Raw genomic sequence first — 55,967 nt, forward strand, 5'->3', positions numbered from 1 at the left:
GTAACGTCGCCATCATCGCCCACGTCGACCACGGCAAGACCACCCTGGTGGACCGCCTGCTGCAGCAATCCGGTACGTTCCGCGAGAATCAGAAGGTCGCCGAACGCGCCATGGATTCCAACGATCTCGAGCGCGAGCGCGGGATCACCATCCTGGCCAAGGCCGCCTCGGTGCAGTGGAAGGACATCCGCATCAACATCGTCGATACCCCCGGCCACGCCGATTTCGGCGGCGAGGTCGAGCGTATCCTCAACATGGTGGACGGTGCGCTGGTGCTGGTGGATGCCGCCGAAGGCCCGCTGCCGCAGACCAAGTTCGTGGTCTCCAAGGCGCTCAAGGTCGGCTTGAAGCCGATCGTCGTCATCAACAAGGTCGACCGCCCCGACGCGCGCCCGACCGAAGTCATCAACGAAGTGTTCGATCTGTTCGCGGCGCTCGATGCCAGCGAGGAGCAGCTCGATTTCCCGATCCTGTACGGCTCGGCCAAGCAGGGCTGGATGGCGGAGAGTCCGGAAGGCCCGAAGGAAGCAGGGATGCAGCCGCTGTTCGATCTCATCGTGCGGCACGTCGCGCCGCCGAAGGTCGAGGAAGGCCCGTTCCGCATGATCGGCACCATCCTCGAGGCCAATCCCTATCTGGGGCGTATCATCACCGGCCGCATCACCTCCGGCATCGTCAAGCCGAACCAGGCTGTGAAGGTGCTGAATGCGGAAGGCAAGCTGGTCGAGCAGGGACGCGTGTCAAAGATCCTGGCGTTCCGCGGAATCGAGCGCACACCGCTCGATGAAGCTGAAGCCGGCGACATCGTCGCCATTGCCGGCCTCACCAAGGGCACCGTCGCCGATACGTTCTGCGATCCCACCGTCGAGACGCCGCTGCTGGCGCAGCCGATCGATCCGCCGACGGTGTCGATGTCCTTCATCGTCAACAACTCCCCGCTCGCAGGCACCGAAGGCGACAAGGTGACGAGCCGCATGATCCGCGATCGCCTGATGCGCGAGGCCGAAGGCAATGTCGCGCTGCGCGTCATCGAAGCCGCCGACAAGGACTCGATGGAAGTCTCCGGCCGTGGCGAATTGCAGCTCGCGATCCTGATCGAGACCATGCGCCGCGAAGGTTTTGAGCTCTCGGTGTCGCGTCCGCGCGTCGTGTTCAAGAAGGACGAGGCGACGGGCCAGGCGCTGGAGCCGATCGAGGAAGTCGTGATCGACGTCGACGAGGAGCATTCCGGCGTCGTCGTGCAGAAGATGAGCGAGCGCAAGGCCGAGATGATCGAGATGCGCCCGTCCGGCGGCAACCGGCTCCGGCTCGTGTTCTACGCGCCGACCCGCGGCCTGATCGGCTATCAGGGTGAACTGCTCACCGACACCCGCGGCACCGCGATCATGAACCGCCTGTTCCACGGCTATGCGCCCTACAAGGGCGAGATCCAGGGCCGTCGCAATGGCGTCCTGATCTCCAACGATCAGGGCGAGGCCGTCGCCTATGCCATGTTCAAGCTGGAGGATCGCGGCCCAATGATGATCGAGCCGGGCTGGAAGGTCTACAAGGGCATGATCGTCGGCGAGCACACCCGCGACAACGATCTCGAGATCAATGTGCTGAAGGGCAAGCAGCTCACCAACATCCGCACTACCTCCAAGGACGAAGCGGTGCGCCTGACCCCGCCGATCCGGATGACCCTGGAAAAGGCGCTGGCCTATATCGAGGACGACGAGCTCGTCGAAGTGACGCCGAAGTCGATCCGGCTGCGCAAGAAGCACCTCGATCCAAACGACCGCAAGCGCGCCGAAAAGGCCAAGGAAGCGGTGGCTTAACCTCTCCCTCCACAAGGGAACCGTCATGGCCGGGCTTGTCCCGGCCATCCACGTCTTCGATACTGGGAACCAAGAGCGTGGATGCCCGGGACATCTGCGCGAAGACGCGCTTCGCGCTTTTGCCCCGGCATGACGATGAAGTGGACGACCCGATGTCCCTCCCCTCCTCAGTCGATGTCGTCATCATCGGCGCTGGCGCAGCCGGCCTTGGCGCAGCCAATGCGCTGAAGGATTCCGGTCTTTCCACCATCGTGCTGGAAGCGCGCGACCGCCTCGGCGGGCGGGCGCATACGGTCCGGGCCGCGCCCGATGTGGTGTTCGACGTCGGCTGCGGCTGGCTGCATTCGGCGGACAAGAACAGTTTCGTCGCCGTCGCCGAACAACTGAATTTCGAGATCAACAAGACCTTGCCGCCCTGGCGCGAGCGCGCCTATGGCAAGGCGTTCCCGCAAGCCGATCGCGACGATTTCATGCGTTCGCTCGATGAATTCTACGAGCGCGCTTGGAAGGCCGCGCAAAAGGGCGAGGACGCGCCTGCGAACCGTTATCTCGAGCCGGGTAATCGCTGGAATCCGATGATCGATGCGATCTCCACCTATGTGAACGGCTGCGAGCTCGATCAGGTCTCGATCCTCGACATGGAGGCTTATGAGGACACCAACATCAATTGGCGCGTGCGGCGCGGCTATGGCGCGCTGGTCGCCGCCTATGGTGCCTCATGTCCCGTCGCGCTCAATTGCAATGTCACGCTGATCGACCATTCCGGAAAACGCCTGCGCCTCGAAACGTCGCTGGGCACCCTTGCGGCCGACCATGTGATCGTGACCGTGCCGACAAATTTGATCGCGGATGAAGCGATCCGCTTCTCGCCCGCGCTGCCGGCAAAAGCCGACGCCGCGCGGGGACTGCCGCTCGGCGTCGACGATAAGGTGGTGCTGGCGCTCGCGGACGCGGACGCATTTCCGAAGGAAGGCAATTTGCGCGGCGCCACCATGCGCACCGAAATGGGCACCTATCACATCCGTCCGTTCGGCCAGCCCTGCATCGAGGGCTTTTTCGGCGGCCGGTTCGCAAAAGAGCTGGAAGATGCCGGCGACGGCGCCTTTGCCGCGCACAGCATCGACGAAATCGCGGGCTTTCTCGGCAGCGACATCCGGCGCAAGCTGACGCCGCTTGCGGAATCCCGCTGGGCGCACGACCCCTTCGCCCGCGGCGCCTATTCGCACGCGCTCCCCGGCCATGCCGGCAAACGCGCCGTGCTGGCCGCGCCCGTCGATGGACGCTTGTTCTTCGCGGGTGAAGCAACCTCGCCGAACTTCTTCTCCACCGCACATGGCGCGCGCGACTCCGGCGAGCGCGCGGCGAAGGAAGTGCTTGCAGCAAGCGCGCAAGGGTAGCCAACTAACACGGCTAACCCTTAAAAATAACGTCGCGATGGAATTTTAGATACTGCGCGTTGGGATAAAGTGTCTGATCTTTCGGGAGATAAATCGAGCCACTTCGATTGAGCAGTCGAAAGGCATCTTCAGGAACGTGGTTCTTAGCGATCAATATCTTGTAGTCGTCTCCTACGGAGATCAATCCGCGATCGAACATCCAATGTACCGTTCCGGAAAGAGCTATTCCGTTGCGAATAGAGTCGGGGCCCTTCGACGCTACCGGCTGGATATGCGCCGCTTGGACCTCAGGACGCCCGCCGCCATTTATTAAACGAAGTCCGGTCATCGAGCATCGGTTCGCATAAGCCGCCCGTACATTGTGCATGAACGATCGCTCGCGAAATGGCCTGGAAATCGTCATTTCTACAATCGGTCGCTCAAAAGGAACTGTTGGCTCGAACAACCCGGAATCCGAATCTAGCTGGGACACTTCGCCTAAGACTGGCGCGAAACCAGACTTCAGGATTCGATCGAATTCGTTGTCCGGAATTATGCGCACCGCCCGTCCAAAGGCACCCTTGTTCGTCGAGCCGTCTGGCTTCTTCAGCGCACTCTCGTAGTAATCCCCGCCTTCTGCAAATGGCACTGGCTTATCAAAATCAAGGTAATCGTCGATCAGTGCGTAGTAGTGATCCGCAACCTCCGAATCTTCGACAACCGCCGTGACGCGCGCTACGCCAAAATACGATTGTCGCCCTCCGAGGCTTGATAAATCGACGCTTGATCGCCTCGGCTCGTAGTAGACGATGTGATCACCGATCGCCCGCCTGACTTGATTGAGGTACGTCCGTGGAAAATGATATCGCGCCTCAGGCAAATCTTTGTAACCAGGCGCTACTTTTGTTGTGAAAACTGCTTTGGCCATTTAGGTCGGCAAACGATCGAGTCTCTTTTCACGAATACTACCGAGAACTGCGTCGATCGACCAGGCGCTCGGCGGCCTATACCTACTCCATCACCCGCGCCCGCGTTTCGGCATCCGGCACAAAGCAGGTCTCGTATTTGCCGAATATGCGATAGCGGTTGCGGGCGAGGAGACCGTAGACGGCGTCGCGGATCGGCTTTGGCACTGCGAACAGCGCTTTCGTCCAGCGCCAGCCCGGCAGGTGGCTCAGCACCGTCAGAGCGGCATCGGATTTGAAATAGGCGACGCCGCCATGCACAACAGCGTTCGTATCAGGGTCGGCTGGATCAATGCCGAACGTCCGCGCCAGCCGCGTGCCATAGCCCGATTGGACCGGCGTGAAGCGGAAGCGGCGGTCCGCGTCGCGCGCGATGACGAAGCGGACCCAGCGCGAGCAGAAGATGCAGACGCCGTCATAGAGGATCACGTCATCGTCCGGCCAGAGTCGCATTCTGTTTCCAGTTGACGCATTCTTGCGCGACGACGAAGCGTGCGTCATGGTTTAGCCCGAGCAGCACGCCGCGCTCTCGGCGCGCGGTCGAGTTCCGCCGCGGCGAGCTTAACGCCATTCTCGCTTTCGGGCAGCCAATGGCCTTCGCCGCCATAGGCCGGCAGCACGTAAAAATCCACCCGCCCGCCGGCCTCGCGAAAGGCATCGGCGAGTTGCCGCGATAGCGCCGGCGAGAAATAACTGTCATTGGCGGCAACGAGCCATGTTACCGGCACCTTCGCACTTCGGCCGAACTCGGCCGCGGAAGCGAGCAGGGCATGCGGCGCGCAAACCTGGTTCGGAAAATCATTGGCCCGGCCCCCGCGCCCCGGCGCAAGGGCGATGATCGCCAAGATGCCATTGCGGCTCTCGGCGGCAAGCGCCAGCGCACCCCAGCCGCCGGCGGAATGGCCGATGACGATGGCGTGATCCTTCCGGATGAAAGGCTGATCGCTGAGGTAATCGAGGGCGAGCCTGATCTGCCCGGCGGTAGCCCCAGCCGCGCGTGAATAATTCGCCTCGTCGCAGCCGCCCTGGTCTTCCAGGTATGTTCCGCCTGTTGCGCCATGGCCGAGCCGCTCCGGCACCAGCACGGCAAAGCCGCGTGCGACCAGAAACCCGGCCAGGGCGCGGTATTCGGGCTGCGGCATCTGCGCCCGGCGCAGCACATTCTGCGTCGTGGCGTGCGCGATCAAGGCCAGCGGAAACGGCCCTGCGCCCGGTGGGCGAAACAGCAAGGCGCGCACCGGCCGTGCGGGATCGGGTGACGGCACCAGCCATTGCTGCCGCCGGCTCGGCTCGCCCTCCCCGCCTTGCGCCCCCAGGATGGGTTGCGCCAGAGCTGCCTCGGAGCCGAGCGCCGCGGCAACAAGCAGCGCGAAAATCACTTTAAGTGAATGCATTCTTGGCCTGATGCGACCATGCTGGGCAAAACCGGATACGCCGAAAGACGATCTCGCGAATCAACCCCGGCGCAGTTTTTCACGACACGCTTGCTGACCATATGTCATCGGCGTGACGCCGGCCTGCCCCGCATCACGAACTGGCCGATTGAAGTTCGCACTGTCCTCTTTCGGTACAAGTCGTTCGAAAACTGATGCAAAAAATCCACAGGTTAACCGATAATTAACGATAGAGCTTGAAGGCGGCGCGCCGACTTGCTTTGATTGGATCATGAGCACAACCCTGATAGAGGTCCGGCCGGCCAAGGTTGCGGATGCAGCCGCGGTGGCGGCTACGCATGACGAAGCCTGGCGTTCGGCCTATCAGGGCATCATCCCCGGCGCCGAACTGGAAAAGCTGATCAACCGGCGCGGTCCGCACTGGTGGGACAGCGCGATTCGCAAGGGCAGCCGCGTCAGCGTGCTGGTGTTCGGGGACAAGATCGCAGGCTACGCCAATTACGGTCGTAACCGCGCCCGCAGCCTGCACTTCGAAGGCGAGATCTACGAGCTCTATCTGCGGCCGGAATTCCAGGGCCTCGGCTTCGGCCGCCGCCTGTTCAACGCCGCCCGCCGCGACCTCGCGCAGAGCGGGCTGAAGAGCATGGTGGTCTGGGCGCTGTCGGATAACGACCCGGCCACGGAGTTTTATCGCGCGCTCGGCGGCCGCATGGTGGCGCGCTCCTCCGAAAGGTTCGGGCCGAAATCGCTCGACAAGGTCGCTTTTGCCTGGACCAACTGAGGCTGCCAGCGTCTCCGGGACGGCGCCACGGGCGCGCGTCAACCAATAGCCCAAAAATCCATCATTTTTCCTCGAAAGTTAGATGGATGGGCGGGCCCAGCCCGCGTATGACAGCAGCAATCACTGGTCCTGCCCGGCGCACCCGCGTTGGCAATCACGGAGTTCTCTATGCGTATTGATGCGGTATCGATCGGAGTGAATCCGCCGCATGACGTCAACGTCATCATCGAAGTGCCGGTCGGCGGCGAGCCGATCAAATATGAAATGGACAAGGAAGCCGGCACGCTGGTGGTCGACCGTTTCCTCTATACGCCGATGCGCTATCCCGGCAATTACGGCTTCATCCCGCACACACTGTCCGACGACGGCGACCCCTGCGACGTCCTGATCGTCAACACCCGCGCCATCGTGCCCGGCGCGGTGATGAGCGTGCGCCCGGTCGGCGTGCTCCTGATGGAAGACGAAGCCGGCGGTGACGAAAAGATCCTCGCAGTGCCGTCGTCAAAGCTCACCCAGCGCTACGACAAGGTGAAGAACTACGGCGACCTTCCCCAGATCACGCTGGACCAGATCCAGCATTTCTTCGAGCACTACAAGGATCTCGAAAAGAACAAGTGGGTGAAGGTGCTGCGCTGGGGCGATGCCGAAGAAGCGCGCAGGCTGATCACCGAAGGGATCGCACGGGCGAAGAAGTAACACCTGATCCCGAACGCGCGGTGTGGCGCCTCCGGGGCATGGGAATGTCGAGGGGGAACGATTGCGCCGGCTCATCAAGATCATCGGCAAGGCCGTGCTGCTCCTGGTTGCAGCGGCGCTCGTCCTTGCCGGTGTGCTCGCCTTCAATGTCTTCAGCCGCGGCTCGCGGCAGCTCCAGGTCGCGGCCATCCCGCGCGCGGCCGTTGATGCGGAAACCGCCGCCTCCCGGCTGGCCGAGGCAATCCGCTTCAGGACCATCTCGAGCTTCGAAAAGCCCGAACAGCATGCCCCCGCGTTGCGCGGCATGCAGGCCCATATCGAGAAAAGCTTCCCGGCGTTTCATGCCGCCGCCAAGCGCGAGGTCATCGCCGGCCTGAGCCTGCTCTACACCTGGGAAGGCAGCGATCCGAGGGCACAGCCGATCGCCCTGCTCGCGCATCAGGACGTGGTGCCGGTCGCGCCCGGCACCGACAAGGACTGGCAGCAGCCGCCCTATGACGGCGTGATCGCCGACGGATTCATCTGGGGCCGCGGCTCCTGGGACGACAAGGGTAACCTCTATGCGATGCTGGAGGCCGCCGAGGCGCTCGCAAAAGCCGGCTTTCAGCCGAAGCGGACGATCTATTTCGCCTTCGGCCACGATGAGGAGGTCGCGGGCACGCGCGGCGCCAAGGCGATCGCCGCGACGCTCGCCTCGCGCGGGATCAAGCTCGACTTCGTGCTCGACGAAGGCCTGCTGATCACCGACGGCATCATGAAGGGGCTTGCCAGGCAAGCTGCCCTGATCGGCGTGGCCGAAAAAGGCTATGCCACGCTGGTGCTGTCGGCGCAGGCGACGCCCGGCCACTCCTCGATGCCGCCGCGCGAGACCGCGATCGGCATGATGAGCGCGGCGCTGGTCAAGCTTGAGGATCACCGCCTGCCGATGCAAATCCGCGCCACCGTGTCGGAGATGTTCGACACGCTGGCGCCCGAGATGAGCGGCGCCAACCGCGTGATCCTGTCGAATCTCTGGCTGTTCAAGCCGCTGCTCCTGCGCGAGTTCGAGAAGACCGGACCGACAGAAGCAATGGTTCGCACCACCACCGCGCTCACCATCTTCAATGCCGGCGACAAGGACAATGTGCTGCCCGGCCGCGCCGAGGCCACCGTCAACTTCCGGCTGCTTCCCGGCGACACCCAGGCAAGCGTGACTGATCACGTCAGCTCTACCGTCGGCAACGATCGCATCTCGATCAAGCCGTTTCCCGGCAATACCGATCCGCCATCGGTGACCGGCACAGCCAGCGCGTCCTACCAGACGCTCAACCGCACCATCCGCGAGATCTATCCCGACGTCATCGTCGCGCCCGGCCTGATGATCGCCGCAACCGATTCGCGGCACTATGCCGATATCACCGACAACATCTTCCGTTTCTCCCCGGTGCGCGCCAACAGCGACGACCTGAAGCGCTTCCACGGCACCAATGAGCGCCTCAGCATCGAGGGCTACGCCGACATGATCCGGTTCTATCGGCGCTTCATCGAGAACAGCGCGGGGTGACCACCACCGTCATTCCGGGGCGATGCGAAGCATCGAGCTATGATGTGCAATTGCACATCAGAGAATCCATCGAGCCGCATGCGCTGGCGGAGAAATGGATTCCGGGCTCGCGCTGCGCGCGCCCCGGAATGACGGCATTTACCTAAACCCCCGGCGCTGGCAGGCCGGCGATCGCGCAAGCGGCGCGGAGCGTGTTCACCAACAGGCAGGCCACCGTCATCTGCCCGACGCCGCCCGGCACCGGCGTGATCGCGCCGGCGACGCTCAGCGCCTCCTGATAGGCGACATCGCCGACCAGACGCGGCTTTCCGCCCTCTACGGGGATGCGGTTGATGCCGACATCGATCACGGTCGCGCCCGGCTTGATCCAGTCGCCGCGCACCATCTCGGGCCTGCCGACCGCCGCATAGAGCAGGTCGGCGCTAGCGGCGAGCTTCGGCAGGTCGCGCGAGCGCGAATGCGCGATCGTCACCGTCGCATTTTCGTTCAACAGCAACTGCACCAGCGGCCGGCCGACCAGGTTGGAGCGGCCAATTACCAGCGCATTCATGCCTTCGAGCGAGGCATGCACGCTCTTGGTCAGGATGATGCAGCCGAGCGGCGTGCAGGGCGACAGCGCGGCGAAGCCGCCAGCGAGCCGCCCGGCATTGTTCGGATGCAGGCCATCGACGTCCTTGGCCGGATCGATGGCATTGATGATGGTTTCGGTGTGAATGGATTTCGGCAGCGGCAGTTGCACCAGGATGCCGTGCACCGCCGGGTCGCGGTTGAGCTTGCCGATCAGCGCCAGCAGATCGGCCAGTGCGACATCGGCCGGCAGCTTGTGCTCGAACGAGGCCATGCCGGCGGCCTGGGTCTGCGTGTGCTTGCTGCGGACATAGACTTCGCTCGCGGGATCGTTGCCGACCAGGACCACAGCCAGCCCCGGCACCAGCCCGTGTTCGCGCTTGACGCGGGCAACCTCCTCCGCGACGCGTGCGCGGAGGTCGGCTGCAATGGCTTTTCCGTCGATGATGTGAGCCGTCATCTCAATCCTTCGCGTTGGGTGCAGTCAGTTGGCGCAAGGTGTCACCGAGCTGCCGTGGATCGCCTTCGATCGCCACCTGTTTGAGCCGCGAGGTGGCCCCCGAGAGGAGCTTCACCCGCCCCTTGGGCACGCCCAGCGCCTTGGCAAGCAGGCCCATTACCGCCCGATTGGCCTCGCCGCCGTCGGCAATGGCGCGGACCCGGACCTTCAGCACATTACGGCCGTCGGATAGCGTCTCGATCCCATCGATGTCGTCGCGGCCGCCGCGGGGCGTCACGCGGAGTGCGACGCTGATGCCACCGGTGGAATAGCGCCAAGGGAGATCTGCCAAGGATCGGTCACCGGCCGAAGGGCGCTCAGATCACGTTGGGATAGACGTAGTACATGATCACCCGCTCGATGAACATGATGAGCAGAATAACGATGATCGGCGAGATATCGAGCCCGCCCAGATTCGGCATGATCTTCCGGATCGGCGCCAGCACAGGTTCCGTGATCCGGTACAGGAACTCGGCCACCGCTGATACGAACTGGTTGCGCGTGTTCACGACATTGAACGCTACCAGCCACGACAGGATCGCAGCGGCGATCAGGAGCCAGACATAGAGGTCAAGGACAATGATGACGATGTCGAGGATGGCGCGCATGTGGTGGGGGCTCGCGGGTGGGACAACGAGCTAAATATCGGTTCGCCCCTGCACAAACAAGGGAACTTCCGGATCAACGTGGCCAAAAACCGGGCGTTTACTGTTCTTGACTTGGGCTTGGGCGGGACGGTAAATGGCGCCGATTGCCGGCCGCACTGCTCAGCACGGACCGGTCTGGACGGGGCCATAGCTCAGCTGGGAGAGCGCATCGTTCGCAATGATGAGGTCGGCGGTTCGATCCCGCCTGGCTCCACCACGCTTCGCCCTTCGGGCTACGCGTGGCGCAGCCGCGCAGAGCCCGAGGGGTGAAGCGTGGTGCCCGGCATAGCCCGAAGGGCGACGACGGGCTTTTCTCCGCAACCCACCTGCCTACGAAAGCCTGGATTGCGCCGTTACCCCGCGCGCACCCCCTACTCCGCCGCCTCCGACATCACCGCCATCGGCACGCGCGCCAGCCAATCGTCGATGAAATGCTTCAGCCATGCCCGCTCGACCGCGTCGTAGACGGCGCGGTCGGCGAAATGCTGATGGCGTGGGCGGGCGCCGGGCGAATCCAGGCGGTCGCCGCCGCGCGTGGTCCAGCAATGCATCATCGCGTAGGTGACATCAGGATGGAACTGCAAGCCGAAGGCGTGTCCGTATCTGAACGCCTGCACCGGAAAGTCGCCGCCCTCGGCGAGAAGCTCGGCGCCGTCAGGCAATTCGAATCCCTCGCGGTGCCAGTGGTAGACCTGCTGCGGCCAATAGGGGCAAAGCGCGCGGCCTGCTTCGGTCGGGCGGATCGGATAATAGCCGATCTCGGCGCGGCCTTCCGGATGCGGCGCGACGCTGGCGCCGAGCTGCCTGGCGAGCATCTGAGCCCCCAAGCAAATGCCGAGAAACGGCCGTTGCTCGCGCAGCGGAATCTCGATCCAGTCGATCTCCCGCCGCACAAAATCATCGCCATCATTGGCGCTCATCGGGCCGCCGAAGATGATGGCGCCCGCGTGCTCGTCCAGCGTTGCGGGAAGCGCATCGCCAAACCGCGGGCGGCGGATATCCAGGGGATGGCCGAGCGCGCGCAAGGCGTTGCCGACGCGGCCGGGCTTGGAAGTCTCCTGGTGCAGGACGATCAGGACCGGCAGCAGGGAGTCAGGCCCGGTTGGGGTGACGGCCGCGCGCCTTCCGCCGGGGAAAGGCAGCACGGCATTGGCTGTTTCAGACCGTGACGACATCGACCTCAAGCGGCATGCAGCAAGCTGGCAGCATGCCTAAGCGATTCTTAATTTCGGGTGAGTTCACGCCAACTCATCGAAAATTTTAAAGCAAATCGCGGGCCAGATTGGAGCCCTTTGGTTTGCGTCAGCGCCGACGTAGCTGGAAACCGCCGACCGCCGTCAGGATGAATGACCGCGGGAAAAATCGGAGCAGCAGTGGCACCACCTTGATGAAGAGGCCGGGCAGCACCGCCCGCTTGTTTGCCATCAAGCCACCATAGGCCTGCCGCGCGACCTCCGCCGGCGAGACGTTGAGGATCGCGGAATCAAATCCGGGTGCGAAGCCGGCGCGGGCCTGGAATTCCGTCGGCACCGGCCCCGGACAGACCAGGGTGACACGGACGCCGTGCGGCTCGAGCTCCTTGCGCAGCGCCTCCGTGAACGACAGCACATAGGCCTTGGAAGCGTAATAGACCGCCATGCCCGGCCCCGGCAGGAAGCCCGCGATCGAACCAACATTGAGGATACCGCCGCGATTGCGGATCAGCGAATCGGCAAATCGCAGCGACAGATCGGTCAGCGCGCGGATGTTGACGTTGATGATGTTGAGCTGGTCGGCCCGGTCGCGCTTGTTCGCGTAGCCGAACACGCCGAAGCCGGCATTGTTGACGACGTATTCGACCTCGACGCCGGCCTCGGCCAGCGCGGCGGCGATCTTGTCGCCGGCATCTGGCTGCTCGAGGTCGCACGGAATCACGATCGGCGCTGCACCACCCTTGCCAGCGATTTCACTGGCGAGCGCCGTGAGGCGATCGGCGCGGCGCGCCACCAACGCCACACGATGACCGTTGGATGCGAAAACACGCGCCAGCTCGGCGCCTATACCCGCCGATGCACCGGTAATCAGCGTCACACACTCGGTCACGATCGAATGCTCTTAATGAATCACAGGGCCCGTTACGTACGGCCGAACGAGAGCATAGGCTTGTGGTCGGGCGCAAGCCACCCGCGGGCATATCCGCATGCAGCGCCGGCCGCGTTCGCGATCGGAATGCATCATTTTGGGCTTATCGCGCAAACCGACCGGTTGCGCGATGTACATTAAAGTTTCGTCATCTGCACGGCGGGAAGCGAACAGCCCGCGAACGCAGTGTCAAATTGCCGCGTCGGCAACACCCCAGGGCCCCCGGGGCAGGCTCGCCTGCTTTTCGCCTACGCGGCGCTTGAGATCGATGCGATCACGCGAGGAGACACCCAGGAGATCCGCCGCTCGCCACACCACGTTGTCCTCGAACTCGCTGACCTGGCCGTCGGCAAAAACCAACTCCCACATCATCTCGACGATGCGCAGCCGCCCCTCTTCGTTGACCTGCCGCATGATGACGCTCGTGAAATGATAGAGATCGACCGCTTCGCCTTCGATCCGCGTTGCGGACGCGATCAATTTGTCCGCGGTGCCACGATCGAGTCCAAAGCGGCTTTCGATCAGGCTGTGCAGTTTGCGCTTCTCGTTCGCGCTCGGCTCGCCGTCGATCGAGACGACGTGGACGAGCAGCGCAGTGGCGGCAAGACGATAATCATTGTCATCGAATGCCCGATCCGCCTGCGCGTCGGGCGACACAATATCGGCAATGAACTGGCGAAGTCCGTCAAGCATCAACGCCTCTATCGATTGACAGGGTACAGGACCTATATGGCGCGGAAACCCGACCCGCGCAATCGCGCCGGTTCTGCGGCCTGCATTACGTTTAGGCAATCTGTTCCCTTGTCGTCCCCGCGAAGACGGACCCATAACCACAAGGAGCGGTTACTTGGCTAAGCCGTCGAGCAGATCGCCTCACAGATAGATCACGCGGTATGGGTGCCGGCTCAAGGCCGGGACGACAAGCGCGTCACGGTATCTCGTACACCACCATCTTGTCGGCGATGCCGCGCAGTGCCGCTTCCTTCTGGATCGGCCGGATCTCCGCATTCCTCAGAATGGAGAGCACTTCCGGCGAATCGATCACCGGCGCAGTGATATGAATTTCCTGCTGGGTCGACAGGCTCTGAACACGCGCGGCGATGTTGACGGTCTGGCCGAAATAATCCTGCCGCTCGTTCAGCATCACAGCGAGGCAAGGACCTTCGTGAATCCCGATCTTGACGATCAGGTCCTCTTTGCCGCGCTCGTCGTTGAGCTTCTTCATCGCCGCGCGCATGCGTAGGCCGGCGGCGAGCGCATGTTCAGGCTTGATGAAGGTCGCCATGACGGCATCGCCAATGGTCTTCACCACGGCGCCGTGCTCGGACGCGATGATCTCGAGTAGCGCATGGAAATGCGCACGCACGAGATCGAAAGCGGCGAGGTCGCCGACCCGCTCATAGAGCGCGGTCGAGCCCTTGAGATCCGTGAACAAAAAAGTCAGCGAGGTGATCTTCAATCGCTGGTCGACGTTGAGATTATCGGCCTTGAAGACATCACGGAAGGTCTGGTTGCTCAGCATCCGCTTCGCGGTGAGGATCGGCTTGCGCCTGCCCAGCATCTGGTGCAGCGCGTCGCCGGCTACCCAGACCGATGGCAGCACGCGGACGCCGGCCTGGTTTTCCAGTGTGAGCCGCAATGGCCCCGGCCGCAGCACCGTCGTGCCGGTCGGCGCCTTCAACTTGTTGTAGACGACTGAAAGCTGTTGGCGATCGGTGGTCGGCTCGCCCTGAACGTCAAGGAAGTGGGCCGAATGCGTCACCGGCTCAAACACGATGACGTACTGGCTGGGCAAGTTCAGGGAGAGGATCGCCTTCTCGCCGGGGGGCAGTTCGAGCGCTTCGAGCGTCGCTTCGTTGATCAGGCGCGAAAACGATTCGTCGTTGATGTCGACACCCGAACTCCAGAACATCTGCCGCACATAGTCCCAGAGCGGCAGCGTGTTAGGATCATGCGCGCCGATGCGGCGGACTCGCGGGCTGACCGTGAAGGCGACCTCGACCATTTCGTCGACCGAAGCCTCGTAGCCGGCGGCGCAGAGCGCACAATTGTAATCGTCGTGACGCAGCGATTTGAGCGTCGAGTGCGCATCGAGCACCCCGCCACAGCCGGGACAGAGCACGTTCCAGCTCATGTCGAACAGGCCGAGCCGTGACGAGTGGAGGAAACCGGAAATGACCTTTTCCTCGTCGAGCCCGGTACGCCCGGCGAAGTCCAAAGCGTTGATGCGGTTGAGATCGCGATCATCGCCATCGGCAATCAGCCGCGCGATTTCGTCGACGACGGCCGGATCGGCCGTTTGTTTCAACACTGCAAACTGGGCCTGGGTATCGCTCATGGCGCAACCTTAGATGAGATGACCGGCGCCGAAACGCAAGGTCTGGCTATCTCGGCTTGATCGTGAACATCGGCGAGCGGTCGGGCTGGGTCGTCACCACCCCGATCGGCATCACCGGCTGCCTGTCGACCAGCGAGATACGGAAGGCGCCGATCAGCTTCGCCAGCGCCAGCGTCGCCTCGACAAGCGCGAAATGCGCGCCGATGCAGACCCGCGCGCCGACACCGAACGGCAGATAGGCAAAGCGATCGGGCGGCGTGCCGGTCAGGAAACGCGACGGCACGAATGCCGCCGGATCGTGCCAGAGCTTCTCATGCCGGTGCAGCAGCCATGGCGCGATCATCACCACGTCATGCTTCTTCACGGGCATGCCGGCGATCGTATCCGCCCCCGCTGCGGCGCGCGCGATCAGGAAGGCCGGCGGATAGAGCCGCATGGTCTCGTCGATGACGGCGCGGGTGAATTTCAACCGCTCGATCTCGAGTCCACCGCTTGCGGCGACCGCCTTCACCTCGGCGGCAAGCTCCTCCTGCGTCGCCGGATCGAGCGAAAGCAGATAGAGCGCCCAGAACAGCGCGGTCGCGGTCGTCTCATGGCCGGCCAGTATCATGGTCGCGATCTCGTCGCCGAGCTGCGCGTCGCTAAAGGCCTGACCGGTCTCGGGGTCGCGTGCGGCAACCATCAGATCGAACAGATCGCGCGGCGGCGCATCGCTGGTCTTGCCGGCGGCACGGCGCTCCGCCATCAGCATGGCAACGAACGCGGTCCAGCGCTTGCGGAAGCGGGCGCGCGCCAAATCCTGCGGGCTCGGCCAGCTCAAAGGCAGCAGCATGTCGAGGAAGCGCGGCCGCGCCAATCGCTCGCCATATTCCACGACGAAATCGCGCAAGATGCCGCCATGGCGATCCATGCCGAACGAGAACATGGTGCGGCCGGCGATCTCGAGCGTCATCCGCTGCATCGTCTCGCGAAGGTCTACCGGACCATGGCTCGCGGCCCTGAGCTTTGCGATGGTCTCGTCGGTCACGGCCACCATGTGCGGCACCAGCGGCGTGATCGCGCGCGGCGTGAAGGCCGGCGCGAGCGTGCGGCGCTGATGTTTCCAGGCACGGCCCTCGGCGATCAGAAGACCTTCGCCAAGCATCGGGCGCAACACCCGGAAGGCGGCCGGCGTGCGCGTATAATTCTCATAATTGTCGACCAGCACATGCCTGATCGCATCGGGCGTGTTGAGGATGAAGCTGCTGCGGCCGAAGAAGCGGCCGCGGACGATCTCCTCCTCATAGGCGCGCTGGCTCCAGCTTGCGATCGGGCTGCGGCTGATCAGCGTCATGCGCCTGAAGGCGGACAAATCGTCGGGCGCCCGTGGCGGAGCCGGCGGCACCAGCCGGTTTCGCGCAAGCGGCAGCTCGTAGACTTCGGCCATGCTCATGGTGCTTGCTCCAGTCTCGATCCACCCAGTCTACGCTCTCCATCCGGGGGTGATGAAGACGTAAAACAGCGTTCTCGGGGAGAGTTCGCCGAACACGCGCATTTGTTACCTCGCGACCGCTCCTCGCTCCCAAGCCGTGTTTTTGCGGAACGGAAATGACAGCATGACGACTGGACAATGCGGGCGTTTGACGGGCATCACTCGGCGGCCGGAATCAGCCAGCCAACCAACAGAGGACCACGGAACCACCATGACAGCATCGCCGCGACGCCCGAGCCCTGCCTCCGACGGCATCTTGGCGCCGCTTCGGCATTCAGTGTTCCGGCGCATCTGGCTGGCGAGCCTGCTCTCCAACCTCGGGATCCTGATCCAGGGGGTCGGCGCCGCCTGGGCGATGACGCAGATGACATCCGCAGCCGACAAGGTGGCGCTGGTGCAGACCGCCCTGATGCTGCCGGTCATGCTGATCTCGATGCCGGCCGGTGCCATTGCCGACATGCACGACCGCCGGATTGTGGCGATGGTGTCGCTTCTGATCGCGCTGGTCGGCGCCACGGTTCTGACCGCGCTGGCTTGGCTCGACCTGGTGACACCGAATATCCTGCTCGCGCTCTGTTTCATCGTCGGCAGCGGCATGGCGCTGTTCGGCCCGGCCTGGCAGTCCTCGGTCAACGAGCAGGTGCCGCCCGAAACGCTGCCCGCCGCGGTGGCGCTGAACGGCATCAGCTACAACATCGCCCGCAGCTTCGGGCCGGCGATCGGCGGCATCGTGGTCGCAGCCGCGGGCGCGGTGGCCGCCTTTGCGCTCAACGCCCTGTTCTATCTGCCGCTCCTGATCGTGCTGTTCCTCTGGGACCGCGTCAGCGAGCCGTCGCGGCTGCCGCGCGAGCGGCTCAACCGCGCCATCGTCTCGGGCATGCGCTACATCAATCATTCGCCGTCGATCAAGATCGTGCTGACGCGCACGCTGGTCACCGGCATCATCGGCGGCTCGGTCTCCGCGCTGATGCCGCTGGTGGCGCGCGACCTCTTGCATGGCGGCGCCCAGACCTACGGCATCATGCTCGGCGCCTTCGGCATGGGCGCGGTGCTCGGCGCCCTCAATATCGGGGAGGTGCGCAAGCGGATGAGCGGCGAAGCGGCGGTGCGCGTCTGCGCCATCTCCATGGCGGGCGCGATCGCCGCGGTTGCGATCAGCAAGCTGGCGGTGGTGACCGCCGCGGCGCTGGTGCTGGCCGGCGCGGTCTGGATGACGGCGATCGCGCTGTTCAATATCGGCGTGCAGCTCTCGGCGCCGCGCTGGGTCGCCGGCCGCTCGCTGGCGGCGTTTCAGGCCGCGATCGCCGGTGGAATCGCGATCGGAAGCTGGGGCTGGGGCCGGCTCACCGATGCCGCCGGCGTCGAGATCGCGCTGCTGGTCTCCGCCGCCTTGATGCTGCTGTCGCCACTGCTGGGACTATGGCTCAGGATGCCACCGGTCGGCGCCCGCAATGAGGACGCCACCGAGATGCTCGCGGATCCCGAGGTCCGCATGCCGCTCACGCCGCGCAGCGGGCCGCTGGTGGTCGAGATCGAGTACCGCGTCGCACAAGAGAACGCGCGGGCCTTCCACAATGTGATGCTGGAGGTGCAGCTCAGCCGGCAGCGCAACGGCGCCTATGGCTGGTCGATCGCCCGCGACATCGCCGATCCCGAATTGTGGACCGAGCGCTATCACTGCCCGACCTGGCTCGATTACCTGCGCCAGCGCAACCGCGCCACCCAGTCGGAGCGCGAATTGCATCTGAAGGCGATCGCTTTCCATCTCGGTCCCGAACCGATACGGGTGCGCCGCATGCTGGAGCGTCCCTTCGGCTCGGTGCGCTGGAAGGACGAGACGCCCGACCCCGGAGCCACCGAAGTATTGCCGGTCGTCGCGACGGCGGCCGGCAGCAGCACCTGACCCCTTGCCGTCATTTCGGGGGCGCGTCGAAGACGCGAACCCCGGAATGACAGGAGCCGTTACTGCCCGTGCGCGGTCAGCGTCTGCTGGCACGCCTTGGTCAGGCGGCCACGGTGCTCCTTCAGGCAGGCCAGCACGGCATCATCACCCTTGTCGAGATACGCTCGGCAGAATCGCGACGCGTCGCGCGTGCAGGCTTCCCGCCCCTGCTGCTGCTGCTGCTGCGCCGAGGCCGCGGACGCCACCAGAAGCAGCGGAATGACGAACAGCAATCTGGTCATTTCTCAAGCCTTCATATTGGCAATAGGCAGGACAACGGCGTGCTATATTGTTCACGCACCTCGAAGAAAGGTTCAAACGACGGCACCCGCGACTCGGTTCCGGCCGAACGGACGAGCCTGCAAAGACGCTGTGCTGCATCGCCGCAAGCGTCTGTGATGACCATCACGCAGAACAACGGCCTAATTTTCTTCGGCAAAGGCAAGCGCGTTGGGATCGCGTTAAGACCTCGTTGGCACTAATGGATCGTTACGAGCGAGCCCCGAGTTTCCCAAGAGAGTAGCGATGCGTAATCCGATAGGCCTGATGCTGGCCGTTGTTGTTGCGGCGGTCGTGATCGCCGGAGTGTGGTTCTGGACTGCCGCGCCGCGGGCCGATGCGGCGCCGCCGCAAACCGTCGCCGCCCGGCCGGCGGATTCGCTGCCGCCAGCCGCCGCGAAATCGGCCGCCAAGGACGATGTCGAGACCACCGCCACGGTGTCGAAACAGGCGGCTGCCGCGCCGGCGCCCGCCCCTGCTCCCGCGCCGGCCCCGATGCAGGCGAAATCGACCTGCACCAATCCCGATGCGCTCGGCGTCAGCCGCACGGTCGTCATCGACACCACCGGCGGCCCGGGCTTCGGCTTCCTGCAGTACAAGCAGTTCGACTTCCTGACCGACAAGGAGGTCGTGCTGACCTTCGACGACGGCCCGTGGCCGACCACGCCGGCGGTGCTGAAGGCGCTCGCGGACGAATGCACCAAGGGGCTGTTCTTCCCGATCGGCCTGCACACCACCTATCATCCGGAGATCCTGAAGCAGGTCGCCGCCGCCGGCCATACCATCGGCTCGCATACCTGGTCGCACGCGCATCTCGACAGCAAAAAGCTGACGGAGCAGCAGGCCAAGGACGAGATCGAAAAGGGATTCAGCGCCGTGAAGATGGCGCTCGGCGCCGCGCCCTCGCCGTTCTTCCGCTTCCCCGCGCTCGCCCACACCCAGGCGACGCTCGGCTATCTCGGCTCCCGAAACATCGCGATGTTCTCCGTCGACGTCGATTCCCTGGACTTCAAGTCCAGCTCGCCTGACCAGGTGATCCAGACCGTCATGACCAAGCTGGACAAGCAGGGCAAAGGCATCATCCTGATGCACGACCTGCAGAAGCACACCGCGCAAGCCCTGCCGACGCTGCTGCGTCGCCTGAAGGCCGGCGGCTACAAGGTCGTCCAGATGAAGGCGAAGGAGCCGCTGGAAACCCTGCCCGAATACGACGCCCTCATGGTCAAGGACATGAAGGTCCCGGCAGTAAGCGCCCGCCCGCTCTCCAGCGTGGTGCAGACGGTGTCCCAGCAGTAACCGATCGAATAGCGTATCGTCGTCATGGCCGGGCTCGTCCCGGCCATCCACGTTTTTGAGGGCGCTCGGAAATATCGAAAATGTTTTTGAGCGATGGTGCCGCAAGAGGGACTCGAACCCCCGACCCCGTCATTACGAATGACGTGCTCTACCAACTGAGCTATTGCGGCGAACCGTTCGGCAACTTAGCCGGAAAGCGTGCGCACTGATATCGGGCGTAGCCCCGATTGGCAAGATTGACGCGGCCATTTGACCGCGTCTCAGCTCCCCCAGCGGGACAGAAATCCGCGCCAGCCGCCGGCCTGGGCCTTTGGCGGCCCGATCTGCTCGGAAAATTCGTCGCGGGTGCCGTCTTCCTCGATCCCGGGATCGTCGGGGGCGCGGACGATGGGAATTACCGCCGGAATCGGCGCCGGCGGCGTTTTGGGGATGTCCTGGCGGTCGCGGAACAATGGCGCCACCGCTTCGGGCGATGATTCGGCTGGGGCCGGCTGTGGAGCTGGCGGGGCGGATGCCGTCACCGACGGGGCGGGCGCTGGTTCCACCGGGGCCGGGGATGCGGCCGGCGGCGTGTTGTCCTGCGGGGCGGGCGGCGCTGCTTCAACCGGTTTTATGATGTCGACCGGCTTTTCGGCCACTCGCTCGAGCGGTTTCGCGGGCGGCGCGGGCGGGGCTTCCTTCGGCAGCTCGATCCGCTTCGAGGCCAGCATCGCTTCCTCGAACGGCGAGGATTCGATCGCCGGGCCCTTGTCGGACGGGAGCGCGGCGACCGGGGTCTGCCACTGGAAGGCATCGAGCCGGCCGGTGACCGGCGAGACCGGCCGCCAGCGGTCGCTGACATAGCCGTCCGCGGTCCAGGCCGGATCGTGCAGCGCGCGCACCGCGCGCAAGGTCCAGGCGCGGGCCCGGCCGCTGTCGCCATGCTCGGTGCGCTCGATCTCGGCCATCAACAGCGCCACGCGCTGGGTCGGTGCGGCGATGAACGGCGTCAGCGCCTCGCGTGCTTTGGCGAATTCGGCGGCGTCGATCGCCGCGCGCGCGATCGCGAGCGCGCCCTCGATATTATCAGGCGTCTTCGCCGCCAGCGTCTCGACCCGCACCAGCCGCTGCCGCGCGGAGTCCCCGAGCTTCACATGCGCATAGGCATCGGCGAGCTCGGGATGCGGCTGCGACAGCCACGCGGTCTCGACGATCTTCATCGCGCGCCGAACCTGATGCGCCTCGCTCTCATATTTGGCGGCAAGCGCCGCGGCCGGGATCAGCGTCGGCGCAAGCTTGATCGCCTCCATCACGCTCTCGCGCGACAAATCGCGGTCGACGGTCTCGAGCTCCAGCGCGCGTGCCGTGAGCAGCACGCCGCGCTGCCGCCGATAGGTCGCCTTGTCGATCAAGCCGGAGCTCTGGTTGTTGTCGAGGATCGAAAGCGCGCCGGCCCAGTCGCCCTTGGCGCAGCAGAAGCCGAGCACGGCCTGCGAGGCCCAAGGCGAGGACGGCGAAACCTTCAGCGCCTCTTCCGCGATCATGACCGCGGCAACCGCATCGTCCGAACGCTGCGCCTCGATGAACAGGCCGCGCAAGCCGAGCAGCCGCGTATCCTCGCGCTCGGCCATTGCACGGAACGCGCGCTGCGCCCCCTCGCGATCGCCATCGAGCTGCGCCGATTGCGCATGGAGGAGAAGCGTCAGCGGATCGCTGCCGGCGTGACGCCGCGCGGTTTCCGCATGGTGCCGCGCCGCCGTCGAATCGCCATGACCGATCGCGAGCAGCCCTTGAGTGATCGCATGACGGCCACGGGCATGACGGCGCTCGCGCCGGCCGCGCCGGATGCGGGCCGGCACCCGCCACAGCCAGGACAGGATCGACCAGACGATGACGGCCACGACCGCGACGATGCCGAGCCCCAGTGCGAACACGGGCAGCGTGGTTACCGCGCGCCCGCCGCCCCAGGACAGCACGACATCGCCGGGCTGGTCGGCGACCCAGGCCGCGCCGGCCGCGGCAAGCGCGATCAATACGAGAAACAGAATGATCCGGATCATGGAGAACCTACTGTCCGGCCTTCGCGAGCCCAGCCATGGCGTTGTCGGCAAACGTTCGCGAGGCCGCCAGCGCTGCGGCGCGCGCTTCGACTTTTTCGAGCCACGCTTGCGCCGCCGTGCGATCGGCGGGCGCCAGCGTCATCAGTTCGCGCTGCGCCTCGCCGAGATCGTTGCGCAGTGCGGCCTGGGTGATGCGCGCAACCACGCTGCCGCGATCGGTACCCGTCGCATCGGTGCGCTCGATGCGCACGAGCTTGGCCGCACCCGCTTGCAGGCGATCGACGATGCCGGTGCCGGTGGTGGCCGCGGCCGACGGCGGGGGCGGCGCAAGCCTTGGCACGATCTCGAGCAGCTCGCGGCAGAGCGCGCCGGCGCTCGGCACGCCGGAGGCCGCGAACGCATCGAGCGGCTTGAGCGCATCAGGGTTTTCCGCAAACTGCTTGGCGGCCTCAAGCGGCGCGGCATAGGCATCGCCGTGACGGACCGCGACATCGAGCAGCGATGCGGCAACCACGCGGCGCAGCGGCAGATCGTCAGCTAGCTTTGCATCGGCTGCGCCCACTTCCGCGATCTTGTTGCCTTGCTGGGCGAGCTCAGCCGTTTGCTTCCGTACCGCGCTCTCGATTCTTGAAATCCGATCGTTGACTGCTGACAGATCCGGCGTGGACGCGGACCCATCGCGTGGCATCGATTTCACCTGATCGATCGCCGTGGCCAGCTTGTCCGATTGCGCGCGTGATGCCGCAAGTTCGCCGCGCAGCGCATTCGCGGATTTCTCCAGCCCGTCGATCCGCGCGGCCAGTGCCTGATCGCTTGAAGCCTGCCTGCCGATCTTCGCTTCGACGCCTGCGACGCGCCCCGTAAGCTCGTCGATGGCGCCGGCGCTAAGCTGCGGCACAGGCGGCTGCGCCGGTTGTACCGCGGGCCAGCCGAGCAACCAGCCAACGCCGATCACCAGCGCGGCAGCGACAGCGCCCGAAACAGGCGCAATCACCCAGGGCGAGATCGGCCGAGGCGGAGGTTCGGCGGAGGAGGGTTCCGGATCCGGCGCGGCTGCAGCCGTCTCCATCGCAGGCTCGGGTTGCGGCGCCGCCTCGGCGGCGGCCGCTTCACCGCTCACATTTTCGCTATCCGCCTGAGCGCTATCCATGTTCACGGGATCCGTCTTGGGCGGTTCGCTCGACACCTCGGTCGCCTTGAGATCGATGGTTGGCGGCGCGCGCCGCGACCGGGCGGAGGAATCCGCCGTCGATTCGGTGTCTTCGGGCCTCTCATCGACCATGCAGCGGTTCCCTTGACTGTTGATACGCCGAAACCGGGAAAGCCAAGACTTTACCAGAACGAGACTTTACCAGAATAAGACTTACCAGAATCGGACCGTTCTCTTAAGCCAATCAGGGCCGCAAAGCACGCGTCAGGGCTTCGAACAGGGCATTTTCGTCTGGCGAGGCGGCGGTGACGACCTGGGTGGCTCCGGCCTCGAGCAGGACGGCGGCAACAGCAGCCGAAATGCAGCAATGCGGCAGCGCCAGGGCCGATATTTCGAGGCCTTCGGCCCGCGCCGCATCGAGAAATGCCCGCGCGCTGCGGCGGGAATAATGCAGCACGGCCTCGATACCACCAGCAATGAAAGCGTCACACACCGGACGCGGCAGTCCCGCCACCGGGCTCATCCGGTATGTCGTGCGGGTTATGACCGTAAAGCCGGCATCGCCCAGCTCGCCGGCGAGATCGCGCGAAAGATCGGCACCCGCGAGATAAAGCAAGGTTGCCGCCTTTTTCAGTTTCTTTGCTTTCCTGTGCGCCCGCACGAGCTCGTAGAGTGCGGTGGCATCCCCGTCGGCGCTTGCCACCTCGCCAAATCCGGCCTCGCGGGCCGCGGCGGCGGTATGCTCTCCGACCGCAAACAGCGGCAGGCGAAGCAGCGCATGGCCGGCGAGCTGGGGCGCAGCGGCGCGCAGCGCGTTGGCGCTGGTGACGATGACAGCGTCATAGTCCGCGGCATCGTCTTCCTGGAACGGCAGCACCTCGAACCGCAGCACCGGTGCGAGCAATACCTCAAAACCCAGGCTGCGCAGGCTATGGGCAGTGGCCTCACCATCTCCTTGCGGGCGCGTGACAAGAACGGCCATCTTCAGGCTTTCGGGAGCGACATTTGGGGCAGAACCGACGATTGCACGCTGTGACCTCACAATGCTACCGAGTGACGGAACGGAAGATAGCACGCGAAATAGCACAAGGACCGAACTTGGGTAGCGACACGCCGATGCTGGTGTTGGGAATAGAGACCACCTGCGATGAAACCGCAGCCGCTGTGGTCGAGCGCCAGAGCGACGGCAGCGGACGGATTCTGTCCAACATCGTGCGCTCGCAGACAGAAGAGCATGCGCGCTTCGGCGGCGTGGTGCCGGAGATCGCCGCGCGCGCCCATGTCGACCTGCTCGACGGTATCATCGATCGCGCCATGAAAGAGGCTGATGTCGGCTATGCGCAATTGTCCGCCGTCGCTGCTGCCGCAGGTCCTGGCCTGATCGGCGGCGTCATCGTCGGCCTCACCACGGCAAAGGCGATCGCGATGGTGCACGACACGCCGCTGATCGCGGTGAACCATCTGGAAGCGCATGCGCTGACGCCGCGGCTCACCTGTGCATTGGCGTTTCCTTATTGCCTGTTCCTGGCCTCCGGCGGCCACACCCAGATCGTCGCCGTGGTCGGCGTCGGCCAGTATGTGCGGCTCGGCACCACCGTCGATGACGCCATGGGCGAGGCCTTCGACAAGATCGCAAAGATGCTGTCGCTGCCCTATCCGGGCGGGCCGGAGGTGGAACGCGCGGCAGAAGGCGGCGACGCCTCGCGCTTTGCATTTCCGCGGCCAATGCTCGGCCGTCCCGACGCCAATTTCTCGCTGTCGGGCCTGAAGACCGCCGTGCGCAACGAGGCGAGCCGACTGGCGCCGCTGGAGCCGCAGGATGTCAGCGACCTCTGCGCCGGTTTTCAGGCCGCGGTGCTGGAATCGACCGCGGACCGGTTGAGCGTCGGTTTGAGATTGTTCCAGGAGCAATTCGGTCCGCCCCGTGCGCTGGTCGCGGCCGGCGGCGTCGCCGCCAATCACGCGATCCGCGGCGCGCTGCAGGATGTCGCCGCCAAGGCGCAGACGACGCTGATCATTCCGCCACCGGCGCTCTGCACCGACAATGGCGCGATGATCGCCTGGGCCGGCGCCGAGCGGATGGCGCTCGGCCTCACCGACACAATGGATGCGCCCCCGCGCGCCCGCTGGCTGCTCGACGCCAACGCCAGGGCGCCCGCGGGCTACGCCAACACCCGCGCGGGATTCTGAGATGTTTGAAGGATCACGCCGCAGGCGCCGTGCCACCTCGCCCCACTTGCGGGGAGAGGTCGGATTTGCGCATAGCGCAAATCCGGGTGAGGGGGAGCCTCCGCGCACACCTCACTTTGCGGATTCGCGGAGAGCTGCCCCTCACCCCAACCCTCTCCCCGCAAGAGCGGGGAGAGGGAGTTCAGATGAGTCTGCCTGATGCCGGCGCATCAATCCGTCGGTGTGATCGGCGCGGGCGCGTGGGGCACGGCGCTCGCGGCCGTCGCGGCGCGGGCCGGTCGCGATGTCGTGCTCTATGCGCGCGACGCGGCGCACGCTGCGCAGATCCAGGCGACGCGCACCAATCCAAGACTTCCCGGCGTGCCTCTCGAATCCAGCGTCAAGGTCACCGCCGACATTGCGGCGGCTGCCCGCACCGATCTCATCCTCGTCGTAACCCCCGCACAGCATTTGCGTGCGGCTGTCATGCATCTGGCGCCCCGACTTGTAGCGGCGACGCCCGTAATCGCCTGCGCCAAGGGCATCGAGCGCGGCACCCACAAGTTCATGACCGACGTGATTGCGGAGGCCGCACCCGATGCGACGCCGGCGATATTGTCGGGACCAAGCTTCGCCGACGATGTCGCGCGCGGGCTTCCAACAGCGGTGACGCTGGCGACGAGAGATGAATCCCTGGCGAGCGCGCTGGTGCAGGCGCTGGGGTCGCCGACCTTCCGGCCCTATCACACGACCGATGTCCGCGGCGTCGAAATCGGCGGTGCCGCCAAGAACGTGCTGGCGATCGCGGCCGGCATCGTGGCTGGCCGCGAGCTCGGCGCGTCAGCGCTTGCCGCACTGACCACGCGCGGCTTCAGCGAACTGGCGCGGCTCGGACGTGCGTGCGGCGCACGCGCCGAAACCTTGGTGGGACTGTCCGGCCTCGGGGACCTGATCCTGACCTGCTCCAGCCCGCAGTCGCGCAATTTCGCGCTCGGCATTGCGCTCGGCCGCGGGGAAGAGCCGCCAGCCGGCAAGCTTGCCGAAGGCATGTTCACTGCACCGGTGCTGATCGAGCTTGCGGCTTCGCAAAATATCGAGATGCCGGTATCAAATGCGGTCGCAGCGATCCTTACCAGGCAATTGACGATCGATGCTGCGATCGAGGGCCTGTTGACGCGGCCGTTCAAGGCGGAGGGATGACGATGGCGTACTGGCTGGTGAAATCCGAACCGTCGGTATGGTCCTGGGACCAGCAGGTCGCGAAGGGCGCCAAGGGTGAGGCCTGGACCGGCGTGCGCAACTTCACCGCGCGCCAGAATCTCGTGAACATGAAGAAGGGCGACAAGGCTTTCTTCTATCACTCCAACGAGGGCAAGGAGATCGTCGGCATCGCCGAGATCATCAAGGAGGCCTATCCCGACCCGACCGACAAGACCGGTAAATTCGTCTGCGTTGACATCAAGGCCGACAAGCCCTTGAAGACGCCGGTGACGATCGGAGCGATCAAAGCCGAGAACAAGCTCGCCGATATGGCGCTGGTCAAATATTCGCGCCTGTCGGTGCAGCCCGTGACCGCGGACGAGTGGAAGATCGTCTGCAAGATGGGCGGGCTCTGAAACCCTCTCCCCTTGTGGGAGAGGGTGCGGTCGCGAAGCGAGCGCGGGTGAGGGGTTCTCTCCGCAAACGCCTGTGTTCGTGGTGGGCAAACCCCTCATCCGTCGCGGACTTCGTCCGCGCCACCTTCTCCCACAAGGGGAGAAGGAAAAAAGATCAAACCGCCGCTGCGGTCACCACCTGCGCCAATAGCTGTTCTCGCTTGGCTTGCGTTCGATAGCCTTTCATGGTCGCGGCGAAACGCTCCAGGATGCCGTCCTCGAAGGCGGTGACGATGGTGTCGTGGACATAGCTCTTGCGGCAGATCGCGGGCGTATTGGAGAGCTCATCGGCGGCCGCGCGCACCGCTTCAAGCACCTGCTTCTTGCGGCCGCGGGCGCTGGAGGCCGGCGTGATCCGCGACAGCGATTCCAGCACGACCGCGGAGGCCATCAGCGTGCGAAAATCCTTCAGCGAAATCTTGATGCCGGCGATCTCGCGCAGGAACGCATTCACCGCCGTGGTCGACGCCGCACGCACGGTGCCGGACCTGTCGCGATACTGGAACATGCGCTTGCCCGGCACGCTCCGCAGGATGCCGATCGCGCGCACCAGCTTGGCCGCGTCGCATTCCTTGCGCACGGCCTTGCCGCCCTTGGCCTTGAAGGTCAGGACCACGCAGTCGTCCTCGAGCGTGACGTTCGACTTCAAGAGCGTGGTGGCGCCGCGGGTGCCGTTAAGCCGCGCATAGGATTCATTGCCCGGGCGTATCGCCGTGCGCGCGATCAGTTCGATCACCGCCGACAGCGCAAATTCGCGCGTCGGCTCATCGCCGGACAGATATTTCGAGACGTTGCGCCGGATCTTCGGCAGCGCCCCCACCAGCTTTGCCAGCCGATGCGCCTTGCGGTGCTCGCGGACCTTCTCCCAGTCGGCGTGATAGCGGTATTGCAGCCGTCCCGCGGCATCGCGGCCGATCGCCTGCAGATGCGAACTCGGATCGTGGGAGTAGCGGACCTCGCGATAGGCGGGCGGTACCGCCATCGCATGGAGGCGGCGGATGGTACGGGCGTCGCGGATGTGCGAGCCGTTGGCGCGAACAAATGAATAGATCTTGCCGCGCTTGACACGGCGGATGGTGAGCAGAGCCTGGTCGCCGAGCTTGAGGCCAAGTTCCGCAGCCAGTTCCTTCACCGAGCCCTTGACGGTGATCTTCTGCTTGGGAGTGGGCAGCTTGGTCGGCCATTGGCCCAGTGCTTTCGCCAGCGGCAGGATCGGATCGGCGGAAACGGGCCGCGTAGCCACAAAATTCTGCTGATCCATCATGACCGTTGACGCCTTGGCTCCACTGGTTTTCGGTAATGCCGATTTTTATGGCTTGGTTCCGGAGGCTGTTGGCCTCGGGAACGCCATTTAGGGGGTTACTCCGGCTTTTGCGAGTCGCGAATCAGTCATTAAGGGTGCCTAAATACCGTTCATGGGTGCCATTCGCGCGATAACGTTGATTTTGACCTCGCTCAAAACGTGATTTTGATCTGTTCGCTCAACTGCGGGCAACGAGTTCAATAAGGCTCCGGCACAAGAAGCCGACCAAGGTCCAAGACACCAGCGCTTGTCCGGGTATTGTCCGGCGACGCATAATCACCGTAACCATGAAGATGGCCCGCAACACCGGGATCACGCGGGCCGGATGTCGAGTGGAGGGGATAAATGTCCGAGAAGATCTATGACGTCTCAGCCGATTGGGCCAAACGCGCCTATGTCGACGACGCCAAGTACCAGGAGATGTATGCAGGCTCGGTTGCCGACCCCAACGGCTTCTGGGCTGTGCACGGCAAGCGCATCGACTGGATTAAGCCGTACACCAAGGTCGAGAACGTCTCCTTCGCGCCCGGCAACATCTCGATCAAATGGTTCGAGGACGGCGTGCTCAACGTCGCCTGGAACTGCATCGACCGCCATCTGGAGACCCGCGGCGACCAGACTGCGATCATCTGGGAGGGCGACGATCCCTCGAAGTCGAAGCACATCACCTATCGCGAGCTGCACGACGAAGTCTGCCGGATGGCCAACATCCTGCGCAATCGCAACGTCAGCAAGGGCGACCGCGTCACCATCTATTTGCCGATGATCCCCGAGGCCGCCTATGCGATGCTGGCCTGTGCGCGGATCGGCGCGATTCATTCGGTGGTGTTCGCGGGCTTCTCGCCCGACAGCCTCGCCCAGCGCATCAGCGACTGCAAATCCAAGATCGTCATCACCGCTGACGAGGGATTGCGCGGCGGCAGGAAAGTGCCGCTGAAGGCCAATGTCGACGCGGCGCTGGCCAAGACCGAGGGCGTCGACTGGGTCGTCGTGGTCAAGCACACCGGCGCTGCCGTCGACATGAATCCGACCCGCGACTTCTGGTACCACGAGGCGGCCGAGATGGTGACGACGGACTGCCCGTGCGAGCCGATGCACGCGGAAGATCCGCTGTTCATCCTCTATACGTCAGGCTCGACCGGCCAGCCCAAGGGTGTGCTGCACACCTCCGGCGGCTATCTCGTGTTCGCGTCGATGACGCATCAATATGTGTTCGACTATCACGACGGCGACATCTACTGGTGCACCGCCGACGTCGGCTGGGTCACCGGCCACACCTACATCCTCTACGGTCCGCTTGCCAACGGCGCGACCACGCTGATGTTCGAGGGCGTACCGAACTATCCCGACAATTCCCGCTTCTGGAACGTCATCGACAAGCACAAGGTCAACATCTTCTACACCGCGCCGACCGCGATCCGCGCGCTGATGCAGGGTGGCGACGAGCCCGTCAAGAAGACGTCGCGCAAGAGCCTGAAGCTGCTCGGCTCGGTCGGCGAGCCGATCAATCCGGAAGCCTGGGAATGGTACTACCGCGTGGTCGGCGACAGCCGCTGCCCGATCGTCGACACCTGGTGGCAGACCGAGACCGGCGGCATCCTGATCACCCCGCTGCCCGGCGCCACCAAGCTCAAGCCGGGCTCGGCGACGCGGCCATTCTTCGGCGTGGTGCCTGAGATCGTCGATGCCGAGGGCAAGGTGCTGGAGGGGGAGGCGACCGGCAATCTGTGCCTGATCCGTTCCTGGCCCGGCCAGATGCGCACCGTCTATGGCGACCACGCCCGTTTCGAGCAGACCTATTTCTCGACCTACAAGGGCAAGTATTTCACCGGCGACGGCTGCCGGCGCGACGCCGACGGCTTTTACTGGATCACCGGCCGCGTCGACGACGTCATCAACGTCTCCGGCCACCGCATGGGCACCGCCGAGGTCGAGAGCTCGCTGGTGGCGCATGCGGCGGTGTCGGAAGCCGCCGTGGTCGGCTATCCCCATGACATCAAGGGCCAGGGCATCTACGCCTATGTCACGCTGATGGCGGGCACCGAGCCGAGCGAGGAGTTGCGCAAAGAGCTGGTTGCCTGGGTGCGCAAGGACATCGGTCCGATCGCCTCGCCCGACTTGATCCAGTTCGCGCCGGGCCTGCCCAAGACCCGCTCCGGCAAGATCATGCGCCGCATCCTGCGCAAGATCGCCGAGGACGAACCGTCAAGCCTCGGCGACACCTCGACGCTGGCCGATCCCGCGGTGGTTGATGATCTCGTCAAGAACCGGCAGAACAAGAAGGGCGCCGCGGTTTAACACCGCGGCAGGGGGGAGTTCATGGGGTTGCACTTTGGTCGTCTTGCCGCCGCGGCGCTGATCGCCGCGGCCGGTCTCATGATCGGCATGCCGAGCGTGCGCGCGGCGAATCTCGACGATGCCTGCGGGGGGCCGGAGAAGATCACCTGCAACTCGGCACTGTTCTGTCGCAAGGAGGCCGGACAGTGCGGGGTCGCGGATGCCAAGGGCACCTGCGAAAAAGCTCCGGCTTTTTGCATCCGGATTCACCGGCCGGTTTGCGGTTGCAACGGCAAGACCTATCCGAACGAGTGCGAAGCGCGGCATGTCAAGGTCGCGGTCGATTATACCGGCCCTTGCAAGAAGGCACCGGGTGCCGCCGAGCCGAAGCCGGAGAAGTCGCCCACGACCAAGAAGAAAAAATCGAGCAAGTAGGCGCGATCGACATCTTCCAATCCTCACGCGATTGTCACGCGTCCGCAGCGGGAGCGGCACGTTTGCCGCCGCAGGTTGTGTTGTTTGCGGGTCATTTACTTTATTTGCAACTTTTCCGCTCTCCCGCCCGACGCGAACCGCCCCCCGCGCGACATAAGAAAACAGCCGGTTAACACACCCGGTCAAGAATGCCGGGTGCGAACGGCAGGCCGGAGCCTGACCGGCAGCGCGATATCTGAGGTCCCGCAAAGGGCGGCTGGATGTGGAGAGTTTCATGTCGATGAGGATCGCGGTGGCCATGGCTGCCACCTTTGGGCTGGGCGTATTTGCGCTGGGCGCATTGATGCCGACAGCCGCCGAAGCGCGGCCGGAAATGGTCGATATGCACGACGACCATTATTCTCCGGGCACGATCGTGGTGAGGACCGGCGAGCGGCGCCTCTATCTGGTTCTCGATTACGGTCACGCCATGCGTTATCCGGTCGGCGTCGGCAAGGCCGGCAAGCAGTGGGCAGGCACCACGCAGATCGACGGCAAATACCGCTATCCGGCCTGGTCGCCGCCCGCCGAAGTCAAGCGCGACAAGCCCCACATGCCCGACGTGATTCCCGGCGGCTCGCCGCGCAACCCGATGGGCGTTGCGGCGATGACGCTCGCCGGCGGCGAATATGCGATCCATGGCACCAACGTGCCGGGCTCGGTCGGCGGCTTCGTCTCCTATGGTTGCATCCGCATGCTGAACGATGACATCACCGACCTCTACTCCCGCGTCCCCGTCGGCGCCACCGTGGTCGTCACGCACTGATTTTCGTAGCCCGGGTGAAGCGCCAGCGTAACCCGGGACCGCTCGTAAACGCTGACGCAGATATCCCGGGTTGCGCGTTCCGCTCCACCCGGGCTACAGGGCTGAACTGATCGAAGCACGCGAATCGTTGCGCGGCTTTCTTCATTCCCAGAAGCGCCGGCTCCTCGCGCACCAGCCAAAGCGATGGCCGCCATTGTAGCTGCGCGCATGGCCTGCCGCGAGCAGTGCCGCCGAGACGTTATCCGTACGCCTGGTCGCGACGTTGGCGACGACGCGCCCCGGATATTTGTCGGGACCGATATTGTAGATCACCACGCCGCCCTGGCTGAGAAGATTGCGCAAGGCATCAGTCGCAGCCTCGGCCCTTTCCAATTCTTCCTGGCATGATGCCTTCAACTCCGGCGCATCGATGCCGCGCAAGCGGACATGGGTCATGAGATCGCGTCCCTGCTCCAGATGCACGCGCGCCTCGAACGTGTCGCCGTCGATCGTCCTGATGACATCGACAGTGCGGCGGACATCTGGAGTGCCGCCGCGCTGCCAGATCGCATCGGCATCCTGCACGCGGCTACTGCCCCAATGCGGAAGCTGCCAAGGCACCCATTGCCGGATTGGAAGCATGGTGCCGAGCGCAATACCGATCACGAACACCCATGGCAAAGCAGCCGAGAACCGACGGCCAAATGGAGCGCGGCGAAATGATCGCCGATATGGATTGATTCGCTCGTCGGGAGGCATCGCCCCACGCTAGGGCATGATCCAGAAAAGTGAAATCCGGATTTCCGAAGAGAAATCCGTCATTGCGAGCGCAGCGAAGCAATCCACGCCTCCGCTTGCATCCGCGGCCAGCATGGATTGCTTCGCTGCGCTCGCAATGACGGATAGAGAGCGTGCGGCCGTGTCAGAAATCCGACGCGATGCCCTTGCTCTCCCAATCGCCGTAGCGTGTCGGTTCCGGTCCCTTTGGTCCCTGAACCTCCTTCTGCATCGGCGTCGCGTTTGCCGCCGCGGCCTTCCGTCGCGCTTCGGCTTCGGCAAGCGCGCGCTGCGCGGCTGGCGTCAGCGGCTTGCGTTCCGGCGGTGATCCATTGTCGGCCATGCTACGATTTTCCTGCAATTTTCCTGCAACAGATTTTTATATCGCGGATGACCACAAACCTTTGGCATCACGATCAAGAAATCGGAAGACCGATTCTTAGATTTGGCTTATTCGCATGCCAGAGCTGTGGCCTCTTCCCCATGATGGCATGAGCCGAGGCGCTATCCGCTTTCCCTGACTGAGATATTTCCGCTCCATGCCCCCTTCAAGATTTGCAGCGTCGATCGAAGTGCCCGGCCTTGCGGCGCGACGGATCGCAGCCGACATTCTGGACGGCGTCCTGCACAAGCATCGCACGCTCGATGACCAGCTCGATGGCACTGGCGCCCATCCCGGCCTCAAGACGCTTGCCGATCGCGACCGCGCGCTGATGCGCCGATTGGTGTCGACGATCCTGCGCCGGCTCGGAACCCTCGGCCATCTGCTGTCGCGCCTGCTCGATCGCGGCATCCCGACCGATGCGCCGCGTGCGCAGAGCGCGCTTTTGATCGGCGCCGCGCAGATCCTCTGGATGGACGTGCCCGATCATGCCGCGGTCGATCTGTCGGTGCGACTCGTGCAATCGGACCGGCGTGCCGCCAAATATGCAGGCCTCGTCAATGCCGTGCTGCGCCGCTGCGCCCGCGAGGGCCATGCGCTGGTCGACGAGGTCAGGACCCAGACGCTGGATCTCCCGCACTGGTTGTTTGCGCGCTGGGCCGCCCATTACGGCGAAGCCACCGCGCGCGACATGGCGCTTGCCATCGCCAATGAGCCCTCGCTCGACCTCACGGTGAAATCCGACCCCGCGCAATGGGCGAGCCGGCTGCACGGCGAGATGCTGCCGACGGGAACCGTGCGCACGCTGTTGCACGGCTCGGTGACCATGCTGCCGGGCTTTCCGGAAGGGCAATGGTGGGTGCAGGACGCCGCCGCGGCACTTCCGGCGCGGCTGTTCGGCGACATCAAAGGCAAGCGAATCGCCGATCTCTGCGCCGCGCCCGGCGGCAAGACGGCGCAGCTCGCCTATGCCGGCGCACAGGTGACTGCCGTCGATCGCTCGCCGGCGCGGATGGCACGGCTGCGCGACAACCTTGCGCGACTTTCGCTTTCGGCGGAATGCATCGTCGCCGACGCCGTCGAGTGGCCGGGCGGTGGTGACGGCTTCGACGGCATCCTGCTCGACGCGCCCTGCACCTCGACCGGCACTATCCGCCGCCACCCCGATGTGGCCTGGCTGCGGCAGGAGGCCGAGATCGCGACGCTGGCCGCCCTGCAGAAACGGCTGCTGCAAAAGGCGGTCACGCTGCTCAAGTCAGGCGGAACACTGGTCTATTGCACCTGTTCGCTGGAGCCGGAGGAGGGCGAGCAACCCATTGCGGCGCTCCTGGGCAGCGAATCAGGGCTGCGCCGCGCGCCGATCACCCCAAGCGAGGTCGCCGGCCTCTCCGAGCTCCTCACCGCCGACGGCGACTTGCGCACACTGCCCTGCCATCTGCCCCATGCCGATGCGAGGCTCGGCGGATTGGACGGATTCTACGCCGCGCGACTGGTTAAATCCTGATTTCATTCAGCTTTCACCGTCGCTGGAGCCCGATCTTCGCGCCAATGGTTTGCGGTTGGCGTGAGGAAAACCGGCGCCTCCTCGTCCGGATCGCGCTGCGCCTGATTCGCGCCGTTTCAAGATGGTGTCTTGGCGGCGTTTCCGGATTAAAAGGATTCGCCAGAATCCCTTCTCCCTTCAAAGGTTAGGCGTGTCCGTCGCCCAACGCAGACGCATCTCGACGCTGATCGCTGGCCGCTTCGCGCGCAGCGTGGCCGCGCGCGCCAGCGGCGGAACCGTCGCGCTCTCGCGATTGTGGCCCGGCCGCAGCGACCGCCTGATCATCGCCCCGCATGACCTGCGTACGGCGGATGCCACCCGCGCCGCGGAAATCTATGCCGGCCGCTTCGTGTTCGCCGGCAAGATCGTGACCTGCCACGGCCGTTCGATCTTCGACCTCGAACCGCCCTCGGAGGATTGGGAGGCGGCCCTGCTCGGCTTCGGCTGGCTGCGCCATCTGCGCGTCGCCGATACCGCGCTGACCCGGGCCAATGCGCGCTCCCTGATCGACGACTGGATGTCGAACGCGTCGCGCAAGCGGCCGCTGGAGCGGCGCGCCGACGTGCGGGCGCGCCGTGTCATCTCGCTGTTGTCGCAGGCGCCGCTGGTGCTCAGCGATACCGACGGCAAATTCTACCGGAAATATCTGCGCGGGCTGGGACGCGAGATCCGCCATTTGCGCTACGGCATGGTCGATGCCGCCGATGGCGTGCCGCGGCTGCAGGTCCTGATCGCGCTGTGCTACGCTTCGCTCTGCCTTGCCAACCAGGCCCGCCACGTCCGCTCGGCGACGCGACGTCTGTCCGACGAATTGCAACGGCAGATCCTGCCCGATGGCGGCCACATCTCGCGCAATCCCGGCGCGCTGGTGGAACTGCTCAGCGATATGCTGCCGCTGCGCCAGACCTTCGCCGCTCGCAACATCGCCCCGCCGCCGGCGCTGCTCAACGCCATCGACCGCATGATGCCGATGCTGCGCTTCTTCCGCCATGGCGATGGCAGCTTCGCGCTGTTCAACGGCATGAGCACCGCGCCGTCCGACCTCGTCGCGACACTCTTGGCCTATGACGACGCCCACGGCGCACCGATGGCGAGCATGCCGCATACCGGCTATCAGCGGCTCGACGCCGGCAACATGACCGTGATCATCGACACCGGCCCGCCGCCGCCGCCCAGCATCAGCCAGGATGCCCATGCCGGATGTCTGTCGTTCGAGCTTTCATCCGGACCGAGCCGGATCGTCGTCAATTGCGGCATGCCTGCCACCGGTCGCGACAATTGGCGGCCGTTCGCGCGCTCGACGGCGGCGCATTCGACACTGACCTATCACGACACCTCATCCTGCCAGTTCGTCGAGATGTCGGCGATGAAGCGCCTGCTCAAGGGCGCGCCGATCACCAGCGGCCCGAGCAATGTCGAGAGCTATCGCGAGGCAACCGGCAATGGCGATGTCCTGACGACCTCGCATGACGGCTATCTCTCGCGCTTCGGCGTCATCCACCACCGCGTGCTGATGGCGGCGCAGGACGGCTCGCGGCTCGACGGCGAGGACACGCTGTCGCCGCCATCGGGCGGCCGCATCAAGGGCCACGACAGCGAATACGCCCTGCGGTTTCATCTGCACCCGTCGGTGAAGGCGAGCCGGCTTTCGGATGCCCGCGGCGTCATGCTGGTCTTGCCGAACCGCGACGTCTGGACCTTCGAGGCGGTCGACGACAAGGTCGATCTCGAGGACAGCGTGTTCCTCGCCGGCAATGACGGCCCCCGCCGCACCTCTCAGATCGTGATCCGGCAGGATGCAAGGCAGGTCTCCACCATCCGCTGGAGTTTCGTCCGCTCGAGCACTTCGGCGTCGGTCACCAATGCACGCCGCAATGCACGACGGGAGCCGGAACTTCCGCTGTAGACCGACTCCGTCCAGACCTATTGGGCCGTTGTGAAGATCGTCGAAAGCTGCTAACGAGCACTCGCTCGCGCGACTGGCGACCTTGGATGGAGCACCATCGGGAAGCGCGGGATATATCTGCCGCGCGCCTGGGCATAGGTACTCCCTAGCAGAGGATCTTGCCCATGACTGACACGACCCGCCGCGTCACCCGCGCCCTCCTTTCCGTTTCCGACAAGACCGGCCTAATCGAGTTCGCTCGCGCGCTCGCTGCCCATGGCGTCGAGCTCGTCTCCACCGGCGGCACCGCGAAAGCGATTGCCGGCGCCGGCCTCAAGGTGAAAGACGTTTCCGACCTCACCGGCTTCCCCGAAATGATGGACGGCCGGGTGAAGACCCTGCATCCCAAGGTGCATGGCGGCCTGCTCGCGATCCGCGACAACAAGGAGCATGCGGCGGCCATGCAGGCCCACGGCATCGCGCCGATCGATCTGCTCGTCGTCAATCTCTATCCGTTCGAGGCCACCGTCGAGAAGGGCGCCGATTTCGAAGAGTGCATCGAGAATATCGATATCGGCGGACCCGCGATGATCCGCGCCGCGGCGAAGAATCATGACGACGTCGCCGTGATCGTCGAAGCGCAGGACTACCAGGCGGTGCTCGACGAGCTCGCAGCCAACAAGGGCGCGACCACGCTTGCGCTTCGCCGCCGCCTCGCCGCGAAGGCCTATGCCCGCACCGCGGCCTATGACGCCGCGATCTCGAACTGGTTCGCGAAGGAGCTCAACACCGAGGCGCCGGATTTCCGCGCCTTCGGCGGCAAGCTGATCCAGAAGCTGCGCTATGGCGAGAACCCGCACCAGAGCGCGGCGTTCTACGCGACGCCTGAGAAACGCCCCGGCGTCGCCACCGCGCGGCAAGTGCAGGGCAAGGAGCTGTCCTACAACAACATCAACGACACCGATGCGGCCTATGAATGCATCGGCGAGTTCGACGCCAAGCGCACCGCTGCCTGCGTCATCGTCAAGCACGCCAATCCCTGCGGCGTCGCCGAGGGCACCGATCTCGTCAGCGCCTATCGCAAGGCGCTCGCCTGCGATTCGACTTCTGCTTTTGGTGGCATCGTCGCCGTCAACCGCACGCTCGATGCGGACGCCGCGCGCGCGATCACCGAGATCTTCACCGAAGTCATCATCGCGCCTGACGCGACCGATGAAGCGATCAAGATCGTCGCGGCGAAGAAGAATCTCCGTCTTCTGCTCGCCGGCGGCCTGCCCGATCCGCGAAGCGTCGGCCTCACCGCCAAGACCGTCGCCGGCGGGCTTTTGGTGCAGAGCCGCGACAATGCGGTGATCGATGACATGGCGCTGAAAGTCGTGACCAAGCGCGCGCCGTCGGATGCCGAGCTGCGCGATCTCCAATTCGCCTTCCGCGTTGCAAAGCACGTGAAGTCGAACACCATCATCTACGCCAAGGACCTCGCTACCGTCGGCATCGGCGCCGGCCAGATGAGCCGGGTCGATTCGGCCCGCATCGCCGCGCGCAAGGCGCAGGACGCCGCCGCCGAGTTGAAGCTCGCCGAGCCGTTGACCAGGGGCTCGGTCGTCGCCTCGGATGCGTTCTTCCCGTTTGCCGACGGCATGCTCGCCTGCATCGAGGCCGGCGCCACCGCGGTGATCCAGCCCGGCGGCTCCATGCGCGACGACGAAGTGATCAAGGCCGCCGACGAGCACGGCATCGCCATGGTCTTCACCGGCGTGCGGCATTTCCGGCATTGAGCCGATACGCGTAGCCCGAATTACGCTGCGCTCCATCAGCACTCCACGCTGTCGTCCCGGCTCAAGACCGGGACGACAGCGGAGTTAATCCCGCACCCGCAATATCAGTGTCAGCCCCCCGAGAAAGAACAGCACCAGCACCGCCATGCCGGCCTTCTGGCTCGCGGTTGCTGCGGTGATGGCGCCGATCAGGAGCGGGCCCATGAACGACGTCACCTTGCCCGTCAACGCGAACAATCCGAAATACTGCGCGATTCGATCCCTCGGCGCGAGCTGGATGAGAAGCGTGCGCGAAGCCGCCTGCAACGGCCCGCCGGCGGCGCCGATCAGACAGCCAAGCACGAGATAGGCGCGCTCGGCCGCGCCAGCGAACAGCGCACCGCCCGGCTCGGGCGGCGCAACCGGCACGAACAGGATCGAATCCTTGTCGACCAAAAGAATCGCTGCGATCGAGAACAAGAGGATGACTAGGCTGCCCACGATCACGCGCTTCGGCCCCAGGAGATCATCGAGCTTGCCGCCTAGCCAGGCGCCGAACACGCCGGCGATTGCGAGGATGATGCCGAACGTACCGATCTGGATCGTGCGCCAGCCGAAGGTCCCGGCGGCGTAGATGCCGCCGAACGCGAACAGCGATACCAGCCCGTCAGCATAAATCATGTTGGCGAGCAGGAACGTCGCCACCGATTTCCGCCTCGGCAATTCGCCGATCGTTTGCCTCAGTTCGCGCAAGCCCTCGCGCAGCGCCTGCCGCACCGGCCGCTTCGCCGGATAGTCCGGCGTGAACAGAAACAGCGGCGTCACGAACAGGATGAACCACAGCCCCGTCAACGGCCCGGTGATGCGATCGCCCGCATGCGTGCCGGGATCGAGCCCGAACAGCGGCTTGAAACCGAACAGCGTGCGCCCGCTGTCGGGGCTCGCCGCGAGGAAGCCGAGCACCAAAAACAGGCTAAGCACGCCGCCGACATAGCCGGTGGCCCAGCCCGTTCCTGACAGCCGCCCGATCCGGTTCGGCGGCACCAAGGTGGGCATCATCGCATTGTTGAAGACGGTGGCGAATTCCGCGCCGACAGAGGCGAGCGCATAGGCGAACAGAAGCGGCGGGATGATACTGGCATCGCCGGGCCGGCCGATCCACATCAGTGAGGAACCGAGCACGAGCAGCGCGCCGAAGCCCGCGATCCACGGCTTGCGTCGGCCGCTGGCGTCCGCGATGGCGCCGAGCACCGGCGACATCAGCGCGATCGCAAGTCCCGCTGCCGCGGTGGCAAAGCCCCACATCGCCTGTCCGCTCGCCGGATCGGGCGCGACGAAACCTGCAAAATAGGGCGCGAAGACGAACGTCGTGATCAGCGTGAAATAAGGCTGCGCGGCCCAGTCGAAAAAGATCCAGCTCACGACGGCGGCACGGCCTGGATATCCCTTCGGCAACTCCGCGTTGCCTGCCTCGCTGATTGCCATGTCCATGCGAAAATCGTCCTGCCCCAATCACGAACAGGCGCTTTGCCTGTCGGCTTCAAATCCATATAGCATGCGGCCCTGACGCGAGCGCTTCACTTCGGCTCCAACCGCGGCGAAATATTGATGACAACTTCCTCAAATGGTTGGCGCAGGATTGTCGCGACTGTCGTGCTCGTGGTCTTCACCATCATGCCGGCAGCCGCGCAGGAACAGCGCCGCTTCTACATGCCACCGGCTGCCGACACCATGCGGGGCATTGCCGCCGAACATGGCATGGTGGTGGCGCAGGAAAAACTTGCAGCCCGCGTCGGCGCCGACATCATGCGCCAGGGCGGCAATGCCGTCGATGCGGCAGTCGCGACCGGCTTTGCCATGGCAGTGACCTATCCGCGCGCCGGTAATATCGGCGGCGGCGGTTTCATGGTGATCCACCTTGCGGATCGCAACGAGGATGTCGCGATCGACTATCGCGAGACCGCTCCCAGCGCCATCACCCGCGATATCTTCCTCAATGCCGAGGGCAAGCCCGATCCCGACAAGTCGCGCAATTCCGCGCTCGGCATCGGCGTGCCCGGCACCGTCGCCGGTCTCGCGCTGGCGCTTCAGAAATATGGCTCGGGGAAATTCACGCTGGCGCAGATCGTCAAACCCGCGATCGACTTGGCGCGCGACGGACTTCCCGTTGCTGATGATATCGCGGACACGCTGCCGGATATGTATCGCCGCATGTCGCGCTGGCCGAACTCGGCCAGGACATTCTCCCGCGTCGATGGCTCGCCGCTGCATGAGGGCGACACGCTGATCCAGAGCGACCTCGCGGCCACGCTCACCGCGATCGCTGAACAGGGCCCGCGCGGCTTCTACGAAGGGCCGGTCGCGGAAAAGCTCGTCAAAGCTGTGCGCGATGCCGGCGGCATCATGGCGCTGGATGATCTGAAATCCTATCAGCCCGTGATTCGCACGCCGGTGCGCGGCACCTATCGCGGCTATGACATCGTCTCGATGCCGCTGCCTTCCTCTGGCGGCATCGTGCTGCTGGAGATCCTGAACATCCTCGAGGGTTTCCAGATGTCCGACATGAAGCAGGGGTCTGCCGCTTCGCTTCATGTCATGATCGAAGCGATGAAGCGCGCCTATGCCGATCGCGCCCGCTATCTCGGCGATCCCGCCTTCATCAACGCGCCGACACTCGCTTTGCTCGACAAGGATTATGCCGCCAAGCAGCGCGCCACCATCGACCTTGCCCGCGCCACGCCCTGGGCCGAAGCGGCAGCGGTGCCGCCGCAACGCGAAGGCTCCAACACCACGCATTATTCCGTGGTCGACGCCAGCGGCAATGCAGTCAGCAACACCTATACGCTGAACTTTCCCTATGGCGTCGGCCTCGTCGCCGAAGGCACCGGCGTGCTGCTCAACAATGAGCTCGACGATTTCACCGCCGCGCCCGGCGCCTCGAATGCATTCGGCCTGGTCGGCTTCGAGGCCAACCTGCCGGGTGCGGGAAAACGGCCGTTATCGTCGATGTCGCCAACCATCGTGCTGAGGAACGGCAAGCCGGTACTGGTGACCGGCACGCCCGGTGGCAGCCGCATCATCTCCGCCGTGACGCAGGTGATCGTCGATGTCATCGACTACAAAATGGATATCGCCGCCGCCGTTGCCGCTCCGCGCGTGCATCATCAATGGCTGCCGGATGAAGTGCGGATCGAGAAGGGATTTCCCGATGACGTGCTGGCCGAGCTCAGAACCAAAGGCCACAAGCTGGTCGAGCCGCTCGGCTATTCCTCGGCCAACTCGATCCTGGTGACGTCGAACGGCCCGCTCGGCGCCCCGGACCCGCGCACCCGCGGCGCCGAAGCGGCGGGGTATTGACGGAGGCGGTTGGCTAAAGCGGAGGGTAGGCAAAGCGCAGCGTGCCCACCATCAAGACTCTTCCAGTTGATGTGCCCTCTCCCCTTGTGGGAGAGGGCTGTTCCGATCTAGCCACGAATTCGCTTCGGTGAGGGGTCTCTCTCCACCAACGCCTGCGCCTGCGGAGACACCCCCTCATCCGTCGCGCATTGCATGCGCGCCACCTTCTCCCACAAGGGGAGAAGGGAAGGCCGCGGACCCTACATCTTTTTGCGGAACCATCGCGATAAATTTAACTTTCCCGCAAACCGGCCGCATGCAATAGCGCCAATCAAGAAGAAACTCGCGGAGACCTCGAACATGACGACATCGGAGCCATCGAAGGCGATGGAAGTCGCTGAAATCCACGACACCAGCCTGCTCGCCTTCTACCGCGACATGAACCTGCAGGAGCGGCGCACCTTCTGGGCCTGCGCCTCGGGCTGGGCGCTCGACGGCATGGATTTCATGATCTATCCGCTGGTGATCGGCACCATCATCACGCTGTGGAAGGTCGATGCCGGCACCGCGGGCCTTGCGGGCACGGTGACGCTGCTCTCGTCCGCCATCGGCGGCTGGCTCGGCGGCTATCTCGCCGACCGCATCGGCCGCGTCAGGACGCTGCAGCTCACCATTCTCTGGTTCTCGTTCTTCTCGCTGGTCTGCGCGGTCGCGCAGAACTTCGATCAGCTCCTGATCGCGCGGGCAATCCTGGGCCTGGGCTTCGGCGGAGAATGGGCTGCGGGCGCGGTGCTGATGGGCGAAGCGATCCGGCCGCAATATCGCGGGCGCGCGGTCGGCTCGGTGCAATCAGGCTGGGCTGTCGGCTGGGGTCTTGCGGTGCTCGCGCAGGCGATCCTGTTCTCGATCCTGCCGGCGGAAATCGCATGGCGCTGGATGTTCGTGATCGGCGCGCTGCCGGCGCTCCTGGTGTTCTATCTCCGCCGCTATGTCACCGAGCCCGAGATCGCCGCAGCCACGCGCGAAAAACAGCAGGCCGCGGGCGACCGGCCGTCGCTGTGGGAGATCTTCCACGGACCGATCCTGAAGACGACCATCCTGGCGTCGCTGGCGGCGACGGGCTGCCAAGGCGGCTACTACGCCATCACGTTCTGGGTGCCACGCTTCCTCACCACGGAGCGTCACCTTTCGATCGTCACCTCGACCGGCTATCTCGCCGCGCTGATCATCGGCTCGTTCATCGGCTATCTTGTCGGCGCCTGGCTCGCCGATCGTATCGGCCGTCGGAACCTGTTCCTGACCTTCTCGCTTGGCGCCATCGCCGTCGTGCTGGTCTATACGCAAGTGGAGATCAGCAACGAATTGCTGTGGGTGCTGGGCTTTCCGCTCGGCTTCTTCGCGTCAGGCTATTTCTCCGGCATGGGCGCGTTCCTGACCGAGCTCTATCCGACGCGGCTGCGCGGCTCCGGACAGGGCTTCTGCTATAATTTTGGCCGCGGCATTGGCGCGCTGTTCCCGTTTCTCGTCGGCGCGCTCTCGACCACGACCTCGCTCGCCAACGCGATCGCGATTTTCGCGGTCGCCGCTTACGCTGTATTCTTCCTGGCCGCCTACGCGCTGCCGGAGACGCGCGGACGGGTGTTGCATGCTGAGGGATAAATAACACGGGAGGGTTCGGATGACGTCGCTCAAGGGCAAGACACTGTTCATCACCGGTGCGAGCCGCGGCATCGGGCTCGCGATGGCGCTACGGGCGGCACGCGATGGCGCCAATATCGCGATCGCCGCCAAGACCACCGAGCCGCATCCGAAACTCAAGGGCACGATCTATACCGCCGCAGACGAGATCCGTGCCGCCGGCGGCAAGGCGCTGCCTGTTATCTGCGATATCAGGGACGAGGCGCAGGTGATCACGGCGATCGACAAGACGGTCGCGGAATTCGGCGGCATCGACATCTGCGTCAACAATGCCAGCGCGATCGGCCTGACCACCTCGCAGGCCACCGACATGAAGCGGTTCGACCTGATGATGGGCGTTAACACGCGCGGCACCTTCATGGTGTCGAAATACTGCATCCCACATTTGAAGAAAGCGGCGAACCCGCACATTTTGATGCTGTCGCCACCGCTCGATATGAAGACAAAGTGGTTCGAGAACTCGACCGCCTACACGATGGCGAAATACGGCATGAGCATGTGCGTGCTGGGGCTGTCGGGCGAATTGCGATCGGCTGGTGTCGCCGTCAACGCGCTATGGCCGCGTACGACGATCGCGACCGCCGCGGTCGGCAATCTCCTCGGCGGCGACGCCATGATGCGCGCCAGCCGCACGCCCGAGATCATGGGCGATGCCGCGCATGTCATCCTGACCAAACCGGCACGCGAATTCACCGGGCAGTTCTGCATTGACGACAAGGTGCTCTATGACAGCGGCGTGCGCGATTTCGAGCGCTACCGCGTCGATCCGTCGCGGCCGCTGATGTCCGACTTCTTCGTGCCCGACGACGACGTGCCGCCGCCCGGCGTCACCGTTCAACCGCTGCCCTCCGTTGGCGAAGCGCAGAAGTCGCGGTAAGACTCAACGACACGATCGCGGGGCTCTCCCTCCCTCTCCCCGTTCTTCACGGGGAGAGGGGCGGTGTGAGGGGCTGTCTCCGCACGCACGGTGATAGGTGGACTCGCGGAGAGCCCCCTCACCCGGAATTCAAGCTCCGCTTGAATTCCGACCTCTCCCCGTAAGCGGGGCGAGATAGAGTACCACTCAGCTTCAGCGCGGAGGAATTTGTGGGCTGGCAGAAATGGATCGCGGCAGCAATCGCGTTCGCCGCCGCGGTGGCGGTTGCCGCCTACTTCCGTCCTGATCGGGCCGTTCGTGTCGCGACGGGCGTGGTCGCACACAATGTCTGTTCCAAAGTGTTCGTCTCTGGCCTCGATCCGGAGACGGTGTTTTCGGAAACGATCGATCGGGCCGGCATCCGCAGACTGCGTCCGCTGCTCCGCTTTGCGCTCGACCGCACCGCCAAGACCGTCGATGCGTCGGTTGTGGGATGGCTGACAAGCCGCGCCGCCTTTCACGACGGGCTCGGTTGCGTGCTGCTGCACGGTAGAAAAGCGCCTTATGTGCTCAAGAGCGACATCGACGCGCTGAAGGTGGCAAAAGCGCCGCCGCTGCTTGAGGAGATCGGGGGCCCTGAACCTGTCGAGCCTTCGGACCCGGCGCTAAAAGCGGCGCTCGATCATGCCTTCGAGGAGCCGGCGGAGCCGCCGCTCCGGCGCACCAAGGCGGTGGTGGTCGTCCATAACGGCAAGATCATCGCCGAGCGCTATGCCGAGGGCATCAGTGTCGACACACCGCTGCTTGGTTTTTCCCTGACCAAGTCGGTGATCAATGCGCTGATCGGAATCCTGACGCAACAAGGCCTGGTCACGCCGTCGATGCCGGCGCCGATTCCGGAATGGCGCGGCAGGAACGATCCGCGTCGCGAGATCGAGGTCGAGCACCTCATGCGCATGACCACGGGGCTGGCGCTGGACGAGACCAATTCGGGCTTCGATCCCTCCAGCCAGATGGTCTACCTGCGTGACGACATGGCGGGCTTTGCGGTGAAGGCGCCGCTGATGGCGCCACCCGGCACGCGTTGGCATTATTCGAGTCCCTCGACGCAACTGTTGGCGCGGATCATCCGCGATGCCGTCGGCGGGCCCGAGCAAACGCTCGCTTTTGCCTGGCGCGAATTGTTCAACCCGCTCGGCATGCGCAGCGTCACGCTGGAATTCGACGGCAGCGGCACGCTGCAGGGCACTGCCTACATGCTGGCGAGCGCCCGCGACTGGGCCCGCTTCGGGCTGCTCTATCTCAATGACGGCGTGGTCGGCGGCAAGCGGCTGCTGCACGAAGACTGGGTGGACTTTTCCGCCGCCCCAACCCTGAAGACCGACTATGGCGCGGGCTTCTGGACCAACCGCGGCGAACACCGGAATGCCAAGGCCCGCGTCGCGCTCGGCATTCCCCGCGACGCCTTCTTTGCCTCGGGCGATCTCGGCCAGCGCATCGTCATCATGCCGACGCAGCACCTCGTCGTTGTCCGCCTCGGCAACAGCGTTGATCGGACCGGCGACATGCGCGGATTGGCGCGGCTGGTGAAAGAGGTGATCGCGGCGGTTGGGCAGTGAGACTCCCTCGCCCCGATCTTGCGGGGCCGAGACGAGCAGAGCTCGCTCTGAGAGGGTCGGGGTGAGCGGCTGCCTCCGCGAATTCGATGGACAGGAGTGTGCGGTGAGTCCCCTCACCCGGCGCTGCGCGCCGACCTCTCCCCGCAAGAGCGGGGAGAGGTGAGCCACATCTACCGTCCGACCTGATACGGCCCGCCCTTCTCCAGCGCGCGGGCGTAGGCCGGGCGCGCGTGAATGCGTTCGAGGAAGGCCATGCACTTCCGGTGCCCCTCCTCCAGCCCGGCGCGCGCGGAAGCTGCTTCCAGCGGAAAGCTCATCTGGATGTCGGCGGCGCTGAACTCATTGCCTGCGAACCACTCGCTCTTGCCGAGCTCCGCCTCCCAGAACGCCATGTGCTGCTTGAGCTGCGGATTGACCAGCGCCGTCAGCACCTGGTTGGAGACCTTGCGCACGAGCGGGCGCAGCAAGGAGGGCGCGCGTTTCGGCATTGTCGTGAACAGCAGTTTCAACAGCAGCGGCGGCATCGCCGAGCCTTCGGCATAATGCAGCCAATAGGTGTAACGCAGCCGTTCCGGCGTCTCGGCCGCCGGGATCAGGCGTCCCCGGCCATAGGCGCCGAGGATGTATTCGATGATCGCGCCCGATTCCGCGATCGTGTTGCCCTTGTCGGTGATGACCGGCGACTTGCCGAGCGGATGGACGACCAGAAGCTCCTTCGGCGCGCGCATGTCCGGCTGGCGCTGATAGCGCACGATCTCATAGGGCACGCCGAGCTCTTCGAGCAGCCAGAGCACCCGTTGCGAGCGCGAATTGTTGAGGTGATGAACGGTCAGCACGGCGTCCCCCGGAATTCGAAAAACTTACCGGGCGTTCCGTATCAGGCAATCGCCAGATTCGCGATTGGCCGAGCGGCCAAATTATTTATCCGGGTGATATTGACACCTGAATTATACCCGGGCATTAATTGCTGAACATAGATTAACCAGATGTCTCAGATGAATCAGACCTTTACAGCCTTCGAAGGCCAGCGGCGCCTCGCCGCCGGGCCCCTGCCAGAGGTCGCGCTGGCGGTTAAACGAGCCGGCCAGAGCGCCGAGCCGATTGCGATCTTCTGCGACGGGACCGGACGCGCCCTCGATCTGGACCTTCGCGGCAGCGATGACGAGATCCTGGCACGGCTGCCAACAACGGCTCCGCCAGGTGAAGCGCCGGAGCTGGCGCCGAGCGAGCCGCGTGGCCGCGGCCGGCCGAAACTCGGCGTGGTCGCGCGCGAGGTGACGCTGTTGCCGCGCCATTGGGAATGGCTCAACGCGCAGCCCGGCGGCGCCTCGGTCGCGCTCCGCAAGCTCGTGGACGAAGCCCGGCGCAGCAGCGGCGACCGCGACCGTCAGCGCGCCGCGCGCGATGCCGCCTATCATTTCATGTCGGCGATGGCTGGCAACCTGCCGAAATTCGAGGAGGCCTCGCGCGCCCTGTTCGCGGACGACCGCCGCCGCTTTGTCAGCGAGATCGCCGACTGGCCGCCGGACATTCGCGACCACGTCGTCACGCTCGCCTACAGCGACCACGCGGATTAGCGCGTGGAACGAAGCCACAACGGAGGTGCACCCCCTCTCCCGCTTGCGGGAGAGGGTTGGGGTGAGGGTGTCTCCGCGGCGGGATTCTTCAGGTGGTGAGAACCCTCACCCGGATCGCATCTAACGATGCGATCCGACCTTCCCCGCAAACGGGGGAGGTGAACTCGCGGCACGACTGATTCAATCAACGACCTATCACATTTCAACAGGTACCCTTTCCATGTCCAAGCCGCCGCTCTGGAGGACCTTCCTCGCCTTCCTGCTGCCGATGATGCTGAGCAACATCCTGCAGGCGCTGTTCGGCACCATCAACAACATCTATCTGGGACAGATGATCGGGGTCGAGGCACTCGCAGCGGTCTCGGTGTTCTTCCCGGTGATGTTCTTCCTGATCGCTTTCGTGATGGGCTTGAGCTCGGGCGCGACCGTGCTGGTCGGCCAAGCCTTCGGCGCCGGCCAAGTCGACAAGGTCAAGGCGGTGGCCGGCACCACGCTGACGGTCGCGCTCCTGCTGGCCAGTGGCATCGCGCTGTTCGGATTGTTGTTCACGCGCGAACTCCTGGTCGCGCTCGCCACGCCGGCCGATATCCTCGATGCCGCCACCTCCTACGCGCGAACCATGATGGTCACGATGCCGCTCACCTTCGCCTTCATCCTGGCCAGTTCGATGCTGCGTGGTGTCGGCGACACGCTCACGCCGCTGTTCGCGCTCTCGATTTCGACCGTCATCGGCCTCGTGGTGACGCCGGCGCTGATCCGCGGCTGGCTTGGCCTGCCGCATCTCGGCGTCGCCAGCGCGGCCTGGGCCTCGGCGGTATCGAGCCTGCTGACACTGGTGTGGCTCAACCTCTATCTGTGGCGACGACGCCATGCGCTGGCTTTCGATGGCGCGTTCCTGCGCGCGATGCGGCCGGACGGCAGGTTGCTGCGAACCGTGTTGCGGCTCGGCATTCCCGCAGCGCTCGGCATGGTCGTGATGTCGCTTGCCGAGCTGGTGCTGCTCGGCCTCGTCAACGGTTTCGGCTCCAACGCCACGGCGGCCTATGGCGCCGTCAACCAGGTCTTGAGCTATGTGCAGTTTCCCGCGCTGTCGATCGCGATCGCGGTCTCGATCTTCGGCGCGCAGGCGATCGGCCGTGGCGAGGCCAGCCAGATCGGCGCGATCGTCGGCACCGGGTTGAAGATGAATCTGGTCCTGACCGGCGGACTGGCCGCGCTCGGCTATCTGTTCTCCCGCACGCTGATGGGCTTTTTCATCACCGACCCCGCCGTGCTCGAGCTCGCGCAGGGACTGCTGCATATCGTGCTGTGGAGCTCGGTCCTGTTCGGGATGTCGACGGTGTTTTCGGGGGCGATGCGTGCCGGCGGCACGGTCTGGATGCCGCTGTTGATCTCCGCCCTCGCGATCGCGCTGGTCGAGATCCCGTCCGCCATCCTCCTCAGCCGGCTGATCGGCATCGAGGGGGTATGGGCCGCCTATCCGATCACCTTCTGCACCATGTTCCTGCTGCAGATGGGCTATTACATGCTGGTCTGGCGGAAGCAGACGGTCGAGCGTCTGATTTGACCGGGAAGGGAGATCATATCTATATGATGATCATCATATAGTAGACGGGCCACGCGGATCGCGCCACAATAGGGCCAAGGAGAAAAACCGAAGGGCGCAGGAGGGTCGCCTCGCTATTTGACAGTCCGTTCGCCCGTCCACCTCTCAAGCAACAACAACAAGGAATCATCCCATGCGCGTTCTCGTCGTCGGCGCCGGTGCGATCGGCGGATATTTCGGTGGGCGGCTGCTGCAGGCCGGCCGTGACGTCACATTCCTGGTCCGCCCGAGGCGCGCATCCGAACTCGCCGCCGCAGGCCTCGTGATCAAGAGCCCGAACGGCGATGTGACATTGAAGAATCCGCCGACGGTGCAGGCGGACAAATTGAACGAGACATTCGACGTCGTGCTATTGAGCTGCAAGGCATTCGACCTAGAGGACGCCATCAAGTCGTTCGCGCCGGCGGTCGGACCGAACACCGCGATCATCCCGCTGCTGAACGGCATGCTTCACCTGAACGCACTCGACAAGAAATTCGGCGCCGAGCGCGTTCTCGGCGGTCTCTGCGCGATTGCGGCGACGCTGAATGAAGCACGCGAGGTGGTGCAGCTTCAGCCGATGCAGTCGCTGACCTTCGGCGAACGCGACGGCAAGATGTCCGACCGCCTGCGCGCGATCGCGGAGGTGTTTTCCGCCATCAACGGCGCCACCGCCAGCGATCATGTGATGCAGGACATGTGGGAAAAGTGGGTGTTCCTGGCTTCGCTCGCGGCTTCCACCAGCCTGATGCGCACCTCCGTCGGCAACATCCTGGCGGCGCCCGGCGGCAAGGATTTCCTGCTCGGCATCCTCGACGAGTGCAGCGCGGTAGCGGCCGCTGAAGGCTATGCGCCGGGTGGACCGTTCTTCGAGCGCGTCAAGGGCATGCTGACCGCCGCGGGCTCGCCGATGACCGCCTCGATGTTCCGCGACATCAAGGCCGGCTTGCCGGTCGAAGCCGATCACGTGATCGGCGATCTCGTCGCCCGCGCCGACGCCGCCAAGATTCCCGTGCCCAAGCTGCGCACGGCGTATACGCACCTGAAAGCGTACGAATTGCAGCGGGCTAGCGCTTAAGCCCGCGCGCGCTCGCCGTCGTCCCTGCGAAAGCAAGGGACCCATAACCAACGGGAAGTGTTGTGGCGCGAGCAAGCGGTTGCAGCGGAGCACACAACAACGGCCTGTGGTTATGGGTCCCGGGTCAAGCCCGGGACGACATCGGAGCGAGATCAAAGATGCGCGAGATAATGCGCCAGTGCGGTGATCTCTTCGTCGCTCAAGGGATAGGCGACCTCGGCCATCGCGGCCATGCCGCCGCCGGAGCGCGCGCTGGACTTGTAGTCGTGCAGCGCCTTGACGAGATAATCCTCGCGCTGGCCGGCGATGCGCGCCACCGCCTTGTTGCCGGCATAGCTGTCGGTATGGCATGACGCGCAGCGGCGGCCGGCGGCGGCCTGCTTGCCCTTTTCCGATAGATCAGGATCGTCGTCCTTCGGGCCCTTCGGCGGCGGCAGCGATGAGAAATAGGCGCCGAGATTGCGGATGTCGTCATTGTTGAGCTGCTCGACGATCGGCTGCATCAGCTCGTTCTTGCGGGTGCCGGCGCGGAAGAACACGAGCTGCCACTGGATGAACTGATCCGGCTGGCCGGCGAGCGAGGGGATGTTCTCGATCTGCGAAACGCCATTCTCGCCATGGCATGAGACGCACATCTCGGCCTTCTCCTTGCCGGCCGCGACATCGGCGGCGCGGGCGGGAAGTGCGCAGGCAGTCACTGCTAGCAGTGTTGCGGCCAATACAATCCGCATTTTCATTCCTCTCACTCGTCATTGCCGGGGTCGAGCCCGCGCATGACGATTGGATCGATTCGCAACAAGAATTGCAGGCTGCAGCCGCCGTCCGGCCGCCGCAGCCCCCGTTGGTCACAGTCTCACTTCTTGCTGTAGCTGATGCGATAGATCGCACCGGCCCAATCATCCGCAACGAGGATCGAGCCGTCCTTGTCGAGGATGATGTCAGCAGGGCGGCCGAGATAATTCTGGTCGCCTTCGATCCAGCCCGACGCGAACACTTCCTGCTTGGCGTTCTTGCCGTCTGGACCGACGATCACGCGCACGATGCGCGCGCCCTGGTACTTGTGCCTGTTCCAGGAGCCATGCTCGGCGATCAGGATGTTGTTCTTGTAGTCCGCCGGGAATTGGTTGCCGGTGTAGAACTTCATGCCGAGCGGCGCGACATGGGCCCCTAAGTTGAGCACGGGTGGCGTGAACTCCGAGCATTTATGCCCCATCGCGAATTTCGGATCGGGCAGGTCACCCTGATGGCAATAGGGATAGCCGAAATGCTCGCCGATCCTCGAGATCATGTTGAGCTTGTCACTCGGCAGATCGTCGCTGATCCAGTCGCGCGCGTTCTCCGTGAACCAGTAGCGGCCGGTGCGCGGATCGACATCGCCGCCGACGCTGTTGCGCACCCCGAGCGCCCAGATTTCCGCGTTGCCGGTCTTGGGATCGACACGGCGGATCTGCGAGAGGCTGGTCGGGGGGATGCCGATGTTGAAGGGCGGTCCGAACGGAATGTAGAACCAGCCGTCCTTGTCGACAGCGATATATTTCCAGCCATGCGCTGCATAGGAGGGCATGTCGTCATAGACCACCTTGCCCTGGCCGAGATTGTCCAGATTGGCTTCCGCATTGTCGTAGCGGATCAGCTTGTCGACCGCGATCACGTAGAGCGCGCCGTCGCGGAAGGCGAGACCGGTGGGCATGTTCAGCCCCTTGAGGATGGTCTTGACCTCTTTCTTGCCGTTGTTGTCCTTGATCGCGTAGACGTTACCGAGCCCGAATGAGCCGACGAACAGCGTGCCCTTGTCGCCCCAGGCCATCTGCCGCGCGGCGAGCACGTTCGATGCATAGACCTCGATCTTGAAGCCCTGCGGCAGCTTGATCTTCTTGACAAGCGCCGCCAGCTCGGAGTCGGAGGCGCCGGTCGGCGGTCCCGATGGCGGGGCGAGGCCCTTTTGCGCTTCGGTCTCATCGCCCAGGAACCAGTCATCCGGCGGATGGGTCCAGAATTCCTTGGTGCCGGATTCGTATTTCTTCAGCTCCCTGCCCTTGTCCTGCTGCTGTTGTGCCTTGGCAAAGCCAGTCCCCGCCACGAGGGCGATGGTGGCTAGCGCAACAATGGAACGATTGAAAACCGATTGCATCGCGTTACTCCCCTAATCCAGCCGGACGGCTGGCTCTTTATTGATTCTAACGAGACGATCGTGGTGGCCTGCGAGAGATAGGCCAGAGCGGAAAATGTTAGCACATCCCCCGCGCGAGAGAAGCGCAGGCGATGAACGCCGCATTCGAGCGAGGTCAAGACAAGTTGAGAGGTTCGCTTACGCTGTTTTCCTGCGAAGCATCAGCGATGTCATTGCGCCGCAATATTCGTTTGAAGCTAACGCCTCTCGCAGCGTCACCGCCGACAATTTCGATTGGCCAGAGAAATCAATCATCGGATGAATGATTGAGCAGCCATCAAGCCGGGCCGCGCCTCTCGCCGGAGAGGTCTTAGCACGGGCTCGCTTCGTCAATCGGAGGGAAGGCAACCGCGCACGGCACGGGCGCGGGGCTACAAGTAAAAGCCGGTCCGCCGGATGGGAAATTGGAGCGGGCGAAGGGGCTCGAACCCTCGACCCCGACCTTGGCAAGGTCGTGCTCTACCACTGAGCTACACCCGCATCCTGATGACGACGATCGCTCGCCGGCAACGGCAGAGCTATGCCAAAAGCGGACCGCGAATGCAACAGGCCCGAAGCCGGCTAAATCGCCTCATTTGACCAGAAATGGGGACGAGGGGCCCAAAAGCAACGCGGCGCGGGGCGTTTCGGTGGCCGCTCGCCGCGTTTTTCGCCTGGGAACCCGCTTTTCCCGACCTCAGGCCGCCACGGCCGATTCGCCTCAAGCAGCCCTGCAAACTCCGGCCGCATTTGGTCGCGCCCCTGCACGACCGGCCTGCGGCGGAACGAGCAGGGCGCCTGCCGATTGAAATTTGACGCGAAACCGCCATTTAGCTGACGGGTGTTCAGTTCCGGCCGTGCTAGAACAGGCGCCAATCTCGGGACATCAGGCGAGGATATCGTGACGATAGTTGAGCAGGGCGGCGGTCCGGCGCCGCAGGCAGGCGATCTGATCAAGGAAACGACCACCCAGACGTTCGTCAAGGACGTCATCGAGGAGTCGAAGCGCCAGCCGGTGCTGATCGATTTCTGGGCGCCCTGGTGTGGCCCGTGCCGCCAGCTCACCCCGATCCTGGAAAAGGTGGTGACCAACGCCAAGGGCCGGGTCAAGCTCGTCAAGATGAACATCGACGAGCATCCGTCGATCCCCGGTCAGATGGGCATCCAGTCGATCCCGGCCGTTATCGCCTTCGTCAACGGCCAGCCGGCCGACGGCTTCATGGGCGCGATCCCGGAGAGCCAGGTCAACGCCTTCATCGAGCGGCTGACCAAGGGCGTCCCGGCCGCGGGCGAGCCGAACATCGCGGAAATCCTGAAAGAGGCCGACGCCGTGCTCGCCGAAGGCGACGCCGCGGCCGCGGCGCAGATCTATGCCGAGGTGCTCGGCATCGACGCCACCAATATCGCCGCACTCGCCGGTCTCGCCAAATGTTATGTCACGACAGGCGCGATCGACCAGGCTAAGCAGACGCTCGGCATGGTGCCGGAGTCCAAGCGCAACGATCCGGCCGTCAAGGCCGTGCAGGCCGCGATCGACCTTGCCGAGCAGGCCGAGTCGGTCGGTCCGATCGGCGAACTGGAACAGAAAGTCGCCGCAAATCCGCTCGATCATCAGGCGCGGTTCGATCTTGCCACCGCGCTGAACGCGATGGGCAAGCGCAGCGAGGCGACCAACCAACTCCTGGAGATCGTCAGGCGCGATCGCAAGTGGAACGACGACGGCGCGCGCAAGCAGCTCGTCCAGTTCTTCGAAGCGTGGGGCGGGGCGGATGAAGCGACCGTCGAGGGACGAAAGCGGCTGTCGACGATCCTGTTCTCTTAGCTAGAGCGCGCGCGCATAACACCGGGGCCACAGATGCCGATCAATGCCGAATATCGGGGCCCGGCCGAGCTTCCCGAGGTAATCCCGGTCTTTCCGCTTGCCGGCGCGCTATTGTTGCCGCGCGGCCAGATGCCGCTCAACATCTTCGAGCCGCGCTATCTTGCGATGGTCGACGACTCCTTCCGCGACGGCCATCGGCTGATCGGCATGATCCAGCCCGACGTGACGCATTCGCACAATGAGGAGAAGCCGGCGTTGTTCCGCGTCGGCTGCGTCGGCCGCATCACCCAGCTCGCCGAATCCGGCGACGGCCGCTATATCCTCGAACTCACCGGCGTGGCGCGCTTCAAGGTGGTGGAGGAGCTCAACGTCCTGACTGCGTACCGCCAGTGCAAGGTCGACTTCTTCTCCTTCTCGGGTGATTTCGTCGCGCGCAAGGGCGAGGAGGACGTCGACCGCGAAGCGCTGCTCTCGGTGCTGACAGACTTCCTCAAGGCCAACAATTTGAAGGTCGACTGGGCCGGCATCGAAGCCGCGCCCAACGAGGCGCTGGTCAACGCGCTCGCAATGATGTCGCCCTATGGCCCGGCGGAGAAGCAGGCGATGCTGGAAGCGCCTGACCTGAAGACCCGCGCCGAAATCCTGATCGCGGTGACCGAGATGGATCTCGCCAAGAAGCGCACCAGCGGCGATCCGCCGCTGCAGTGATTTTGCGCCCGTCCCGTCGTTCTCCTCCGCCGTCATTCCGGGGCGTCCGAAGGACGAACCCGGAATCCATTTCTCCGCCTGCGCATGCGGCGCGATGGATTCCGGGTTCACGCTGCGCGTGCCCCGGAATGACGGCGTGTGGGGCTAATACCCCGCGACCGCCATCGCCACCACGGCGCTGAGCGCCATCCAGCCGAAATGCCGGCCGCGCGTAGCAATCGCATTGGCGAGGGCCGCGAAAGCGAACACGCAGGCCAGCGTGACGACGATCCAGTGCCGCGCCACCTCCGAGGCCATCCAGGGCGCGGCGAGCAAGAGCACGCCGCCGCCGATCCACGCCACCGTGCCGGCCTGCCAGACCAGGCGGATCAGCGTGCGCAGCCGCGCCGGTTCGATCGTCATTTTCGGAAACACCTTGAACTCGCCGAGGTAACCGTGGATCAGCGCCGCCGCGATCGCGGCGAGGCCGGCACATTGCAGCAGGATATCGCGCATCGCTCGCCTCCATACAGTTGTGTATGGTTGTCGCGCATGCGTTGGCGCCTGTCAATACACTGGTGTATGGTGGCCGCATGACCGATCAGCTTTCCGCCAAGGACTGGCTCGACCAGGGCCTGAAAGCACTAGCAAGACGCGGCTTCACCGCGCTGAAGGCCGACCCCTTGGCAAAGGAGATGGGCGTCTCCCGCGGCAGCTTCTACTGGCACTTCGCCGACATCGGCGCCTACCACGCCGCCATCCTGAAACATTGGCGCGAGATCGCTGCGGAGCGGATCATCGTCGATGTCGAGGCGGCAGCGACAGGTTCCGACGCACTCGCCGTGCTGCTGCGACGCGTGTTTTCCGAAAAGCCGGCGCTGGAAAATGCGGTGCGAAGCTGGGCGAGCGTCGACGCTTCAGCGCGCGCCGCCGTGCAGGCGATCGACCAGCGGCGGCTCGGCTATGTCGAAGGCCTCCTGAAGCGGGCGGGTCTCACCGAGGACGTCGCCCGCGCCCGCGCGCAAATTCTTTATTGGGCATTCCTCGGCCACGCGCTGACGGAGCAGCCGCTGCCGAAAGCAAGACAGCAGGCGGTCGTCGACGAGCTTTTGCGGATGGCGGCGCGCTGATCGAATGTGATAAAGACGAGCCGTCAAGCTGGAAGACCATCATGAACTCCCCGACCGATCATCTCGAAAGCACCGCCGATCCAAAACTCCTGGAAATCCTGGTCTGTCCGATCACCAAGGGCCCGCTGGAGTTCGACGCGGCTCGCCAGGAATTGATCTCGCGCTCCGCAAAGCTCGCTTATCCGATCCGCGACGGCATCCCGATCATGCTGCCGGAAGAAGCGCGCAAGATCGAGTAGTTCGTCGTCCCTGCGAAAGCACTAGGGCATGCACAGATGTGGTGCGGTGCGGCGGATTGACTCGGGGCGGGTGTGAGGGATTCCAGAATCGGGAATCTGTGTGATTTCTATTGTGGCACTTCGATTTGACGGAGGTGCCGCGATGTCGCCACGGATTGACTGGACGTTGGGCCGGTTCGGGGATCGTCGTCTCGATAAAGGGGGGCGGCGCTCGTCGAACGCATGGTTGCGGGCAAGGATGTTTGCCTGCGGCGGCTTGCCAAGGGTGACCGCGCGCTGGAGGTGCGGTTCAACCGCTTTCTC

The 55,967-nt window shown here is 64.5% G+C and carries 51 protein-coding genes, 3 tRNA genes and 1 riboswitch (1 of these 55 only partly in view); of the genes, 29 read left to right on the top strand and 25 right to left on the bottom strand.

The genetic code is table 11. From position 1 onward, the window contains the following. Together typA and YY7_RS0122350 are read left to right on the top strand one after the other, a co-directional pair. A protein-coding gene (gene typA / locus YY7_RS0122345; RefSeq protein ID WP_028165184.1) for a translational GTPase TypA crosses the window boundary here: on the top strand, nucleotides 1–1,817 show its 3' portion. The gene continues 10 nt to the left of window position 1, outside the view; the window shows 1,817 of its 1,827 coding nt (coding positions 11–1,827); the start codon falls outside the window, past its left edge; it ends in the stop codon at nucleotides 1,815–1,817. 152 nt (nucleotides 1,818–1,969) lie between these two features. Beyond that, nucleotides 1,970–3,214, top strand: coding sequence for a flavin monoamine oxidase family protein (locus tag YY7_RS0122350; protein WP_028165185.1), 1,245 nt, complete (start codon nucleotides 1,970–1,972; stop codon nucleotides 3,212–3,214). A 13-nt stretch (nucleotides 3,215–3,227) separates the two neighbouring features. Here YY7_RS0122350 and YY7_RS0122355 read toward each other — a convergent pair whose 3' ends face one another. From YY7_RS0122355 to YY7_RS0122365, 3 genes are all read right to left on the bottom strand, one after another. After that, on the bottom strand, nucleotides 3,228–4,121 hold the full coding sequence (locus YY7_RS0122355) for an HNH endonuclease (RefSeq protein WP_028165186.1): 894 nt from the start codon (nucleotides 4,119–4,121) through the stop codon (nucleotides 3,228–3,230). Nucleotides 4,122–4,203: 82 nt separating this feature from the next. After that, entirely contained in the window at nucleotides 4,204–4,611 is a 408-nt protein-coding gene (locus YY7_RS0122360) for a thiol-disulfide oxidoreductase DCC family protein (RefSeq protein ID WP_028165187.1), read from the bottom strand. A gap of 44 nt (nucleotides 4,612–4,655) precedes the next feature. Further along, nucleotides 4,656–5,552, bottom strand: a complete 897-nt coding sequence (locus YY7_RS0122365; protein WP_028165188.1) for an alpha/beta hydrolase family protein — start codon at nucleotides 5,550–5,552, stop codon at nucleotides 4,656–4,658. 271 nt (nucleotides 5,553–5,823) lie between these two features. On the opposite strand from YY7_RS0122365, the gene YY7_RS0122370 reads away from it, so the two are divergent. The 4 genes from YY7_RS0122370 (at nucleotide 5,824) to YY7_RS60525 (ending at nucleotide 8,718) form a co-directional block, all read left to right on the top strand. Continuing rightward, nucleotides 5,824–6,333: a GNAT family N-acetyltransferase gene (locus YY7_RS0122370; RefSeq protein ID WP_028165189.1), complete on the top strand. Its 510-nt coding sequence runs from the start codon at nucleotides 5,824–5,826 to the stop codon at nucleotides 6,331–6,333. A gap of 168 nt (nucleotides 6,334–6,501) precedes the next feature. Continuing rightward, the gene (gene ppa / locus YY7_RS0122375) at nucleotides 6,502–7,029 is read left to right on the top strand and encodes an inorganic diphosphatase (protein WP_028165190.1); all 528 of its coding nucleotides are present in this window, start codon (nucleotides 6,502–6,504) and stop codon (nucleotides 7,027–7,029) included. 61 nt (nucleotides 7,030–7,090) lie between these two features. Continuing rightward, entirely contained in the window at nucleotides 7,091–8,572 is a 1,482-nt protein-coding gene (locus tag YY7_RS0122380) for a M20 family peptidase (protein ID WP_028165191.1), read from the top strand. Further along, nucleotides 8,569–8,718 carry a hypothetical protein gene (locus YY7_RS60525; protein WP_155255273.1) on the top strand — a complete coding sequence of 50 codons (150 nt, stop codon included), beginning with the start codon at nucleotides 8,569–8,571 and terminating at the stop codon, nucleotides 8,716–8,718. The genes YY7_RS0122380 and YY7_RS60525 overlap by 4 nt, the downstream gene beginning before the upstream one ends. Here the strand turns inward: YY7_RS60525 and YY7_RS0122390 are convergent. From YY7_RS0122390 to YY7_RS0122400, 3 genes are read right to left on the bottom strand one after another with little or no spacing between them, the layout of a single operon-like run. Beyond that, a complete protein-coding gene (locus YY7_RS0122390; RefSeq protein WP_028165192.1) occupies nucleotides 8,715–9,599 on the bottom strand; it encodes a bifunctional methylenetetrahydrofolate dehydrogenase/methenyltetrahydrofolate cyclohydrolase in 885 nt (294 codons plus the stop codon). The two genes, YY7_RS60525 and YY7_RS0122390, sit on opposite strands and share 4 nt — an antisense overlap. Before the next feature lies 1 nt (nucleotide 9,600). Then, nucleotides 9,601–9,930, bottom strand: a complete 330-nt coding sequence (locus YY7_RS0122395; protein ID WP_028165193.1) for a DUF167 domain-containing protein — start codon at nucleotides 9,928–9,930, stop codon at nucleotides 9,601–9,603. Nucleotides 9,931–9,955: 25 nt separating this feature from the next. Continuing rightward, nucleotides 9,956–10,246 carry a YggT family protein gene (locus tag YY7_RS0122400; protein ID WP_028165194.1) on the bottom strand — a complete coding sequence of 97 codons (291 nt, stop codon included), beginning with the start codon at nucleotides 10,244–10,246 and terminating at the stop codon, nucleotides 9,956–9,958. 180 nt (nucleotides 10,247–10,426) lie between these two features. Here YY7_RS0122400 and YY7_RS0122405 point away from each other — a divergent pair. Beyond that, nucleotides 10,427–10,502, top strand: a tRNA-Ala gene (locus YY7_RS0122405). Nucleotides 10,503–10,656: 154 nt separating this feature from the next. Here YY7_RS0122405 and YY7_RS0122410 read toward each other — a convergent pair. From YY7_RS0122410 to YY7_RS0122430, 5 genes are all read right to left on the bottom strand, one after another. Then, entirely contained in the window at nucleotides 10,657–11,460 is an 804-nt protein-coding gene (locus tag YY7_RS0122410) for a glutamine amidotransferase (RefSeq protein WP_028165195.1), read from the bottom strand. Between the two features lie 127 nt (nucleotides 11,461–11,587). Then, entirely contained in the window at nucleotides 11,588–12,367 is a 780-nt protein-coding gene (locus tag YY7_RS0122415; protein WP_028165196.1) for an SDR family NAD(P)-dependent oxidoreductase, read from the bottom strand. Nucleotides 12,368–12,595: 228 nt separating this feature from the next. Continuing rightward, nucleotides 12,596–13,099 carry a TerB family tellurite resistance protein gene (locus YY7_RS0122420; RefSeq protein ID WP_028165197.1) on the bottom strand — a complete coding sequence of 168 codons (504 nt, stop codon included), beginning with the start codon at nucleotides 13,097–13,099 and terminating at the stop codon, nucleotides 12,596–12,598. Nucleotides 13,100–13,334: 235 nt separating this feature from the next. Continuing rightward, nucleotides 13,335–14,744 (bottom strand): adenylate/guanylate cyclase domain-containing protein, encoded by a 1,410-nt coding sequence (locus YY7_RS0122425; RefSeq protein WP_028165198.1) that lies wholly within the window; start codon nucleotides 14,742–14,744, stop codon nucleotides 13,335–13,337. Between the two features lie 46 nt (nucleotides 14,745–14,790). Beyond that, nucleotides 14,791–16,176 carry a cytochrome P450 gene (locus YY7_RS0122430; protein WP_028165199.1) on the bottom strand — a complete coding sequence of 462 codons (1,386 nt, stop codon included), beginning with the start codon at nucleotides 16,174–16,176 and terminating at the stop codon, nucleotides 14,791–14,793. 250 nt (nucleotides 16,177–16,426) lie between these two features. On the opposite strand from YY7_RS0122430, the gene YY7_RS0122435 reads away from it, so the two are divergent. Then, entirely contained in the window at nucleotides 16,427–18,118 is a 1,692-nt protein-coding gene (locus tag YY7_RS0122435; protein WP_028165200.1) for an MFS transporter, read from the top strand. A 59-nt stretch (nucleotides 18,119–18,177) separates the two neighbouring features. Here YY7_RS0122435 and YY7_RS0122440 read toward each other — a convergent pair whose 3' ends face one another. Next, nucleotides 18,178–18,399, bottom strand: coding sequence for a hypothetical protein (locus YY7_RS0122440; protein ID WP_028165201.1), 222 nt, complete (start codon nucleotides 18,397–18,399; stop codon nucleotides 18,178–18,180). 283 nt (nucleotides 18,400–18,682) lie between these two features. On the opposite strand from YY7_RS0122440, the gene YY7_RS0122445 reads away from it, so the two are divergent. Next, nucleotides 18,683–19,732 carry a polysaccharide deacetylase family protein gene (locus YY7_RS0122445; protein ID WP_028165202.1) on the top strand — a complete coding sequence of 350 codons (1,050 nt, stop codon included), beginning with the start codon at nucleotides 18,683–18,685 and terminating at the stop codon, nucleotides 19,730–19,732. 94 nt (nucleotides 19,733–19,826) lie between these two features. On the opposite strand, the gene YY7_RS0122450 is transcribed toward YY7_RS0122445, so the two are convergent. From YY7_RS0122450 to YY7_RS0122465, 4 genes are all read right to left on the bottom strand, one after another. After that, nucleotides 19,827–19,902, bottom strand: a tRNA-Thr gene (locus tag YY7_RS0122450). A gap of 90 nt (nucleotides 19,903–19,992) precedes the next feature. Next, nucleotides 19,993–21,771, bottom strand: a complete 1,779-nt coding sequence (locus tag YY7_RS0122455; protein ID WP_028165203.1) for a heme biosynthesis protein HemY — start codon at nucleotides 21,769–21,771, stop codon at nucleotides 19,993–19,995. 7 nt (nucleotides 21,772–21,778) lie between these two features. Beyond that, the gene (locus tag YY7_RS0122460; protein WP_028165204.1) at nucleotides 21,779–23,053 is read right to left on the bottom strand and encodes a COG4223 family protein; all 1,275 of its coding nucleotides are present in this window, start codon (nucleotides 23,051–23,053) and stop codon (nucleotides 21,779–21,781) included. Between the two features lie 112 nt (nucleotides 23,054–23,165). Continuing rightward, nucleotides 23,166–23,903 carry a uroporphyrinogen-III synthase gene (locus tag YY7_RS0122465; protein WP_028165205.1) on the bottom strand — a complete coding sequence of 246 codons (738 nt, stop codon included), beginning with the start codon at nucleotides 23,901–23,903 and terminating at the stop codon, nucleotides 23,166–23,168. A 134-nt stretch (nucleotides 23,904–24,037) separates the two neighbouring features. On the opposite strand from YY7_RS0122465, the gene tsaD reads away from it, so the two are divergent. From tsaD to YY7_RS0122480, 3 genes are all read left to right on the top strand, one after another. Beyond that, nucleotides 24,038–25,111: a tRNA (adenosine(37)-N6)-threonylcarbamoyltransferase complex transferase subunit TsaD gene (gene tsaD, locus YY7_RS0122470; protein WP_028165206.1), complete on the top strand. Its 1,074-nt coding sequence runs from the start codon at nucleotides 24,038–24,040 to the stop codon at nucleotides 25,109–25,111. A gap of 198 nt (nucleotides 25,112–25,309) precedes the next feature. Continuing rightward, nucleotides 25,310–26,290 (top strand): NAD(P)H-dependent glycerol-3-phosphate dehydrogenase, encoded by a 981-nt coding sequence (locus YY7_RS0122475; RefSeq protein ID WP_028165207.1) that lies wholly within the window; start codon nucleotides 25,310–25,312, stop codon nucleotides 26,288–26,290. Nucleotides 26,291–26,292: 2 nt separating this feature from the next. Then, nucleotides 26,293–26,706 (top strand): EVE domain-containing protein, encoded by a 414-nt coding sequence (locus YY7_RS0122480; protein ID WP_028165208.1) that lies wholly within the window; start codon nucleotides 26,293–26,295, stop codon nucleotides 26,704–26,706. Nucleotides 26,707–26,860: 154 nt separating this feature from the next. Here YY7_RS0122480 and YY7_RS0122485 read toward each other — a convergent pair whose 3' ends face one another. Next, nucleotides 26,861–28,009 (bottom strand): DNA topoisomerase IB, encoded by a 1,149-nt coding sequence (locus YY7_RS0122485; protein WP_028165209.1) that lies wholly within the window; start codon nucleotides 28,007–28,009, stop codon nucleotides 26,861–26,863. Nucleotides 28,010–28,393: 384 nt separating this feature from the next. On the opposite strand from YY7_RS0122485, the gene acs reads away from it, so the two are divergent. From acs to YY7_RS0122500, 3 genes are all read left to right on the top strand, one after another. After that, nucleotides 28,394–30,346, top strand: coding sequence for an acetate--CoA ligase (gene acs, locus YY7_RS0122490; RefSeq protein WP_028165210.1), 1,953 nt, complete (start codon nucleotides 28,394–28,396; stop codon nucleotides 30,344–30,346). A 21-nt stretch (nucleotides 30,347–30,367) separates the two neighbouring features. Further along, nucleotides 30,368–30,760, top strand: coding sequence for a Kazal-type serine protease inhibitor family protein (locus YY7_RS52415; protein ID WP_051396839.1), 393 nt, complete (start codon nucleotides 30,368–30,370; stop codon nucleotides 30,758–30,760). A 274-nt stretch (nucleotides 30,761–31,034) separates the two neighbouring features. Further along, the gene (locus YY7_RS0122500; RefSeq protein WP_028165211.1) at nucleotides 31,035–31,565 is read left to right on the top strand and encodes a L,D-transpeptidase; all 531 of its coding nucleotides are present in this window, start codon (nucleotides 31,035–31,037) and stop codon (nucleotides 31,563–31,565) included. Nucleotides 31,566–31,706: 141 nt separating this feature from the next. Here YY7_RS0122500 and YY7_RS0122505 read toward each other — a convergent pair whose 3' ends face one another. Together YY7_RS0122505 and YY7_RS0122515 are read right to left on the bottom strand one after the other, a co-directional pair. Continuing rightward, nucleotides 31,707–32,216 carry a thermonuclease family protein gene (locus YY7_RS0122505; RefSeq protein WP_035690561.1) on the bottom strand — a complete coding sequence of 170 codons (510 nt, stop codon included), beginning with the start codon at nucleotides 32,214–32,216 and terminating at the stop codon, nucleotides 31,707–31,709. Nucleotides 32,217–32,466: 250 nt separating this feature from the next. Continuing rightward, on the bottom strand, nucleotides 32,467–32,664 hold the full coding sequence (locus tag YY7_RS0122515) for a DUF1674 domain-containing protein (protein WP_028165213.1): 198 nt from the start codon (nucleotides 32,662–32,664) through the stop codon (nucleotides 32,467–32,469). Between the two features lie 196 nt (nucleotides 32,665–32,860). Between YY7_RS0122515 and YY7_RS0122520 the strand changes: the two genes are divergently transcribed. The 3 genes from YY7_RS0122520 to purH all read left to right on the top strand — a co-directional run bounded on the left by YY7_RS0122520 (nucleotide 32,861) and on the right by purH (nucleotide 37,909). Then, nucleotides 32,861–34,207 (top strand): RsmB/NOP family class I SAM-dependent RNA methyltransferase, encoded by a 1,347-nt coding sequence (locus YY7_RS0122520; RefSeq protein ID WP_028165214.1) that lies wholly within the window; start codon nucleotides 32,861–32,863, stop codon nucleotides 34,205–34,207. Between the two features lie 190 nt (nucleotides 34,208–34,397). Beyond that, nucleotides 34,398–36,152 (top strand): heparinase II/III family protein, encoded by a 1,755-nt coding sequence (locus tag YY7_RS0122525; protein ID WP_155255274.1) that lies wholly within the window; start codon nucleotides 34,398–34,400, stop codon nucleotides 36,150–36,152. 59 nt (nucleotides 36,153–36,211) lie between these two features. Beyond that, nucleotides 36,212–36,293, top strand: a riboswitch (ZMP/ZTP riboswitch). A 23-nt stretch (nucleotides 36,294–36,316) separates the two neighbouring features. Beyond that, the gene (gene purH, locus YY7_RS0122530; RefSeq protein ID WP_028165216.1) at nucleotides 36,317–37,909 is read left to right on the top strand and encodes a bifunctional phosphoribosylaminoimidazolecarboxamide formyltransferase/IMP cyclohydrolase; all 1,593 of its coding nucleotides are present in this window, start codon (nucleotides 36,317–36,319) and stop codon (nucleotides 37,907–37,909) included. 84 nt (nucleotides 37,910–37,993) lie between these two features. Here purH and YY7_RS0122535 read toward each other — a convergent pair whose 3' ends face one another. Continuing rightward, the gene (locus YY7_RS0122535; RefSeq protein WP_028165217.1) at nucleotides 37,994–39,379 is read right to left on the bottom strand and encodes an MFS transporter; all 1,386 of its coding nucleotides are present in this window, start codon (nucleotides 39,377–39,379) and stop codon (nucleotides 37,994–37,996) included. Between the two features lie 219 nt (nucleotides 39,380–39,598). On the opposite strand from YY7_RS0122535, the gene ggt reads away from it, so the two are divergent. The 4 genes from ggt (at nucleotide 39,599) to YY7_RS0122555 (ending at nucleotide 45,397) form a co-directional block, all read left to right on the top strand. Further along, nucleotides 39,599–41,245 carry a gamma-glutamyltransferase gene (gene ggt, locus YY7_RS0122540; RefSeq protein WP_245287350.1) on the top strand — a complete coding sequence of 549 codons (1,647 nt, stop codon included), beginning with the start codon at nucleotides 39,599–39,601 and terminating at the stop codon, nucleotides 41,243–41,245. A 339-nt stretch (nucleotides 41,246–41,584) separates the two neighbouring features. Next, on the top strand, nucleotides 41,585–42,883 hold the full coding sequence (locus tag YY7_RS0122545) for an MFS transporter (RefSeq protein ID WP_028165219.1): 1,299 nt from the start codon (nucleotides 41,585–41,587) through the stop codon (nucleotides 42,881–42,883). Nucleotides 42,884–42,902: 19 nt separating this feature from the next. Then, a complete protein-coding gene (locus YY7_RS0122550; protein WP_028165220.1) occupies nucleotides 42,903–43,799 on the top strand; it encodes an SDR family oxidoreductase in 897 nt (298 codons plus the stop codon). 209 nt (nucleotides 43,800–44,008) lie between these two features. Beyond that, the gene (locus YY7_RS0122555; RefSeq protein WP_080663803.1) at nucleotides 44,009–45,397 is read left to right on the top strand and encodes a serine hydrolase domain-containing protein; all 1,389 of its coding nucleotides are present in this window, start codon (nucleotides 44,009–44,011) and stop codon (nucleotides 45,395–45,397) included. Between the two features lie 170 nt (nucleotides 45,398–45,567). Here the strand turns inward: YY7_RS0122555 and YY7_RS0122560 are convergent, their stop codons facing one another. After that, a complete protein-coding gene (locus tag YY7_RS0122560; RefSeq protein ID WP_028165222.1) occupies nucleotides 45,568–46,233 on the bottom strand; it encodes a glutathione S-transferase in 666 nt (221 codons plus the stop codon). Nucleotides 46,234–46,392: 159 nt separating this feature from the next. Here YY7_RS0122560 and YY7_RS0122565 point away from each other — a divergent pair, with 159 nt between their 5' ends. The 3 genes from YY7_RS0122565 (at nucleotide 46,393) to panE (ending at nucleotide 49,637) form a co-directional block, all read left to right on the top strand. Beyond that, nucleotides 46,393–46,974, top strand: a complete 582-nt coding sequence (locus tag YY7_RS0122565) for a DUF2239 family protein (protein WP_028165223.1) — start codon at nucleotides 46,393–46,395, stop codon at nucleotides 46,972–46,974. A 220-nt stretch (nucleotides 46,975–47,194) separates the two neighbouring features. Beyond that, on the top strand, nucleotides 47,195–48,541 hold the full coding sequence (locus tag YY7_RS0122570; RefSeq protein ID WP_028165224.1) for an MATE family efflux transporter: 1,347 nt from the start codon (nucleotides 47,195–47,197) through the stop codon (nucleotides 48,539–48,541). A gap of 172 nt (nucleotides 48,542–48,713) precedes the next feature. Beyond that, entirely contained in the window at nucleotides 48,714–49,637 is a 924-nt protein-coding gene (gene panE, locus YY7_RS0122575) for a 2-dehydropantoate 2-reductase (protein ID WP_028165225.1), read from the top strand. A gap of 152 nt (nucleotides 49,638–49,789) precedes the next feature. Here the strand turns inward: panE and YY7_RS0122580 are convergent, their stop codons facing one another. The 3 genes from YY7_RS0122580 to YY7_RS0122590 form a co-directional block, all read right to left on the bottom strand. After that, complete coding sequence (locus YY7_RS0122580; protein ID WP_028165226.1) at nucleotides 49,790–50,368, bottom strand: c-type cytochrome; 579 nt, start codon at nucleotides 50,366–50,368, stop codon at nucleotides 49,790–49,792. Between the two features lie 122 nt (nucleotides 50,369–50,490). After that, nucleotides 50,491–51,768 (bottom strand): PQQ-dependent sugar dehydrogenase, encoded by a 1,278-nt coding sequence (locus YY7_RS0122585; protein ID WP_028165227.1) that lies wholly within the window; start codon nucleotides 51,766–51,768, stop codon nucleotides 50,491–50,493. Nucleotides 51,769–52,212: 444 nt separating this feature from the next. Then, nucleotides 52,213–52,287 (bottom strand) — tRNA-Gly (locus YY7_RS0122590). Between the two features lie 400 nt (nucleotides 52,288–52,687). On the opposite strand from YY7_RS0122590, the gene trxA reads away from it, so the two are divergent. Then, nucleotides 52,688–53,608, top strand: coding sequence for a thioredoxin (gene trxA / locus YY7_RS0122595; protein WP_028165228.1), 921 nt, complete (start codon nucleotides 52,688–52,690; stop codon nucleotides 53,606–53,608). Between the two features lie 33 nt (nucleotides 53,609–53,641). Next, the gene (locus tag YY7_RS0122600) at nucleotides 53,642–54,316 is read left to right on the top strand and encodes an LON peptidase substrate-binding domain-containing protein (RefSeq protein ID WP_028165229.1); all 675 of its coding nucleotides are present in this window, start codon (nucleotides 53,642–53,644) and stop codon (nucleotides 54,314–54,316) included. A gap of 144 nt (nucleotides 54,317–54,460) precedes the next feature. On the opposite strand, the gene YY7_RS0122605 is transcribed toward YY7_RS0122600, so the two are convergent. Further along, nucleotides 54,461–54,811: a hypothetical protein gene (locus YY7_RS0122605; protein ID WP_028165230.1), complete on the bottom strand. Its 351-nt coding sequence runs from the start codon at nucleotides 54,809–54,811 to the stop codon at nucleotides 54,461–54,463. 77 nt (nucleotides 54,812–54,888) lie between these two features. Between YY7_RS0122605 and YY7_RS0122610 the strand changes: the two genes are divergently transcribed. Both YY7_RS0122610 and YY7_RS0122615 read left to right on the top strand, forming a co-directional pair. Continuing rightward, nucleotides 54,889–55,425, top strand: a complete 537-nt coding sequence (locus tag YY7_RS0122610; protein WP_028165231.1) for a TetR/AcrR family transcriptional regulator — start codon at nucleotides 54,889–54,891, stop codon at nucleotides 55,423–55,425. A 41-nt stretch (nucleotides 55,426–55,466) separates the two neighbouring features. Beyond that, nucleotides 55,467–55,664, top strand: coding sequence for a Trm112 family protein (locus tag YY7_RS0122615; RefSeq protein ID WP_028165232.1), 198 nt, complete (start codon nucleotides 55,467–55,469; stop codon nucleotides 55,662–55,664). Nucleotides 55,665–55,967 lie beyond the last annotated feature (303 nt).

The sequence above is a fragment of the Bradyrhizobium elkanii WSM2783 genome (assembly GCF_000472865.1).
GTDB classification, from domain to species: Bacteria; Pseudomonadota; Alphaproteobacteria; order Rhizobiales; family Xanthobacteraceae; genus Bradyrhizobium; species Bradyrhizobium elkanii_A.

What these genes read in the sequence shown, in the direction of transcription:
- YY7_RS0122350 (WP_028165185.1), top strand. Translation starts at nt 1,970, where the DNA reads ATGTCCCTCCCCTCCTCAGTCGATGTCGTCATCATCGGCGCTGGCGCA.
- YY7_RS0122355 (WP_028165186.1), bottom strand. Translation starts at nt 4,121, where the DNA reads ATGGCCAAAGCAGTTTTCACAACAAAAGTAGCGCCTGGTTACAAAGAT.
- YY7_RS0122360 (WP_028165187.1), bottom strand. Translation starts at nt 4,611, where the DNA reads ATGCGACTCTGGCCGGACGATGACGTGATCCTCTATGACGGCGTCTGC.
- YY7_RS0122365 (WP_028165188.1), bottom strand. Translation starts at nt 5,552, where the DNA reads ATGCATTCACTTAAAGTGATTTTCGCGCTGCTTGTTGCCGCGGCGCTC.
- YY7_RS0122370 (WP_028165189.1), top strand. Translation starts at nt 5,824, where the DNA reads ATGAGCACAACCCTGATAGAGGTCCGGCCGGCCAAGGTTGCGGATGCA.
- ppa (WP_028165190.1), top strand. Translation starts at nt 6,502, where the DNA reads ATGCGTATTGATGCGGTATCGATCGGAGTGAATCCGCCGCATGACGTC.
- YY7_RS0122390 (WP_028165192.1), bottom strand. Translation starts at nt 9,599, where the DNA reads ATGACGGCTCACATCATCGACGGAAAAGCCATTGCAGCCGACCTCCGC.
- YY7_RS0122400 (WP_028165194.1), bottom strand. Translation starts at nt 10,246, where the DNA reads ATGCGCGCCATCCTCGACATCGTCATCATTGTCCTTGACCTCTATGTC.
- YY7_RS0122410 (WP_028165195.1), bottom strand. Translation starts at nt 11,460, where the DNA reads ATGTCGTCACGGTCTGAAACAGCCAATGCCGTGCTGCCTTTCCCCGGC.
- YY7_RS0122420 (WP_028165197.1), bottom strand. Translation starts at nt 13,099, where the DNA reads ATGCTTGACGGACTTCGCCAGTTCATTGCCGATATTGTGTCGCCCGAC.
- YY7_RS0122425 (WP_028165198.1), bottom strand. Translation starts at nt 14,744, where the DNA reads ATGAGCGATACCCAGGCCCAGTTTGCAGTGTTGAAACAAACGGCCGAT.
- YY7_RS0122430 (WP_028165199.1), bottom strand. Translation starts at nt 16,176, where the DNA reads ATGAGCATGGCCGAAGTCTACGAGCTGCCGCTTGCGCGAAACCGGCTG.
- YY7_RS0122435 (WP_028165200.1), top strand. Translation starts at nt 16,427, where the DNA reads ATGACAGCATCGCCGCGACGCCCGAGCCCTGCCTCCGACGGCATCTTG.
- YY7_RS0122440 (WP_028165201.1), bottom strand. Translation starts at nt 18,399, where the DNA reads ATGACCAGATTGCTGTTCGTCATTCCGCTGCTTCTGGTGGCGTCCGCG.
- YY7_RS0122445 (WP_028165202.1), top strand. Translation starts at nt 18,683, where the DNA reads ATGCGTAATCCGATAGGCCTGATGCTGGCCGTTGTTGTTGCGGCGGTC.
- YY7_RS0122455 (WP_028165203.1), bottom strand. Translation starts at nt 21,771, where the DNA reads ATGATCCGGATCATTCTGTTTCTCGTATTGATCGCGCTTGCCGCGGCC.
- YY7_RS0122460 (WP_028165204.1), bottom strand. Translation starts at nt 23,053, where the DNA reads ATGGTCGATGAGAGGCCCGAAGACACCGAATCGACGGCGGATTCCTCC.
- YY7_RS0122465 (WP_028165205.1), bottom strand. Translation starts at nt 23,903, where the DNA reads ATGGCCGTTCTTGTCACGCGCCCGCAAGGAGATGGTGAGGCCACTGCC.
- tsaD (WP_028165206.1), top strand. Translation starts at nt 24,038, where the DNA reads ATGCTGGTGTTGGGAATAGAGACCACCTGCGATGAAACCGCAGCCGCT.
- YY7_RS0122475 (WP_028165207.1), top strand. Translation starts at nt 25,310, where the DNA reads ATGCCGGCGCATCAATCCGTCGGTGTGATCGGCGCGGGCGCGTGGGGC.
- YY7_RS0122480 (WP_028165208.1), top strand. Translation starts at nt 26,293, where the DNA reads ATGGCGTACTGGCTGGTGAAATCCGAACCGTCGGTATGGTCCTGGGAC.
- YY7_RS0122485 (WP_028165209.1), bottom strand. Translation starts at nt 28,009, where the DNA reads ATGATGGATCAGCAGAATTTTGTGGCTACGCGGCCCGTTTCCGCCGAT.
- acs (WP_028165210.1), top strand. Translation starts at nt 28,394, where the DNA reads ATGTCCGAGAAGATCTATGACGTCTCAGCCGATTGGGCCAAACGCGCC.
- YY7_RS52415 (WP_051396839.1), top strand. Translation starts at nt 30,368, where the DNA reads ATGGGGTTGCACTTTGGTCGTCTTGCCGCCGCGGCGCTGATCGCCGCG.
- YY7_RS0122500 (WP_028165211.1), top strand. Translation starts at nt 31,035, where the DNA reads ATGTCGATGAGGATCGCGGTGGCCATGGCTGCCACCTTTGGGCTGGGC.
- YY7_RS0122515 (WP_028165213.1), bottom strand. Translation starts at nt 32,664, where the DNA reads ATGGCCGACAATGGATCACCGCCGGAACGCAAGCCGCTGACGCCAGCC.
- YY7_RS0122520 (WP_028165214.1), top strand. Translation starts at nt 32,861, where the DNA reads ATGCCCCCTTCAAGATTTGCAGCGTCGATCGAAGTGCCCGGCCTTGCG.
- purH (WP_028165216.1), top strand. Translation starts at nt 36,317, where the DNA reads ATGACTGACACGACCCGCCGCGTCACCCGCGCCCTCCTTTCCGTTTCC.
- YY7_RS0122535 (WP_028165217.1), bottom strand. Translation starts at nt 39,379, where the DNA reads ATGGACATGGCAATCAGCGAGGCAGGCAACGCGGAGTTGCCGAAGGGA.
- ggt (WP_245287350.1), top strand. Translation starts at nt 39,599, where the DNA reads ATGCCACCGGCTGCCGACACCATGCGGGGCATTGCCGCCGAACATGGC.
- YY7_RS0122545 (WP_028165219.1), top strand. Translation starts at nt 41,585, where the DNA reads ATGACGACATCGGAGCCATCGAAGGCGATGGAAGTCGCTGAAATCCAC.
- YY7_RS0122550 (WP_028165220.1), top strand. Translation starts at nt 42,903, where the DNA reads ATGACGTCGCTCAAGGGCAAGACACTGTTCATCACCGGTGCGAGCCGC.
- YY7_RS0122565 (WP_028165223.1), top strand. Translation starts at nt 46,393, where the DNA reads ATGAATCAGACCTTTACAGCCTTCGAAGGCCAGCGGCGCCTCGCCGCC.
- YY7_RS0122570 (WP_028165224.1), top strand. Translation starts at nt 47,195, where the DNA reads ATGTCCAAGCCGCCGCTCTGGAGGACCTTCCTCGCCTTCCTGCTGCCG.
- panE (WP_028165225.1), top strand. Translation starts at nt 48,714, where the DNA reads ATGCGCGTTCTCGTCGTCGGCGCCGGTGCGATCGGCGGATATTTCGGT.
- YY7_RS0122580 (WP_028165226.1), bottom strand. Translation starts at nt 50,368, where the DNA reads ATGCGGATTGTATTGGCCGCAACACTGCTAGCAGTGACTGCCTGCGCA.
- YY7_RS0122585 (WP_028165227.1), bottom strand. Translation starts at nt 51,768, where the DNA reads ATGCAATCGGTTTTCAATCGTTCCATTGTTGCGCTAGCCACCATCGCC.
- YY7_RS0122600 (WP_028165229.1), top strand. Translation starts at nt 53,642, where the DNA reads ATGCCGATCAATGCCGAATATCGGGGCCCGGCCGAGCTTCCCGAGGTA.
- YY7_RS0122605 (WP_028165230.1), bottom strand. Translation starts at nt 54,811, where the DNA reads ATGCGCGATATCCTGCTGCAATGTGCCGGCCTCGCCGCGATCGCGGCG.
- YY7_RS0122610 (WP_028165231.1), top strand. Translation starts at nt 54,889, where the DNA reads ATGACCGATCAGCTTTCCGCCAAGGACTGGCTCGACCAGGGCCTGAAA.
- YY7_RS0122615 (WP_028165232.1), top strand. Translation starts at nt 55,467, where the DNA reads ATGAACTCCCCGACCGATCATCTCGAAAGCACCGCCGATCCAAAACTC.